This is a genomic window from Corynebacterium durum (assembly GCF_030408675.1).
Lineage (GTDB): Bacteria > Actinomycetota > Actinomycetes > Mycobacteriales > Mycobacteriaceae > Corynebacterium > Corynebacterium durum.
In genome coordinates, this window is sequence record NZ_CP047200.1 from 2649442 (window position 1) to 2707112 (window position 57671).

Sequence of the window (57671 nt, forward strand, 5' to 3'; positions counted from 1 at the left end):
TAGGGCGCAACGATTTCGTGCCGTACCTCATTCTCAGCAGCTGGCACAGTAACGATGTCGCCGCAGCTCAAAGCTCGTCTTCTAGCAGCGTCAACACAAGCTACAGCAGCACCAGCTTCTCTGGCGCGGGTGGCTCCAGCGGCTGGTGACCGGGCCACCTCGTTTGGGGGAAATTTTTTCATAGAAAACCCGTTCCAAATAAGAGTTCAATGATTATTGAATAAACCCCATTCATGGGCGACTGCCCCGGTGATTAACTGAGACTATGTTTGCATAGAGAAAGGTCTACCGCCAGGTACGGAAACACCCTGTTTTCGTACCTGGCGGTAGACCTATATGACAAGCACGCAAAGTGTGCTTATCTCCAAGCCGAAAAACACCCCATTTTCGTGCTTGAGCATAAGCATACTTTGCACCGGGAAGTCATGGCCTATCAAGCTGCCACACAACCCCAGTTCAAAGCGCCATTTTCACAGACCTCAACCACTCTCCTACTGCTGCCTATCCCCGCTTTCCCCAGCACCGGTGACCTCGTTGGCGACTTCACCGGGGACTTCACTGTTGCCTTGAGCATCGCCGACACCGGGAAGGTTCACCAGGTCGCCGGTCACGCCGGTGAGGTCGGGCAGGTCATCCCGTTTGATGTCGATGCTCCAGGCAATGGGAATGTCGTTGTGTATCTTCTCGGGTTCTTTGAGGTAGTCGGAGGGGTCGTCGGAGAACTCAAGGGTGCGGCCATCGGTCAGCGCAAACTTGATGTTGCCCAGGAAGCGCTTGAGGCTCATGGGTTCGCGGTAGGTGAGGAAGAGCTTGACAAAGTCCTCGTGGTGGAGTGCCTGGCGGGCTTCCCAGGTTTCCTCCGCGTCCACATATGCGGGGAGGATGTGCAGGTCGGAGGGCGATTCGGCGAGCTGCCATTCGAGGGAGAGGTATTTGTCGTGCCCGATGCGACCGTTTTCGATGCGGGGTTGGCGGGCGGCGAGCGGCGTCGCTAAGCCAATGGAGTCGAGGACCCGCACCTCCAAGGGCGCATTCATGGCGGTCATGCCGAGGTTCAGGAAAGTGACAGTGGGTGGAATGTAGTTGAGTTCGGTGTATTCGCGCTGTACTTCCGGCGGGAATTGGCCGATTTCGCGGGGCACGCGCGGCACGAGGATCCAGTCGAATGTTTCGGGGTTTTTCGAGGCGAGGATCGGCAGCACTGCGCCGGTGGGCACTTTCTTCAGGTCCACCATCACGTCCTGGTAGCCGTTCATGCGGTTGATGCTGAGGAAGTCTTCGGCGTACAGCGGCGGGTCTTGGTAGCTGGTGCGGCTGAAGGAGATCCAGAATTCTCGTTCGTCGACAATGCCAATGTCTTTGATAGCGGAATCCTGGTCGGGCATGCTCCAGTTGTGCCCGCCGAGCACGGTGGTAATGCCCCACCACAGGAGTCCGCAGGCTGTCGCGCCGGTGGCGAGTGTGTGCCAGCTGGGTTTGGTGCCCCATTCCCACAGCGGCACCACGGAAATCGGCAGGAGCAGCGTAAATAGCGGTAGGAGCAGCATGCGGCCGTGCATGAAGTCCCCGCCAACGCGCACCACGTACACGCTGTGCAGTAGCCCACACACCCACATGAGGATGCAGATCGCCAGCGGTGTCCGCAACCTCATGCGTCGCGACGGCGCGGTCGCCTCCGCCGCTTCAGATTCCCCCTTTTCAGTCGTCTCTGTCTCAGCTTCTTCCGTGCGAACAGTCACGCGACCAGTCAGCAGCACGCGCAGCGCCAATCCCGCCGACACTGCAGCAAGCAGCAAACCAACCCAGAGAGTGTAGGGGCCAAACAAATCGGTAACGTAGTCCCAGCCGGAACCCCAAGCGGCATCGGATGCGGACTTCGCCACTGCGGTCTGCGGCACAAGCAGCCCGTAGTAGCCCATGCGGAAAATCTGGTAGGCCAGCGGCAGGGGCACTGCGGCGGCAAAAACCCAGCCGCGTTTTTTCCAGTTATCGGCCGCGATCAACACAACCAGGCCCACAAGCCCGCCATAGAGAGCAAGTTCGGGGCGCACCAGCCACGATAAGCCAGCCCAGAAGGCCAACCAATAGGTGGATCGACCTGCTTTGGCCGTACCCCTCATGCCAACCCAGCGGATCAGCAGCGCCCACAGCACCACGATCCACAGCAGGCACAGCCCCCATTCCAGCCCGGAGGTGGCAAAATCCCTGGCAGGGGGCAGGGAAATGTAGATAAGCCCGCCGACTGGCAGGAATACCAGTCCCGGTGTGCGGTACAACCGCGAGGTCGCGAACGCGGCTATGGCAAGCGCGGCCGTCGTAAAGCTGAGAGCAAGCCACAGGGCGATGGTTTCCAGGCGCGCGGGAGTGAGCAGCGCCCCAAGGTAAATGAGGTACTGCCACAGCACCGAAGTGTTGGCCTCTACCCGCTCACCGGCGTTGAAAACAGGGCCGTTACCTGCAAGAAGGTTGCGCACGGTGCGGAGGACAATGAGGCCATCGTCGCTCATCCACCGCCGCTGCCAGGCACCCCAAGCCCCGAGCACGGCAACAATGACTGCGGACAGCACGGCAGTGCTCAGCGTCACTCGGGTTTTTGGCGATGGTTGCGTCATGAAACTCAATGTTAGCGATCCTGTATCTGTGCTTTTCGACGCCCCTCCCTCCCGGACCGTAACCGGACCGTGGCACAAGGGGCGAGCGACTGGCGTTCAGGATAAGAATACGGCTATTCAGTGGTTTTCCTCAGATCATCCTCAGATAAACCCCAGCGATTTGAGCAGCATCACAATCGACCTACTACAGAATGTCCGCTAACTTGTTGTCGAACATATTCAGGGCCGACGCAATAGCCATATGCATATCCAAATACTGGTACGTCCCCAAACGGCCACCGAAAAATACTTTGTGATCTGTGGTTTCCTTATCGGCACGCTCGCGGTATTTCAGCAGCATCTCGCGATCATCGGGAGTGTTGATCGGGTAGTACGGCTCGTCATCCCCCTCGGCGAAACGGCTGTATTCCTTCATAATCACCGTCTTGTCCTTCGGGTACACGTCCGCGCGCTCGGGGTGAAAATGCCGGAACTCATGAATACGGGTATAGGGGAATTCCGCATCGTTATAGTTCATCACCGAGGTGCCCTGGAAATCGGGAATATCCAGCACCTCAGTCTCAAAATCAAGGGTGCGCCAACCGAGCGTGCCTTCCTCATAGTTGAAGTAGCGGTCCAGCGGCCCGGTGTACACCACGGGTGCATCTGGGTTGTCCGCGCGGATTTGGTCGCGCACCTCAAACCAGTCGGTATTCAGGCGAACCTCAATGAGTTCGTGATCCGCCATGTTGTTCAGCCAGGCTGCGTATCCATCAACCGGCAACCCCTCATAGGTGTCGTTGAAGTAGCGGTTATCAAAGGTGTAGCGCACCGGCAGGCGGGTGATGTTTCCTGCAGGCAGTTCCTTCGGATCGGTTTGCCACTGCTTTGCGGTGTAATCCCTGATAAACGCCTCGTAGAGGGGCCTGCCGATCAGCGAAATCGCCTTCTCTTCCAGGTTTGTCGCATCCTCGGAATTAATTTCCGCCGCCTGTTCCTGGATCAGTTTCTTCGCATCCTCCGGGGAATAGTACTTGCCAAAGAACTGGTTAATCAGGCCCAGCCCCATGGGGAATTGGTAGGCGGTGCCGTTGTGCATGGCAAACACGCGATGCTGGTAGCCCGTGAAATCCGTGAACTGATTGACGTAATCCCACACGCGTTTGTTGGATGTGTGGAAAAGATGCGCGCCATATTTGTGCACCTCAATCCCCGTCTCCGGCTCAGCCTCGGAATATGCGTTGCCGCCGAGGTGGGGGCGTCGCTCCACAATGAGCACGTTCTTTCCCAACTGGCTTGCCGCGCGTTCTGCCACTGTTAGCCCGAACAGCCCAGAACCCACAACAATGAGGTCGTAGGTGCCTGTCTTCGCGTCCTTTTGTTCCATGTAGTTGACACTACCAAGCGTGGCGGGGTGCCTTGGGTCGCGCGGGTGGCGCGTGGCTGCTGTTAAAAAATTAACTACATAAACGATGCAGTGATTTGCGTCTCTTTCAGGGGCTGAAAATTACATTTCTGAGACTCGTCATACCAAAGCCGCAGCCAGTACCGATGCTCATACCTTCCCTGCGCAGCCGCCAACATTGCCCCGCAGCCCCACCCCCGATGTGGCGCGCCATCGCTATTCACATTTGTCACACTGCTATCATCTGTCTCAGAAATGAACTATGGTAAACATCTGTTTACTTCAGTTTCTTAAGATTCACGTTTCAGGGAGAACTATCGTGTTACAACGTCGCAGGCTGAACGCCGCGTCTCGTAGGCCAACAATGGCCATTGTGTTCACAGCTGTGCTGTTGGCCTCTGCCATCATTGGCGTGCAAGGCGGCCACATCCTCAACACCCAGGAAGAGGGCACCGGCCCCATCACTGCGTCGCTGAATACGGAAACACTCAAGGAAGGCAACAACGTTGTTGTCGACGATGCTGCCATCGCCACCCAAGGCCAGGCCGGCGGCCCCCGCACGGTGAAGGAATTCAGCCGCGACGAGGAATTCTCCATGTTCGCCCTGTCCTGGGAAGGCAAAAAGGACGTCGCCGCTTTCGTCCGCGCCCAGAAAGACGACGGCTCCTGGAGCGATTGGTACAACGCCGACCCCATTGACGCCACCGATCACCAGCCTCGCAGCGGCACCGAACTCGTGTTTGTGGAACCCACCAAGAAAATTCAGGTCTCCACCTCCGGCGTCGATTTGCTTGGCGACGCCCCGGCTCCCGAAGTCGATCCCGCCAGCATCAAGGCCGTATTCATTGACGGCAAAGCTGACGAAGGCAAAATCGCCCTCGCCGCCGACTCCACCGACGCAACCGGGATGCCCCGCGTGATTTCCCGCAGCGAATGGGGAGCTGACGAATCGATCCGCTGCGCCGAACCGGACTACGACGACGAAACCAATGCCATCACCATTCACCACACAGCAGGCTCAAACAACTACACGGAAGCCGAGGCTGCTGGCATCGTTCGCGGCATCTACCAGTACCATGCGCAAACACTGGGTTGGTGCGACGTGGGATACCACTCCCTGGTGGACAAATACGGCAACATCTATGAAGGCCACTCTGGCGGCTTGAACAAGCCAGTTCAGGGCGTCCACGCGGGCGGTTTCAACTCCAACACCTGGGCCATTTCCTTCCTGGGCAACTACGACGAAGCCCCGGCAACGCAGGCCATGATCGACGCCGCTGGTAACCTCGCTGGTTGGCGCGCCAAGGTTGGCGATTTCGACCCGAAGGGTTCGGATGTCCACTACTCCGAAGGCACCCCCTACACCCGTTTCGCCTACGGTCAGGAAGTCACGCTGCCGAACATTTTCGCTCACCGCGACGTTGGTGACACCGCCTGCCCCGGCCAGAACGTGTACGACCGTATGGACGAGATTCGCAACATCGCGAGCAACAAGTATCACTCGATCAACAGCACGGGCGGCTCGCAACCCAGCAACCACAACGCCTCCAACAACAACGGCAAGTCTAATGACGGTGCCGGAAAATCCCAGTCCAACGCCCTGCAGTCCTTGGTGAACTCCTCCTCGCAGGGTGGGCAAACCGCAAATCTGGGCAGCTTGGCAGCATTCGCTGTGTCGGCTTTCCTGGCTAAGGGCGGAAACTCGCAGCTGAGCAGCAATGGAAACTCCCAGGTGCTGGGTGGAATCAAGCTAGGTGACATCCCCAGCATCCTGAACGGCATGACCAAGCTCACCGGCGGCAACGCAACATTGGACAAGATCCTGAAGCTCGCGTCCACGCTGGCCCCCATCCTGGGCAACTCCCGAGGACCCGCACAGCAGGTACGTCCCATCAGCGAAAAGAACAGCGACGTGACCGTTGCCCCCTACGACAATGGCGTGATCGTCTCCTCCCCCGAGGCCGGAACCCACGCACTGTGGGGAGCCATCGGCGATGCCTGGGCTGAACAGGGCTTCGACGCAGGCCCGCTTGGTTTGCCCCTCAATGAGGAATACCAAGAAGGCGGCCTCGCCCGCGTGGACTTCCAGGGTGGTTACATCACCCACAATGCGGAAACTCAGGAAACTCAGATCCACGCCAACGAGGCAGAAAACTCAGCTCCGGTGGTACACACCGAAGAGTAACAGTCTTACTTAGAGACCTGTGGGGCCTTTCACTCCCTGGAAAGGCCCCACATTCTGTGCGTCTAAAACCAGTACTCCAGCACATCAGCCACGCCGCAGTCGTTGTTGGTGGCGGTGACGTAGTCGGCCACGGCTTTAACCTCTGGCCTGGCGTTTCCCATGGCCACTCCAATGCCTGCCCAGCTGAGCATTTCGCTATCGTTGGGCATGTCACCAAAACACAGGACGTCCTCGCGCTGAACCTCCAGTTGTTCGGCCACCCGAGCCACTCCCTCGGCTTTATTTACGCCTGGGGGGCCGACTTCGAGGAGACCTTCATCAATGGAGAAGGTGATGTGCGCGCGTTCCTCTGGAATGTGGGGCCGCACAATGTCGTACATCTCTCGGCTGCTCAATGTGTGATTGCGTAGCAGCAGTTTCACGGCTGGTTGGCTGAGCACCACGTCCTCCCCCTGCACGGCGTGCTCAATGGACGACCACGCATGCACGAACTCATCAGAGACCACAAAATTGTCGGGTCGCTCCACCGCAGTGCCCACCTCGCCCAGCGCCGCCCGGGCAACCATGACCACAAAGTGCTGAGTCTGGGAGTCGATGGTGCGGATATCCACAATACGGCTGGTGGACGAGTCGAACAGCACCGCCCCGTTTCCACAGAGGCACAGGGGGCGGACAGTGAGTTGTTCCACGACAGGCAGAACCCAGCGAGCAGGACGGCCGGTTGCGAGCACCAGCTGCACCCCAGCGGCGTCGAGACGCGTGACGGCGCGCCGGAGGCGGAGGGGGACGCGCTCGGCATCGTCAAGAAAAGTCCCATCCAGGTCTGTGGCCACAAGCCGTGGTGGTGCGGTGCGCAGCCCCGTCAACGTCATTTCTTTTTCGCCTGCCTACGGGCTTTTTCTTCCTGCTCGATTTCTTGCGCGCGTTCTAGTGTGGGGGCGGTGCCACCGAGGCGGGCGGGCATCCAATACTGGCCTTTTTCGATAGGTCCAAAGTCGCGTTCGTAGATGCTTTGCGCGCGTGTCAGCAGCTCAGCCATGGCATCGCGCAGACGCTCGGTGGCCTCATCCGGTTCGCCAGCAGGATCAACCGGGGTGCCCACGACAATGACGATGGGCGTGTTGGAGCGCCCGAGATTGCGGGGGTGGTCTTTGGTCCAGACGCGTTGAGACCCCCAAATCGCCATGGGGATCAACGGCACCCCAGCGCTATCAGCAATACGAACCGCGCCGTTTTTAAATTCCTTGAGTTCAAAACTGCGGGAAATGGTGGCCTCTGGAAAAATACCCACAAGCTGGCCTTGGTCCAACCGCCGCACAGCCTCATCGAATGCGCCACGCCCGGCTGATCGATCCACCGGAATGTGCTTCATGGCGCGCATCATGGCGCCCACCACCGGGACGTCGAAAATCTCTTTCTTCGACATGAACCGCACCAGGCGGTGGCCGCGCAGCTCAGCGGCGATTCCGGCGAAAATGAAATCGTAGTAGCCGGTGTGGTTGCAGGCGATCAGAGCGCCGCCTGTCTGGGGAAAATTTTCCGCGCCTTCGACCACAATGCGCATGCCCTGCGCCCACATGACTCCTTTGAGGGTACGCACCACATTCCGGTAGAAGAACTCTGTGCCCTCAGTGGGGTGTTTCGGTAGGGCGCTGAGTTCCTGCGCTTCGCGTGGGTCAACCCGAAAAATCCCCTGGCGGTGATAGTGCTGGTCAGGATGATCAGGCATTGTTCACCGGTTCAAGAATCTCGCGGCCAACAAAGGGTTGCAGTGCCTTTGGCACCCGCACGGAGCCGTCAGCCTGTTGGTGGTTTTCCAGGATGGCCACAAGCCAGCGAGTGGTAGCCAGGGTACCGTTCAGGGTGGCGCACACCTGCGGGCGGCCATTCTCATCGCGGTAGCGCACCTGCAAGCGACGCGCCTGATAGGTGGTGCAATTAGAGGTGGAGGTGAGCTCGCGGTAGGTGTTTTGGGTGGGTACCCACGCTTCAGTATCAAATTTGCGTGCGGCGGAGGAGCCCAGGTCGCCGCCCGCGACGTCGATAATCCGGTAGGGCACCTCAATCGCCGCCAGCATATCGCGTTCCATATCTAGGAGTTTCTGATGTTCGGCGGCGGCGTCCTCGGGTTTGCACCAGCTGAACATTTCTACCTTGTCGAACTGGTGGACGCGGATGATGCCGCGGGTGTCTTTGCCGTAGGAACCAGCCTCCCTGCGGAAGCAAGAGGACCACCCGGCGTAGCGTTTCGGACCCGCCGACAGGTCGATGATCTCCCCCTGGTGGTAACCTGCGAGCGCGACCTCGGAGGTGCCTACCAGGTATAAATCGTCGGCTGGCAGGTAATACACTTCGTCGGCATGGGCACCCAGGAAGCCCGTTCCCTGCATCACCTCGGGGCGCACCAGCACCGGGGTGGTGGTGAGCTGGAATCCGGCAGCCATGGCTTTCTGCGCCGCGAGCGTCAACATGGCAAGCTGCAGCATGGCACCATGACCGGTGAGGAAGTAGAACCTCGACCCGCTGACCTTGGTTCCTCGTTCCATGTCGATCAATCCCAGGCTTTCGCCCAGTTCAAGGTGGTCTTTCGGCTCGAAATCAAACGTAGTGGGCTCCCCCACGTGCTCTAGCACAATAAAGTCGTCTTCGCCGCCTGCGGGCGCGCCGTCCACAACGTTGCTGATCAGTAGTTGGAGTCGTCCAACCTCCGCCTCGGCGGCTTTCTGCGCGGCATCGGCTTCTTTGACCTTGGCTTTAAGCTGGTTGGACCCTTCTAATAGTGCTGGCCGGTCTTCGGGGGCGGCCTGGCCTATTTTCTTCCCAAAAGCTTTCTGCTCTGCCCGAAGCGCGTCGGCGGCAGCAATGGACTCACGTCGGGCTTCGTCGGCGGCAATCAGCTGGTCCACCAGCTCGGGATCTTCGCCGCGGGTTGTCTGAGACGCGCGTACAACGTCCGGGTTTTCGCGGAGAAACTTCAGATCAATCATGTCCACTAGCCTACAATGCGCACCCGAGTCGCTGTGCCGTGTTTACCTGGTCGTGACATGCGGTAGCTGAGTACACAACCGGTGTCGCAACAAGCACCTCAATAGGTGCAGCAATAAGGGGGTATATCATACACTAAACCTCGCCTGGTTATGACCAGTAGCGTTATGATATAAGCATGGTCACTTCAGCGAATTTCCCTGCGCCTGACCCTGTACCGACAATAACCCCAACCACAACGCCCACCGCCGTGGCGTCCACTACTGCGGCGGCCGAAACGCAGCTCACGTCTCGTCTGCTCAAAGACGGACCGAAACCAAAACACGCTCAACTTCGGGAAATCCTGGAAGAAATCTGCGCAACAGAGCTTTCCCCTGGAGACATGCTCCCAGGTGAACGCGTATTAGAGGAAACCTATGGCGTTAGCCGCATCACTGTGCGTCGTGCGATTGGAGATTTAGTCGCGTCAGGAAAGCTGAAGCGCGCCCGTGGCAAGGGAACATTCGTGGCACCCAACCCCCTGGTGTCCCGTCTGCATTTGGCCTCATTTTCGTCTGAAATGTCAGCTCAACACCTGCAGGCATCCAGCAAGATTCTGCAGGCAGCCCGCGCCATGGCCCCAGAAGAAGTGGCGGCGTTCTTTAACGCCGAACCGGGTGTGATGCACACGCATCTGCGCCGTTTGCGGCTGGGTGATAACCGCCCCTACGCCATTGACGACGGCTGGTACAACGGCAGCTACGCGCCTGACCTGCTGGAAAACGACGTATACAACTCGGTGTATTCCATCCTTGACAAGCATTACAAAGTGCCTGTCACCGATGCCGACCAAACCGCCACCGCCATATGCGCCGACGAGGAAACATCCGTGCTTCTCGACGTCCCGACTGGTGCACCGCTCCTGCGCATCGTTCGGCAGTCCTTTTCTGAAGGCCGTCCTGTGGAATGGTGTTCCTCGCTCTACCGAACTGACCGCTACGCCCTGAAAACCCACGTGTCAAAGGCTCAGCCTCGCCCATAACAGCCCCACCAAAAGCGCACATAAGCTAAGATGCGATTCTTCATCGTTCAGGGCATGATAGTAGCTGATGAATAAGCAAAAATCTTGGCGATCTGCCAATATCGTGCGCGCCATACTCATTGTGGCCTTGTCAGCGGCCTGCGCGGTCGGTGCCTACGAGTTTGTCAGGTCGCAAGCCAATTCGGGCGGCGGAGGAAACGGATCCTCCTCCAGTTCTGCAAACTCCCCAAACTCCGACGTTCCACCGTTCACCACTGCAAACGTCGGTGATTGCCTCACGTGGGACATTGGCGACGATGGAAACGTGTCCCACTTCAGTCAAACCGACTGCGCCACGGACCACCGCTTTGAAATCTCCGCACGCGAAAACCTGGCCACCTACCCCTCCTCGGAATTTGGCCCCAAGGCGGAAGCACCCGACCTGGAGCGCCAGGCCCAGCTGCGTGAAGAACTGTGCACAGCCCCCACTGTCGAATACCTGCAAGGGCGCTACGATCCCTCCGGCCGGTACACGATCGCGCCGATTCTGCCCCCTCCGGCCTCGTGGGCTGCCGGCGACCGCACCATGCTCTGCGGCGTTCAGGTGACCAATGATAAAGGCCAGGCAGCACTGATCAGCGGAAAGGCCACGGACCAAGACCAGGCACGTATCGCCCAGGCAGGGCAGTGTGTTGCCGTGGACGCTGAAAACCGCACGCACATCGTCCCCTGCGAGGAAGACCACTCCTATGAGGTGACCTCTGTGGTCGATTTGCAGAACGTGTTCCCCCAAGGCACCCCCAGCACTGAGGACCAGGACCAGCACCTGAAGACCGTGTGTACCAACGCCGCATTGGAGTACATCGGTGGCGACGATGCTCTCTACAACTCCACGTTGTCGCCCTTCTGGACTACCGTCACCACAAACTCTTGGATCGGTGGAACCCACACGGTCAACTGCGCCCTGTTCAAGGCCAACCGCGATGGCAAGTTCTCCGCCCTGAAGGGCAGTGCAAAAGGTCAGTTCACCATCGATGGGGCACCGCCGCCACCACAGCCAAGCCGCAATCCGCTACGCACACCTGCGGCCAACCCGCGGTAGCAACAAAGACTATGTTGGGTTCTCATGATCGAAGTCAGCGACGAGCGTTTCGAAGAACTCGTGGAGCAGGGGCTTGACCGCATCCCCGACGAGTTCCTGCGACATCTCACCAATGTGGTGATTCTCATTGGTGAGTACAACGAGCGATCACCCCACATCCTGGGGTTGTATGAAGGGGTTGCGCTCACCCGCAAAACCGCCAACCATACGGGCCACCTGCCGGACACCATCACGATCTACAAGAACGCGCTGGAGGACCACTGCAACTCGGAGGAGGAACTTGTTCACCAGGTGGCGGTGACGGTGATTCACGAGGTCGGCCACCATTTCGGGCTTGACGACGCCGACCTCCATCGCCTCGGCTGGGGATAATGCGACGACGGCAGCTCAACGTTTAGCGCACGTCGTGCCCAGCCCAGTACCGCACCGCCCACTGCCCAAATGGTTTGCCACCAGGTTCCAAAACCACAAACTGGCAGTTAGCAATGTAGGCGTCAAGCGCCACCTGCGGGTCCACACTTGCAGCATGCGCCGCCACCGTGCGGATCGCCCCGCCGTGACTGACCACCAGTAAGTCAGTGTCCCGCCCCTCATGATCGGCGATGAGGGCATCAAGAACCGGCACATACCGGTCAAGGAGCTGCAGATACGTCTCCCCACCCTCAGCCTGGGCAGAGGCATCCGAGCGCAGCCACGCCGCCAGATTCTCCATATACGCCTCGTAGGCGGCATGGTCGTCCCTCCCCTCCAACTCCCCCAAATCAATTTCGTGGATGCCCTCAGTTACAGCAATGGGAACATCACCCGGTTGCAACCCCAGAATCCCCTCGTACGCCCCCACCACACGTTCCGCTGTCTGCTGCGTGCGCACAGCGACGGAACAGTACGCCTCGCTGATGCGCGGCCCACACATCTCGGCCAGCTCTGCGCCAGCGCTCAGGGCTTGCTGCTGCCCTTTTTCTGTCAGGTCCGCGCCGGGCGGGCGGGTATCGATGACGCGTCGCAGGTTGCTGTGGGTCTGGCCGTGCCTCATCAGCACGAGTCGTAGTGTCATTCGGGGTTTCTCCTTTCGGGGATGTCACCACGCCGCATACGCTCCACCCAGGCATGAGCCTCGGCGATACGGGCGACAGTATTGTTCCTAACCTGTTCCCCCTCGCGCCGGGCCGCAGGCCAGGATCCGAGGTAGGTGAGGTCGTCGCACCGCAGGTAGAGGGCGCTGATAGCCTCGGCCACCGGGGCGTCGTCAATGTGCCCGTTGAGGTCCACGTGAAAGCGGTAGGTGCCAATGTTTGTGCGAGTGGGACGAGATTCAATGCGGGAAAGGTCCACCCCGCGCAACGCAAATTCGGTGAGTGCCCCCACTAACGTCCCTGGTCTTTGGGGAAGATTGAACACCACGGAGGTACGGTCATCGCCAGTGCGGGGGCAGGGCACCCCGGATCGCCCCACCAGGACGAATCGCGTGTGGGCACCGCGAACGTCGGCAATATCGCGCGCCACGACCTCCAGGTTGAACAGGTCAGCGGCGCGTTCGGGTGCGGCGGCGGCGTCGACACGCCCCTCAGCGACGGCTTGCGCGGCAGCAGCGTTGGAGGATGCGGGGATGAAGTCGACCTCGGGCAGGTTGTCTGCAACCCAGTCGGCCACCTGCTGACGGGCCACCGGGTGTGTGGAGAAGGTGCGGATAGTCGCTGAATCAAACCCGGGGCGCATCATGATGGCGAACGTGATGTCGATGTCCGTTTCACCGTAGATCTGCACCCCAGGTGCAGCGGCCAGCGCATCAAAGGTGGGGGTGACGGGGCCATCCACGGAGTTTTCAATGGCCACGCACGCATAATCTGCATCGCCGCTGCGCACAGCGTCGAGTGCCATCGCTGGACTGTCCACCGGCAGCGGCTGCACCGTCACATCGGGCAGGGTCTGTTCGCGGAATTTCCAGAGTGCGGCTTCGGTGAAGGTACCTGCGGGGCCAAGGTAGGCGACGGTCACTGTCATGCTGCTATCTTAGTCGCTGCTAGGGTCAAATCATGCTTGAGCTTCCGCTTCCCCAGCTGGCCCGTCTGCTGCACTCAGGTGAGGTGCACCCCCGTGACCTGGTGGCGGAGATCGATTCCGCGCTGTCCGGCCTCACCCCCGCCGAGCACGGATTTGCGCACATTGACCTGGATTTTGCGCTGGCGCAGGTGGAACAGCTGGATACCATTCCCCGCGACAAGCGGCGAAAACTCTGGGGCATTCCCATTCCCGTGAAAGATTTAAGCCCTGTTGTGGGCATGCCGGTCTCGTATGGGTCGGTGTCCCGGCGCGAGATCCCGGATGCGACTGACCCGTTTCCCGAGGTGCTGCTGAATCAGGGGGCGCTGATTCCGGGTAAGACTCAGACGCCTGAGCTGGGCATGAGCGCCTACACGGAACCTGTGGGCATGCCCGCTGTGGACAATCCGCGTCTGCCTGGTCACACGCCGGGCGGGTCATCGGGTGGCGCGGCCGCGGCGGTGGCCCGGGGTGTGGTGCGGGTGGCGCACGCATCGGATGGGGGTGGGTCCATTCGCATTCCCGCCGCTTCGACTGGCCTGGTGGGGTTTAAGCCTCCGCATCTGTCGCACGGGGCGAAGCTGACGGTACAGGGTTTTCTGGTGCCCACGCTTGCCGACACCGCGTTCCTGCACAACATCACTCCCTGTCATCGTGCCCTGCGCGTGGGGGTGTTGGTGGAACCGCTGCATGGAGATGGTGGCCCGGAATCTGTGGCCCCGCATGTGGTGGCGGCAGTCCACACGGCGGCGGATAAGCTGTCCGACCTGGGCCATTCGGTGGTGGAGATCCGCCCCGCCTACGGTCCCGAGCTGTTTTCTGCGTTTCAGGATGTGCTGTGCGGCATGGCCCGGCGTATCGACAGCCCCGCCAGCCCCCTCGTTGATTGGCTCCGCTCGCGGGGCATGTTGTTGTCGGCGGCGCAGCGTACTGATGCTGTGCGGCGTTTTCATAAAGTTGGCCCGGTGGTACGGGCTGCCTGGGATATCGATGTGCTGCTCACCCCCACTCTTGCGTTCGATCCTCCCGCCCAGGGGTTTTTCTCCGCGCTGCCCCCGGCCGAGGATTTTGAGGCCCAAACACGCTGGACGCCGTGGGCAACCCTGTTCAACATGACCGGTGGCGCCGCGCTCAGCATTCCTTTTGGCACCGCCAATACGCACACCGGTTGGCAACCGAGCGTGCACCTTGGGGGCATTCGTTGCACTCCCGCCGACCTGTTCGGTCTGGCAGAGGACCTGGAACAATGACGGATCACCCCGCCGCTCCCTCTCCGCCGCGCGCCCGCATCTACCGCGAACTTCTGGTGGTGCTGCTGATTACTTTTGGCATGTCTGGTGTGCGGTCCCTGCTGCGGCTTATTGACGCCGCGCTCTCCTCCACTCCGCTGAACCAGCAGACCGCAACCCTCAACGCTTCCCAAGCTGACTCACCATGGCTGGACCTGGCCCTGCAGCTGTGTTCTGCTGCCGTCTTGTGTGGGTGGGGGTTGCTGGTGCTGTACCTGCTCAACCCGGACAAGGTCGCACTGCCGAAACCACGCCTGGGCAACCTTGGTTCTGGGGCTGGCCTGGCCGCACTCATCGGCCTGCCTGGGCTGCTGTTTTACCTGGGCGCGCTCCAGCTTGGTTTCACAAAAAACGTTGTTCCCTCCACTCTTGACGCCTGGTGGGAGGCCCCCGTCCTGCTCGTTTGGTCCTTTGCCAACGCCTTCGCGGAGGAGACCGTGGTGGTGCTATGGCTACTCACGCGGTTGAAGCAGCTCGACCTCGTGCCTTGGAAGGCGGTGGCTCTGTCGTCCTTCCTGCGTGGAAGCTATCACCTGTACCAGGGCTTCAGCGCAGGAGTGGGCAACATCATCATGGGGGTGGTGTTTGCCTGGTTTTACCAGCGCACTAACAAAATATGGCCGCTGGTCATCGCACATTTCCTCATTGATGCGGTGGCGTTCGTCGGCTATGCCGCCTTCGGCGAGTCTCTCATGGGATTTCTGAGACAGGAGTGAAAGCCGACTATTCTTAGTTCCATGAATTCGCGTGGAGACGACTACCTCTCAGACAGCCACGGCAATCCTATCCTTGACCGCTTTGGCCGTCCGGTGCGGCGTCGCTCTGCGCAATCCTCCGGAAACCAGCGCGGAGCCCAACGCCCGCCACGCCCAAGCCGCAACAGTGCACCCCCGCCTTCTGTGGAACCCACCAGGCAGCTGGACCGCCCGACGCAGTACATTCCGCCGCAGCAAAGCGCACCCCAGCAGGTTCCCGGCCAGGTTGGCCAGGTGAACTACCAACCACCGGTGCAGTACGCGGGCCAGCCACCACAGGTTCCACCCCAGCAGCCCCCTCGGCCGCCGAAGCAGCGCAGACCACGTCGCAGATTCCGCCCGGGGTGTGGGTGTTTCAGCCTCGTGCTCATCACGGTGTTGACCCTGGTTGTGGTGGGCACCTTGTGGGCGGATTCCAAGCTGAATCGTATCGACGCCCTGCCGGACACCAAAGCTGCCAACACTGCTGGCACCAACTGGCTGCTGGTCGGCTCGGATTCCCGCCAGGGCCTGACGGAGGATCAGATTAATACCCTCGGCACGGGCGGCGATATTGGCGCTGGCCGCACCGACACGATCATGCTGTTGCACATCCCCAACAGTGGTAAGGCCACGTTGCTGTCTATTCCCCGCGATTCCTATGTGAGCATCCCAGGCCACGGGCAGGACAAGATCAATTCCGCTTTTTCCATCGGCGGCCCGAAATTACTGGCAGAAACGGTGCAGGATGCTACCGGTTTGAGGATTGACCACTACGCCGAGATCGGATTCGGCGGATTTTCCAACATGGTGGACGCCGTGGGTGGCGTAAATATGTGTGTCAAGGAACCCATCAATGATCCGCTGGCCAATATTGACTTGCAGGAAGGCTGCCAGGACATGAGCGGCCCCACCGCCTTGGGCTATGTGCGCACCCGCGCCACCGCTATGGGCGATCTGGATCGTGTGGAACGTCAACGCCAGTTCTTCTCCACGCTGATGGACAAGGCCAGTAGCCCCAGCACCTTGGCCAACCCCTTCCGCCTGGTTCCCCTCATCAACAGCACCACGGGATCCTTTACCGTGAATAAAAGTGATCACGTGTGGCACCTCGCGCGGGTCGCATGGGCGATGCGCAGCGGCGTGAACACCGAAACCGTCCCCGTTGGTGGCTTCGGCGACTACGATGTCGGCAGCGTGGTGCTGTGGGACGAGCCTGCCGCAGAGCAGCTGTTTGCCTCCCTGCGTTAGGCCCCTCCCGAACCCCACCCCTGGGGTACCTCACGCAGGGTACGTAGGCTTAGACCATGAAAGGCTATATCCGCTGGTTCGCTACCCTTGTGACGTTCTTCATCGCCTGGATCGCATTCAGCACTATCGTGCCGCTTCTGCTGATCCTGCCCTTACAGGCAAACATCGGCCCGATTGAGTTACTGCTGTTCACAGCGGTAGGGCTGATTCCCGCCTTCTTTGTGGCCAGAAAAATGTACCGCCACCCACGATGGGAACAGCAGCGCTAGCGGATGGTCACCTGGCGAGATTTGATGTTATCCAGGTTGCGGCGCTCGTCGGAGGTGAGTTCCGCATCGTTGCCCATCTCAGCAACAATCTTCTTCTCCAGGGCCTCCAGCGCGGCCTTGTATTCCTCTGGAGCAACTGTGGGGTCGAGATCAAACACAGGCACGGCAATGCCATGCGTGCGGAAAACACCAGCGAACTTGGTGTCTTCGCCAAGGTTCAACTCCCCGGCCGCGCCGATGCGGGCAAGGGCGCGCAGCAAAGGTTCTTCGTCGTCGCTGCGTACCCACCGGATGTGTGCTTTATCCCCGGCGTCAATCCACCAGACAGCACCCTCAACATCAGCGGCGACGGGATAGGACGGCATGATGGAGTTGTTGGCGGCCTGGAGGGAACGCTCGGTGTTCTCATCCACCACCGCGCCTTCCGGCAGCCACCAGCTGAAATCCTGGTGCGCAACGGGTTTGATGGTGGTCGCGGCGTCGATAAGCGACGACAGTTCCGGCTGGTTGCCGTCAGCAGCAGTGGAGGCAAGGCTCTCACCGGCAGAGGCATTTTTCAACCAGTTCAACGCGTAAGCGAGGTCGCGTCCGGGGTTTTGCGAACGGCTCTGAACCTGCAGTGCAACGTAGCGGTCGCCCCCCAGGTTGTCTTCACGCACCAGCGCAGCGACCGCGCCGGGCAGCACGGTGCAGAGGTTGACAGGCTGATCGAAACCAGTGACTGTCAGCTGTGCAACGGCGGACGGAACGAATTCCTGCAGTGCAACGAGTTCCGCTTCGGCCGCGAGCCCAGCGTAAGGGCGCGGGTCGCGTTCGTTAGCTGCGCGTTCGGCGGCGCGCGCGGCCAGCTTCGCCTGGCGGCGACTCATCCCCTCCGGCAGTTCTTCCCTGTTTTTCTTCTTTTTAGCCATGGTGTAAAAGATACCGGACTCTACTCGCGCCCCAGCACCTGCCGCGCCAAGGACGGTCGGTTCGTGGCCATGTAGCGCACGCCATGCCTGCGGGCCCAGCGCATATCGTCGGGTTCGTCAACGGTCCACATGTAGCTCGCTGGAAGCAGTCTTGGATTGTTCTTCGCCTCGGTTATCGACGCCCCGACGTCCCCAGGCATCCCCCACCGCTTAAACGGCTTGCCACGTGGGCTTTGTAGGAAAATTCGATCTATATTCGGGGCGATGGATCGCATGCGTTGCATGGCCAAGGGTGAGAAGGAAATGACGTGTACCGTCGGCCGGTTCAACATGCCGAAGTAGCGCAGCCGCAGCACCAGTTGCTCCTCCACGATGCGCCCGAACCGTGAAAAATGTTTTGCCTCAATAAAAAGGTGCTTATCGGGGTACGCCTCCATGATTTCCAGAAGACGGTCGTAGGCCAGGGGCCGCTGCGGAAAGTCTGCGGTGCCGAAGTTGTAGTGTGTCAGCTGTTCGTAGGTCATGGCTGACACCAGACCCGTTCCGTCGGACACGCGGTCAATGCGTGGATCGTGGATGCAGACCATCGTCCCGCAGCTGGTTAGGCGTACATCACATTCAACGCCGTCGGCTTTCTGCTCCACAGCGGCGAGGAAAGAAAGTTCCGTGTTTTCTGGATAGTCGAAACTTGCGCCTCGATGAGCAATGATCTGCAGGGTGTGCATAGTCTGCATGGCTGCCAGTCTAGACCACACCGTCGTACCCGCATGACGCCTGCAGCATAGGTGAAGGGTTCCAGCGGAACGTAGTGAGGGATAGTCACCGTGTTCCGCCGAAACCCTTCTCTTCCAGGTCTCGCACCTGCTTAGATCACTCGTCTGCGGCCGGGGCGGGGTTCTCCTCAGCGGGGAAGAAGTTTTCTTGGATCTCGCGGAGGGTCTTCACCGACTTCTTAAAGCGATCCATTTCGTGCTCGGTGATTTCCAGCTCAATGGCGCGCCGTACACCCTTGCGGTGGATAACGGCGGGGGTGCCAATGAAGATGTTCTCTTCGCCGTATTCGCCGCGCAGCAGACAGCACACCGGCAGCGCAACGTCCTGGTTTTGCAGCACCGCACGGGTGATGCGGGCAAGACCCATGCCGATGCCATAGGAGGTTGAGCCCTTGGCGTCGATAATGGTGTAGGCGGCATCGCGGGTTTCTTCAAAGACTTTTTCTAGGCGGCTTTCCAGCTCGGGATCCTTCTCCAGCTTCTTGCGCATGGACACACCAGCGATGGTGGCGCTAGATAGGACCGGGAGTTCCGTGTCGCCGTGCTCGCCGATGATGTAAGCGTGGACGGAGGTGGGGGCCACTTCGTAGAGTTCGCCCATCATGTAGCGGAAGCGAGCGGAGTCAAGGACGGTGCCGGAGCCGATGATGCGGTGAGCGGGCAGACCCGAGTACTTCCACACGGCGTAGGAAAGGATATCCACGGGGTTGGAGGCAACAAGGAAAATGCCATCGAAACCGCTGGCCATCACCTGGTCCACGATGGACTTCATGATGTGCATGTTCTTGTCCACCAGCTGCAGGCGGGTTTCGCCGGGTTTTTGGGCTGCGCCTGCGCAGATGACCACGAGTGCGGCATCAGCGCAGTCTTCGTAGGTGCCTTTGGTGACCTTGGTGCGGGAGGGAGCCCAGACGACACCATGGTTGAGGTCCATGACGTTGCCTTCAAGCTTCTTTTCGTCGATGTCGATGATGGCCAGGTGGTCACACACCCCCTGGTTGATCAGTGCGTATGAGTAGGCCAGTCCAACATCCCCGGCACCGATGAGCACAACCTTATTTCCGACACTAACCTTCATGGTCTTTGCCTTCTCCCTGCCAGAGCGTTGTCCAGCGTGCAATATTTCCGTGAGTTTTACTGACTAGTATGCCCGTTTGTTTTTGTTTTTCTACTGGATATGTCCGATTTTCCGGCCGAAACACGTGATAAACACCTCATCATTGCCGCTCAGCACATGTCCTTGGCTTCATTTTCCCTGTTCGCCATCCCACATTGATTGTGTCTAATATCACTGTCTAACGGGTCACATTACCTTTGATGGGGTGAGCATACTCGCGCGCACACTAAGCCTTAGCTAACACAGTCCCGGGTAACCTTCCACCATTACCGCTCACTCCCAGTTAAAATCGCTTCCTGTGCTTTTCCCCTTGTCGGCCCCCAGGTGCAGGCTGCTCACCATTGGCACCATCATCGGTGGAGCCATCCTCATGCTGGCCGCGAGCATCACTATCACTTACGGTGCCAGCACTCATAGTCCATGGGTGATTCGCATGGATCACTGGGCGCTGAACCATGCCCTTGCCGCACGCAGCCCACGCACCGGCATGGCGGTCACCTGGTTCACCAACCTAGGAAGCACCCCCTGGTCAGCACCAATAGCCACGACGTTTGCTCTGTACACGGCATGGCGATGGCGCGATGCCACACCCATTTTCCTGATGGCAGGAGCCACCGCGCTATCCACAACAGTGACCCGCCTACTCAAGCTCACGTTCGAACGCATCCGACCGCTTCACGAGGTCGCAGTACCGCCCTTCGAGCACACCTTTTCTTTCCCCAGCGGACACACTCTCAACGCTGTGGTGATCGCCGGGGTCATGGTCTACCTCCTATGCCAGCACACTCGCTCGGCTGGGCTGCGTACGCTGATCAGTGGCTGCGGCATCGCATACGCACTGCTCATGGGCATCTCGCGCGTGTTCCTGGCGCACCATTGGTTAAGCGATGTCCTTGCCGGATGGTGTATAGGCTCGCTGTGCCTCGCGGCGTCGATAGTTGTGGAGCGGGCGACAGCATATATTCGGCAGGGTAGGCTCCATGATCGTGAAAGCAGCAGCCCGCCCGACAAGTATTCGCGCAATCCTCTTCGACCTTGATGACACCCTCATTGACCACACCAGCGCCGCCCACAACGCAGCCACCGCGTGGGCCCGTGAGTTAGGGTTGCCGGGCGACCAGACAGACCGGTGGTTCGCCATTGAACGGCAGTATTTCTCCGCCTATGAACGCGGCGAGTGCACCCACCAGCAGCAACGCCGCAACCGCGTGCGGGACTTCCTGGGCGATTTTTCGCTTGACGACGCCGCGACTGACGCATTGTTCGCTCACTTCCTCACCCTGTACGAGCAGCACTGGCGCGCATTCCCCGATGCCGCGCCCGCGCTAACACGTGCCCTCGAAGCCGGATTGCAGGTAGGCATCCTGACCAACGGAGCCACGGAACTGCAACAACGTAAACTAAAGCGCACCGGGCTTGATATTTCAGGAGTGCAGCTGTTGACCTCCACGGACCTGGGTGCCGCCAAGCCGAACCCGGAGTGCTACGAACGCGCACTTGCAGTCATGGGGATTACCGCGCACGAGACCATCATGGTCGGGGATTCTTTTCCCAATGACGTTGAAGGTGCCCGCGCAGTGGGCATAACTGCGTTTCATCTAGTACGGGGCCACAGCTCGGATGACTTGTACTCACTCCCCTCGCTTGATTTGTTGCCTTTTTAGAACATTTTTTATCGCAAACATAAGGCAAAAAACCAGTTCACAGGCACATTACACTTCATGAGACTATCGAATTTTTCCGTCGATATAGTGAAATTGGTGGTCACAATTGCAAAAATTGTTCGACCACAGTAACTTGAACACACGTCATCAAAATTCCCCAGGAGGAACACATGAAAATTGGTATTGTTGTTGGAAGTATTCGTGAGGGGCGCGTTGGCGACAGCATCGGCGCGTGGGTTGCCGAGCACGCTGCACAGCATGAGGGCGTGACCGCCCAGATTGTAGACCTCGCAGATTTTGATCTTCCCTTTTTCACTGGCGTTACGCCACCAAGCATGCTGAACAAGGAATACGATAACGCTGCTGCACAGGCATTCAGCGCAGCCATTGACGACTGCGACGCTTTCATCTTTGTCACCCCCGAGTACAACGGTTCCGTGCCTGGCGCGTTCAAGAACGCCATTGACCACATCGCGCCCGAATGGAAGAACAAGCCTGTTGGGTTCGTGGGCTACTCGTACCACGGCGGCCTGGGTGCCATCAAGCACTGGCGAGACATCATGCAGATTCTCGGATCCCGCCCGATGGATGCACAGGTGTCCCTCACGCTGGGCAGCGACGTTGAAGACGGCGCAGTGAAAGAATCCGTCCAGACGCTGACAGACCTGGAAACCATGCTCACCCAGCTCACCGAAGCACAGGGCTAATCCACGTACAGAGCTAGCCGCAAGCAACCCCGGTGGAATGATGGGGGCAGTACCCACCGGGGTTTTTGTCTAGGTACTGCTGGTGGTAATCCTCCGCCAGGTAGTACTCGCCCGCCGGGGTGTCAGCAAGAGGCATCACCTCTGTGGTGATCGGGCCAAAGCCATGCTCGGCAAGTCGGGGCGCGTAATCATTGAGGCGTTGCTGGATGAACGCGGCGTCGTCACCTGCAGTATCCCCGACCGTATAAAAGGCAGAGCGATACTGCGTGCCTACGTCATTTCCTTGACGGTAACCCTGGGTGGGGTCGTGGGCTTCCAGGGCCGTGGTGACGATGCTGTCCAGGCTGATCACCTCGGGGTTGTACACCACGTTCACCACCTCGGTGTGTCCGGTACGTCCGGTGCACACTTCGCGGTAGGTGGGGTTGGGTGTGAACCCGCCGGCATAGCCCACGGACGTGGAGTCCACGCCGTCGAGCTGCCACAACATCTTTTCGGCACCCCAGAAGCATCCGATACCAATGAGCACGCTGCGCTGCCCATCACGCCATGGACCAGTGATAGGAGTGCCCAACACGGTGTGGTGTTCGGGATGTTCCAGGACTGGGTGCCGCCCGCCGACAAGGGCCTCCTCTTTGCTCACCATCGTTGGTTGTGGCGTGAACAGCCATCCCATAGTTGTCCCCTTTTTCGGTATGCGTGTGTTGCGAAAATGAATTATTCGCTTATCATGGTGCGAAGACTTTACACCCAAACGAAAGGCGAGGCAATGGCAGTCTACGAGCTTCCTGAGCTGGATTATTCCTACGATGCCCTCGAACCGCACATCGCTGCGGAAATCATGGAGCTGCATCACTCCAAGCACCACCAGAACTACGTCAATGGTGCCAACGCAGCCCTGGAGAAGCTGCAGGACGCACGCGAGAAGGGCAACATTGGCACCGCCGTCACCGCGCTGTCCAAGGACCTAGCATTCAACCTCGGCGGACACACCAACCACTCCATTTTCTGGAAGAACCTGTCCCCCAACGGCGGTGGCGAGCCGACCGGCGCGCTGGCTGAGGCCATCAACCGCGACTTCGGTTCTTTTGACAAGTTCAAGGAACACTTCAACGCCGCCGCTCTGGGCCTGCAAGGCTCCGGCTGGGCTGTGCTGGCCTACGACAAGATCGGTCAGCGCCTGGTCATCGAGCAGATGACGGACCAGCAGGGCAACCTGTCCATTGACCTCGCGCCGCTTCTGCTTCTGGACATGTGGGAGCACGCCTTCTACCTCCAGTACAAGAACGTGAAGGCCGACTACGTCAACGCCGTGTGGAACGTGTTCAACTGGGACGACGTTGCTGCCCGTTACGCATCTGCTACCAGCTAATTCACGGCTCGTACCACTCACCCCGCCGATCACCTGTGCACGGCGGGGTTTCTTATAGCTCGTTCATCTCGGGCGTCCCCGGCGCGCCCGCCGCCAGCCAGGCCCGAACCGCCGCCGTGCCCCGACAATCATCACCGTTGTAGCTGAGCAGTCGACGCCGCATCTCCTGCTTATCGACGTCCCTCCCCGCAGCCAATCCCGCCGCGACACGGTACGCCTCAATACTGGCCTCACCGTCAAGGTCGGCCTCATCCCAGTGGAATCCTGCCAGTGGGGCGATGATTTTAAGCCCCAGACCCCGCGGTCCGGCAAGTTGGTTATGCACCAACCGAAATACATCGAGCCATTGACCTGAGGAAATAAATTCTTTCACCTCGGTTTCCGAGGGTACCGTGACCGTGGTGCCGTCGGAATTCGTGTAGCTTTGCCCGCCAAAACGCCGCGCGGAACTCAGCATCCAGTGGTTTTCGCCGTGGGCGGAATAACAAAATGCGGCGAAGCTCCGTCCGTGACGAGCAGCATCAGCGCGACGACCCATGAGCCACGTCCAGAAACTGGCAAAGTTCCGGGCCTCAGCATCGCCGCCGAGGCCATCCCAGGTGACAAAAGGCCGATAGGTATGCCCATCCCAGGTGCCCCATAGGTATGTGCCTTGGTCTAGGTAGGCTTCCAGGTCAATGTCTATTTCCTCGTCGAAGCGTGGGGCGGTAACGGTGGGGTGGCGTCGTAAGGCAGGGATGTGGGCGCGCCATGCGGCAGCGAGGATGGAGGCATCGCCGAGGCGGGCGTCGATAAGCTCCTGCACTGTTGTGATGCCGCGTTCGCGGTAATGGTCGGCGCGGTCTCCAGGAATGAGCAGGCTAATATCGTCGTTGGCTTCAAGCTGGGTTGAGCAATCGAACCAGTAGCGGCAGGAGCGGCATTCCTTCACACGACGGGGGTGATCGGGGGTAGGTTGCGCGAGGGCGTTATCCAAAATGGGCATGATGTCGGCAATGCGCACAAGAAACGCGTGTTCCCGGTCCTGCCCGATTTCCGCCCCAAACCCACTGCCGACCCCCAGATTGTTTAAAGCGCGGGCAGCAAGCGCCAGCCGGTAGCTGTCCACCGCGTGGTGACGCAGCTTATAGTTAGCCTCACGCGGCTCGGCCAACCCAAGGTTCCGTGTGTCCACCACCAGCGCCGATGCCGACTTTGCCCCCTCAGTCAGGGGGCGCGCCACGCGGTGGTTACTCACCGCCACGGGAGTGTAGGTGCCGTCGGAGTGACGAACAAGGGCATCAATAGGGGCTCTCCAGCCGGGCCCCGTGAGTTCCGCGCCTGTAATGATCGACGCCTCGTTCACCAGTCCTTCCAGGGTGTCCACCTCGGCGTGCTCAGGTCGGGCATCAACCCGGGTGACGTCGCGAGGCAACAGGGCAAACACATCCTGACGAGCTTCCTCCGTCCTCTCTGCGCGCTGCTGCGAAGCCGGGGTGGGCGCGATTCCGGGCAGACGGCGTCGCTGCACTAGGCGATACCTACATCCCACAAGATCCGTAGGTTGTAGTTGCTCGTCTTTTCTGTGTAACTCCACTCTGTGCTCCACGGATTGTTCCCTGGACTCGGTTGTTCCTTTGACCGCAATAAAGCATAACGCCAGTGGTGTACATAGCTAATATGGGGACAGGTAACGGCTGTTCGACGAAGCGAGGTTGGATTATGGGTATTGTGACATCATTACTCAAGCACCGGGCGCGGCTGCGTTCGGAAGCGAAGGCTCACATCAAGGCACAAATTAAATCTGCGAAAGCGCAGGCTAAAGAGGTAGGGCGCCAACAAAGGCGGGCTGATAAGAACCGCGATCGGCTGCTTGCCCGGCAGGAAAAATCGCTGAATAAGCAGAACTCGCGTGGATTGAAGGCCAAACGTCGGCACGAACGCAGAATGGCTAAGGCATCATTGGCAAAGATGCGCGCTGGACGGTTCAACCGTCAGAATATTGTGCGTTATACGGCCGCTGGACGGATGCTTGCACCAATTGCTCTGCCGTTGTTGTACCGCGGGGTCACCTTTGCCCGCGCTCAACTAGTGGCGGCTAAAGCACGCCGTTTGGGGGTAACCCCGGACGCTTTGGCACAATTTTCGGGCCATGGCGCGGCATTACATTCACGCATTGCGGGGGTTTCGTCATCATTGGAGGGCACAGGCCTTGCCACGGGATTTGTGCAGGATGCGCAGGAACGCCTCACTCAGTTACGTAATGCCGTTGATAATGCGGAGTATATGACTCCAGAGCAGCGTCGCCGCGCTCATGCAAGCATTACGGCCGATATTGATGCCCTCACTGGCCAGATTCAGGAGCGTCTAGCGCGCGCCTGAGATGCACGCTGAACTGGATGTTTTCTAAAAATTTATAATTTTTGTTACGAACATCACTCACACCTCACTATTGTGACGGACCATGAGCCTGGAGTTACCCCCTATGCAACTCCAGGCTTTTGTTGTTCCCAATGCCATTGATGATTCTTTTTTCGCCCTGTACAACACCGGTTTTGACAGTCAGGCAAGGTAGTTTTCTTAACCTCACCAACCATGCAGGTTAGATACACCTTTTGGTTTCGGTGGGCTTTCTAGCCTCAAATCAAGGAGTTGAGCTGGATTTTTAATAAAAATTTTATAAATCAACAAAACCTCCGACGCCTGTCGAACTATATTCCTGGCATGTCGGAAGGTTTTCAATTGTTCATGATGAAACAATCGAGTATTGTATTTAATTGAACATTCGATGCAGCTCCCTTTTGCGTCACGATGCGATGGTGAAACAATCTGCGGGACAATCAACGAATCGCGTTAAGTGCTATTTTTGATCCCGCCGGATTCTCCGTTAAGGGCCATCCAACAAGAGGGAGTCGCGTCAGATGGCTCAGGGCAAATTTCATCCGCTCCAGCGTATTGAAGTGGAAAAATGTTGCCCAAAACTAAATCACCCCCAACCCCAATGTGGACCATAAGGAGAACCATGGCACGCCGCGAAATCACCCAGTACTTCGACGATTTGGATAACAGCCCGCTGACTGAAGCGGAGTTGAATGTCGTTCGATTCAGTGTTGACGGCACTGATTACACTCTTGACGTTTCTGCAGATAATGCTGCACGTTTCCGCGATGCACTGTCCCCCTTCCTTGAGGCAGCACGCATCGTTCCTGCCGCACCGCGCCCCCGTCGCCGTGGCGGCATGAGCGACGCTAACCGCACTCGTACGCGCCAGATTCGCCTCTGGGCCCAGGATCGCGGCATTGAGGTGGCTAGCCGCGGAAAGATCCCGCAAAACGTCATTGACGCTTACGACAACGCAAACTCCTAGCACGCACTAGGGGCGTTGCACAGCGTCTCTCAAGGCATGCGCAAGGGGCGTGGTGATCTCCTGGATGAACGACCACCACGCCCCTTGCTCATGCCTCCACACTGCCTTTAGGCCACTTCAGAACACCTAAAGCCTAAAGCAGCCTAGAGCACTCCCTGCTCTCGGGCCGCAGCCACCGCTGAGGTGCGAGAACGCACACCAAGCTTGTCGTAAATGTGCACCAAATGCGATTTCACTGTCGCTTCAGACAAAAAAAGGACTTTGCCAATATCGCGATTGGACGAGCCTGCGGCTACTAGTTTCAGCACTTCCAATTCGCGAGGCGTGAGCGAAGTGCGCGGGGTGCGCACTCGCGTCATCAAACGATTAGCCACCACCGGCGATAATGTGGAATCCCCCTCCGCCGCAGAGCGCACTGCGGCCAGCAAATCCGCAGGTGGAGCGTCTTTAAGCAGGTATCCCACTGCGCCCGCCTCAATGGCCCCAAGAATATCAGCGTCGGTGTCATAATTGGTTACCACCAGCACATTTGGTGGATTTTTCATGGTGCGTTTAATCGCTGCGGTGGCGTCAGCACCTGTTGATACAAGTGTGCCTTCCGCACCCGCGCCAAAACGTAGGTCCATAAGGATGACATCAATTCCCCCAGCCTGAGCGGCCGCTATTGCGGCTTCTGCTGTAGATACTTCACCAACCACTTCAATATCGTTTGCATCTTCCAGCACAGCGCGAAGCCCTAGGCGAACTATCTCATGGTCATCTGCAAGTAGCACACGGATCATCGTGTCTGTCATCCCTTCTCAAACCTAGGGTAACCTAAATTAATTCGTGATTATCTTACTCCACTGGTAATGCCACACTCACTGCCGTCCCATTACCAGGGCTTGATTCAACATTAACTTCTCCACCCTGTTCAGCGGCCCGCTGACGCATCGCATCAAGACCGATATGCCCCAAGCCCACTGGACGTTCCGCGATTAATTCAGGGTTGAAGCCCACACCGTCATCAACAATATCCAACCGCACTTCCTTCTCACCGTACGACAATGTGACGTGGCAGCGTTCGGCCTGTGCATGCTTGGCCACATTCCCTAATGCACCTTGGGCGATCCTTAATAGTGACGCCTCGGTGCGCATCGGAAGCTGCCGTTCATCGCCATCCACGACAATCACTATTTCCGTACCGTGAATACCACTGGCGGCGCGCTGCAAAGCACCTTCTAAAGATGTTTTTGACAGCGCCGCTGGCTGAAGAGCAGCAATCATTGCCCGCGCTTCACCAAGGTTATCGGCTGCGGTGCTTTTCGCTAGACGAATTTTTTTCAGCGGCACCTCGGCTTCTTCTTCACTAATCCCGGTTTTCAGTAAATCCTGCTCAGCGACATAAAGTAGCATTTGAATACTGGACAGTCCCTGCGCCAGGGTGTCATGAATCTCGTGCGCAATACGCTGGCGTTCTGCCGCAATGCCTGCGGCCCGTTCCGTCGCGGCTAACTGTGAGCGGGTTTCCAGCAATTCCTCAATTAATTCCTGGCGCTCCTGACTCACAGTCCACAGGGCACGAAACGCATAGTCAATACCTACGGACACGACCGCAGCAACCACTGGCCCTAAAATAGCGCCTGCGGTAATACCCACAGGTAATCGGCTGAAAATCGAGATCGCCGTTGCCCCCACCACCGCAATGACGCCCCGAAAATCGGGCATTACCTGCAAATAAAGAAAGTACAGTGGGAATACCAAATACACGGCAATACTGTGAATCGGCAGCAACACCACCCATAACAGTGTCAACGCCAGAAGCCACAACTGCGACATTCCCAGTGACATTGCGTCTCGACGCCGCGCACCCAGCGCATACACACCCCCAAAGGTTGCCGCCACCAGCGCAACCAACCCCATCTGCATGAGGGAATTCCTCAACGCGGATGCCACGATAACAACCAACAGCAATCCCGTGAGAATGTGAATTCCCTGGCGCATCCCGTTCTCACCGGGACCCACTGTTTTTTTCGTCATAGGCAAAACCCTAGGCTGTTATCTATGCGCCTTACAATCTCTCTTCTTGTTGCGGCGGTGCTTCTAGCAGGGTGCACCTCCGCCACCCCCAACGTTCCCCCCGGTACGGTATCTGCGACCATGGCAGAGGCATCAACGGCCACCGCAACACCCACGCTTCCCGCCGATACACTGCCCGATACCCAACCCGCAGAAGCGTGTCCCTACCTCGACGCGGCGTGGGTCGCGCAAACAAACGGGCAACGGGTGACCCGCGTGGGCGTCGATACGCGGTTTGATCCCCCTGCGTGTGTTTTCTGGTCGTACTCGGAGGACCCACAACTCACCGTTCTTGTACGGCACATGCCTTCCCCCGACGAGGCCGTTGCTGTTGTGGACTGGGCGGCCCCGATCGCCACTACGGACCCCGCAGAGGAACCCACAGGGTGGTCTGGCGGGCGGTTCGGTGGCGACGGCCGCGCTGTCTACGCCGTCCAGAAAGACTCAACCGCCGTGGTGGTGTTCAGCAATCAAGAGCAATCCCTCAAAGCTGAACTTGTGGCCACGGAAGTGATCGGCGCGCTAGGGCTATAACCCAAGAAGAACCCTAAACGGACACATCATTGTAAGGCATATACTGCGAGATTATCGGGAAGATAACCTCCATGAGCAGCATAAACACCGCAGCCAACAACACCACGCTGATGAGTATTTTCACCGGTGTGGGTCCGGGCAAATGACGCCAAATAAACCCATACATTTATTTTTCCTCCAATTCAGCAGGGCGGAAGCCGTCCGCTTTGGGGTCTGTACGCACGTGCATGGCGTGAACGATCATGCGCTCGGCGTTAGAAAACTGCGGGTGGCAGGTGGTCATGGTCATCAAGCTCTCCATTGTCGGAGCCGCCGCACCGGCCATACCTGGCACAGGATTAATCACCCCGACGTCACCCGGCAGAGTAATCACCCGGCCGTCCACCCCGGCGTACTCCCCTGTGGAGACACGTTCCACCTGCTCCGGCGATAAGCACTTCGCGGCCTCTGCGTGGCGCGTAGCCTGTGACGCATCAATGGGCAACACACGGTAAATCTCCCATGTCGCTTGCGTTTCCACGACCACCGCGTCGCAGGTCTTCAAGTTACCCAAATCATTGAACGGCGCGCCCTTACCCACACGGTGCCCCGCCACAGCAAAATTACCCGGCTGGCCCGGCATTTGGGACTCGGCGTAGTGCCCAGGACCCGCAAGCAGATCCTTATCACCTGTGCCTTCAACAATGGCAAACTGAAAATCCGACCCGAACGCCGGAATGTACATCCTTGCGAAGGCTTCGCCAAGCGCCGGGGTGTGCTTCTGACGCGGATTCACCCGCTCACTGTCCCATCCCTTTTGCAGTTGGTCCGATACCCTGCTTTGTTCGCGGCCAGCTTCCAAATTTGTCCAGTACGCCTCATAGAAGGCAAACAGCAATGCCAGCACACCTATTGTGACCAGCAACTCACCCAAAATCTGGGTGATCCCAACTCTCCGACGAGAGTCAGTATCAGCTCTACTCATGGCTGAAAATACTATCAGCTGCTCCCCAAAACTTAAGCAAAGCTGTGACTCTGGGTGCCTACCCACAGAATATTTGGTTACCATTTAATAAAGACGACGGCTCTCGAAGGCCCTGACACCGATAGAACAAGGAGGCAACATTCGTGCTGCGCTTCCTGATCTACCCGGTGGAATTCTTGATCTACCCGGTATCGGGCATCATGAAAATGTGGCATATCCTGCTACATTCCGTCCTGGGGCTCAGTGACTCTACGGCATGGATGCTGTCCATATTTGGCCTCATCATAGTAGTCCGCCTCACCATTCTGCCCCCAGCGTGGATGCAGTACCGGGCCGGTCGTATCTATGTGAATCTGCGCCCAAAACTCAGCCAACTTGAAGAAGAGTTCCAGGACCGAACCGACGCCGAAGCCGACGACGAACTCCAAAAAGCCCGGCGTAAGCTTTTCAAAGACCACGATTACCGCGTCTCCGCTGGCTGTGTCCCCACACTCATTCAACTTCCCATGTTCATGGGACTCTACCAAGTGCTCCTTCGCATGGCACGCCCCACAGAGGGGCTGCACGCCACCACCCACGCTCCCATCGGTTTTCTCACGTCTAACGACGTCGCAACATTCCTCGAAGGCCGTGTTGGCGGTGTCCCCATGCCCGCCTATGTGGCCATGACGGACGAGCAGTTCACCTTCCTCAACACCAACCACGACGCCGTATTCCGATTTGCCCTGCCTTTCTTCATCTCTGCAGCCATCTTTATGTCCGTGAACATGGTGTACTCCATGTACAGGAACTTGCTCACCATGGACTACAAGTCCTCCTTTGCGGTGGGCCTGTACAAAGCAACCATTGTGATGGCGTTCACCGTCCCGGTCTTCCCCATCAGTTTCGGCCTGACCGGCCCCGCACCAGTGGCCATCAGCCTCTACTGGTTCGCAAACTCGTTGTGGACCATGACGCAGTACATCACCATCTCAAAACTCCTGGACAAACATTTTCCGCTCACCCCCGAGTACGAGGACTTCCGAGAGCTCAGCAAGCAGGAACGACGTGACCGCGTCCGCAAGAAGCGCGCCTACAAGTGGGGGCTGCGACGTCGACGCCTTCTCATGGTGTTGCTTCCCCACCGCATCCCGCAGCTACGGGCCGCAAACCGCAAGGCCATTGAAGACTGGGAGTACGAGCGCTACGCCGCCCGCACCAAAAAACAAGAAATCAAGGACAAGCGGCGTGAGGCTGTCAAAATCAAGCGCGAACGGGAACGCATGGAGCGCGAAGCTAACAAGCCGCCACCACCAGGCCGTCACCGCATGAGGAGAGAAACCCGGGCGCAGTGGGAGGCTGTGCCCCGCAGCCCCAATGGCCCCCGGCACCTCAAACGAAGCTAGATCGAGTAATCTGCGGGTGGCGCGGAGAGGAGCTGTTTAGCCAGGTCGCGTGCCGTTTCCAAGGGTAGGAGACTGCGACTCAGCTTCGCCCCGGCCATGCCGCCATCAATGAACACGAGCAGTTGATTTGCCTGCGTGGTTCCTGGATACCCGTTTTTTTCGGTAAGCAGGTCCGTCATGGTTTGGTGGCACCAGCGTCGGTGTTCCATCACGGCTGCAACAATGCCGCGTTCCCCCTCGGTTTCAGGTCGTGGGTATTCATTAGCCGCATTTTGGAAGTGCGACCCCCGGAAGTCTTTGGCGGGTTCTTCATCAAGACACATGTCAAAGAACGCCAGGATTTTGTCTTCTGGGTGCTCCATGTCTGCGGTGCGCTCCCGCCAGGTGTCGCGCCATTTCTGGTCGAGGTCCTGAAGGTAGGCGATCACCAGGGCGTCTTTGGATCCGAAGAGCGAGTAAAGGCTGGCTTTGGCGACATCGGCTTCCCGCAGGATACGGTCAATGCCGATGACGCGAATTCCTTCGGTGGTGAACAGTTGCGTGGCGCTGGCTAAAAGCCGCTCCCGGGGGCTGGGGCGGTTACGTCGACGGCTGGACGTTTTAGCGTGTGTCGCTTTTGTCTGCGCTGCGATTATTCCCACTTCCTCTCTCGTTGCTTAGACCCCTTTAGAATACCTCCCCAGCACTGTAGATATACCACACACCCCAAAAAAATAGACAAATCTGTTCAGCACAACGAAAGGCGGCCCGATTGAGGGCCGCCTATGGAGTCAGTGCGCTTTAGCGTCACTATCTGGCCGAACCACCATCATGGGGCACGGCGCGGATTGCAGAAGTGCGCGGGAGGTGGAACCCAGCAGCATGCCTTTGAACCCGCCGCGCCCGTGAGAGCCGACCACGAGCAGTTGCGCGCCTTTCGCGGCGTCGACAAGCGCCCGCACTGGCCGGTCTCGAGTGACCACCCGGGTGACCTGCACATCTGGGTACCTCTCCGCGTAGCCTGCCAGGCGGTGTCCAAGGAGCATATTCTGCTCTTCCTCGACGATTTTCCATTGCTGCTGAGCAGCAGAAAGTCCGGCGAGAGATGCTTGAATCTGCATATCCATCCACGTGTGCACCGCGATGAGCTCGCATTCGCGTGCGGATGCTTCAGCAAAGGCGTATTCGATTGCTTTTTGGCTGACCCCGGAGCCGTCCACACCCACCACAACAGGACCGTATTTGGTGTCTTCAGTGACGGGGTTGTCACCGCGCACCACCACAACAGGGCAGTGCGCGTGGCTGACCACCGCCGCAGAGACTGAACCCATGACCATACCGGAAAGGCCGCCAAGTCCACGCGAACCCATAACGATCATGGTGACGTACTTGGACATTTCCAGCAGCATGTCAATGGGGCTGCCCTCTGCGATAGTGTGTCCGATTTTGATATCCGGTGCGACCTCATGAGCAATCTCACGGGCCTCGTTGATCTTCTCCATGGTTTCTTCTTGCAGCTCATCGAACAGTTCCTGGGGTGGAACCATTCCCTCTGCGTAAAGAAACTGCGGCATGGAGTAGCTTGCTGCCAACCGCAGCGGAATGTCACGCTTCATTGCGGTGTTGGCCGCCCAGCGGACTGCGACTTTTGAGGCGTCTGAGCCATCAATGGCTACAACAACAATGTTTTCCTTATTCATCTGCGTGCAACCTTTCGGTCAAGGGGAACCGCATCCTACCACCAGCTTACCTATATATGCCCAGTTACATCAGCTGGTTATAACCCCGAAGGGGGTCATTATCGACGCCCGCCCCTTCCACCCCACATCCCCCAACTGCACATTCAGTGCTGTGCCGCCCTAAAGAGCGGCATTTCCCATAATTGTCTGATTATGGAGTCGGCTCAACCCGCGCCGCAGCCGCATTTGGCGGGTACAACACCGTGTAAATTGCACGGAGAATGTTGCCGATTTGTTGGCCCAGCGTGGTGCCGAAAAATTCAATCACCGGGGCTATGAGAGTATTGATATCCATGGGGCAAAGAATAGTACATAAACGCAGCAAAAAAGCACCTTTGCCAGTGCGAGATGGGTTAAACCCATCGCGTGCACGCCTGCCGTTAGATGCCCCACCCACCCCGGCGCGAGATTTCATTGCATTTTTGGTGCAGACGCAGACGCACCGTCATGGCGATGACAACGACGCTGCCATTGATGCTCGTTTTGCCGCCCGCGAGGTTGTTGACCTGCAAGGACGCCCCTTTTCCCCAGAACAATTGGTCACTCCAGGTGCGGACGTGTGGTTTTATCGCATTCCTGCCCCTGAACCGATGGTTCCCTACGATTGTCCCACGTTATACGAGGATGAGCGCCTGCTCGTCGTGGATAAACCCCCGTTTTTGTCGACTTTGCCTAGGGGGCGTCATATTACTGAAACGGCGTTGGTGCGCTTGCGTCGGCAGACGGGAAATCACGAGTTATCGCCAGCGCATCGCCTTGATCGCTTGACTTCAGGTGTGCTGATTTTCACAAAAACACCGGGGGTACGACGGGCGTATCAGGAGCTGTTCGCCACGCGCCAGACGCAGAAAGTCTATGAGGCTATCGCTCCTCTAAAGCGATGGGATACTCCGGTGGTGTGGGAGCACCGGATGGAGCATAAGCGCGGGAGTTTACAAACATTTATCACTGACGGTGAGCCCAATGCCCGCACGGAACTGGTTTCTGTGTCCCCACTCACCCAGGTGGAGCAGGCGCAGTGTGAAAAGATATACGGTCCCACGGAGGGGGAGCTGCCTCCACTAGGTAGGTATACCCTGCGCCCCACTACGGGGCGTACACATCAGTTGCGGGTGCATATGTGGTTGGCCGGAGCACCCATCCTAGGCGATCCCATTTATCCTGTTGTTTTGCCTGAGAATGTGGAGGATTATGGTAGACCGTTACAGTTGCTGGCGAGGTCCTTGTCCTTTGTTGATCCTTTCACTGAATCCTTCCATTGCTTTCAGTCACGGCGAACACAACCGATTTCAGCAATAATAGAAGTAACAAGCTGCCAGTCCGCTAGCTGACATTTCAGTTGTGACGTGCAAGTGCCAGAGCCTATTGGCATCATGGCTCTGCATCACGGTGTTGCCTAACGGGTACGTGCGCAGCCGTTTTTGTTTCCGACAAGTTGAGGATTTCTTTCCCATGGTTGAACCAGTGTCCACGCCGTCGTCTGCTCCACAACCCCCGCAGCAGCCGTCACGGCCATCGCATACTCTTCCCATCGCTGCCCGTGCAGTCAATCTGGTGAAGCGCTATGGATCAGGCGATACTGCTGTCACCGCGTTGGATAGCGTCAACATTGAGTTCTCGCAGGGTCGTTTCACTGCCATCATGGGACCATCGGGGTCAGGAAAGTCAACGTTGATGCACTGCATGGCCGGTTTGGACACGGTGACTGACGGGCAGACGTTCATTGGCGACACGGAGCTGTCCCACTTGCGCGACAAGAACATCACTACCCTGCGTCGTGACCGCTTGGGCTTTGTGTTCCAGTCTTTTAACCTGGTGCCCACGCTGACTGCGAAGGAAAACATCACGCTGCCTATGGAGATTGCGGGTCGCAAGGTTGACCCGCAGTGGTTTGATGAGGTGACTAAACGCCTTGGTTTGACGGAGCGTTTAAATCACCGCCCTGCCGAGTTGTCTGGTGGTCAGCAGCAGCGTGTCGCTGTGGCCCGTGCGTTAATTTCACGTCCGGAGATCATTTTTGGTGACGAACCTACGGGCAACTTGGATTCCAATTCCTCGGCGGAGGTGTTGGATATTTTGCGCACGTCGGTGGATGAGCTGAATCAAACCGTGGTGATCGTGACCCACGATGCGAAGGCGGCGTCGTACGCCGATCGCGTGGTGTTCTTGGCCGATGGTCGGCTTGTGGAGGAGCTGGATAATCCCACCGCCGAGAATATTCTGCGCATCATGGCCAGGATCGAGGATATGTAGCCCATGTCTGTCACATCCATGCGTTCCCCCATGCGCACTATTTCGCTGCGCACTATTGCCGCGCACAAGTTGCGCCTTGTGTTGACTATTTTGTCGGTGGTACTGGGTACCGCGTTTATCGCCGGTTCCAGCATGTTTACCAGCAGTTTGTCGCAGAGCTTCACCTCGATGATTTCGTCGGCGTATGACGACGTTGATCTTGTCGTTCAACCCACTGATCAGAGCATTGGTGGTCTTCCCTTGCCGCTGATTGAGCAACTACGTGCCGATCCCGATGTTAGGGGCGTCAGCGTTGCCAATTACCAGTCTTCGGTGGCTATCACAGGCAGTGACGGGAAGGCGCTACAAACTGGTGGGCTCGATTCTTCAGCGTTTGCTGTCGACCCACCCCAGCAAGCCATGTCATTTTTGCCGTTGAAGGACGGCGCATACCCTCAGCAGCCTGATGAGATTGCTGTGAACACAACTGCCGCTGAGAAGGGCAATATCAAGGTTGGCGACACCATCACGGTCGTCACACCGCAAGACCGTTCCCCAGCCAAAGTCACGGGCATTTTCGAGTTCGGCGCGGATGCCGGTGGCACCATCGGTGTCCTATACTCAGAACCCACCTACCTGCAGAAATTCACCGATGGGCAGCATGTTTCCCAGGCAAGTATCTCGCTTAACGACGGCGCGTCTGCCGATAGCGTCCGCGAACGCCTCAGCACCCAACACCCCACCGTGAAGTTTGAAACGGGCCAAGCACTGGTTGAGCAGACCACCAAACAGATCAAAACAGCACTGTCCTTCGTGAACTACTTCCTGTGGGCATTTGCTGGCATTTCGCTGCTGGTGGGCACGTTCATCATTTCCAACACCTTCTCCATGATCGTCGCTCAGCGTAACCGCGAGTTCGCTCTGCTCAGGAGCATCGGAACAAAACAATCCCAGATCACTCGCGCTGTGATCTTTGAGGCAATCATTGTGGGCATCATTGGCTCCCTGCTGGGCATTGCTGCTGGTGTGGGCATTGTTCGCCTCATCTACGCCATCATGGAGGCCCGTGGCTTTGGGTTCCCCAGTACTGGTTTGGGTTTGACTGCCCAGTCCATTGCCATCCCACTTATCGTGGGCATTATTGTCACCGTTCTCAGCGCGTGGGCACCCGCTCGCCGCGCTGGAGCGGTGCGGCCTGTTCAGGCAATGCGTAGTGGCGACCAGTCCAGCAGTGACTCCCTGCTGGTACGAACCGTTTTCGGTGGAGTTGTCCTGGCCCTCGGTGTGGCGCTTGTGGTCATCCCTGCCGTCATCAGTGCAGGGGGTATTGGCCTCAAGGCCAGCATCATTGGTGTTGGCGCCTTCTTCCTGGTCATTGGCCTGTGGCTTGCTGGTCCTATGCTGTCCATTCCACTTGTGGGCGGACTCGGCCGGATTGTCGGTGCCCCGTTCGGCGTCGTGGGCAAACTCGCCGCCACTAACTCGCGCCGCAATCCCCGTCGTACGGCAACCACGTCTTTCGCCTTGACGCTGGGGTTGATGATGGTCAGCTCCATCGGCATGCTGGGTGCCACGATGCGTGACAGCACGTCGGATATGTTAGATAGCTCCATCACTGCGGATTTCGTTCTCACTGGACCGCAGAACTCGTCGTTATCTATCCCGAAGGATGCCCCCGAGCGCATTAACCGTGTTGAGGGCGTGGACTCCACCGCTACTGTCTCTACTGCGCCGATTCTGGTGAACAACCAGGCTCTTGATGGCAACCTTAATGGGGCCACTTCTCCTGTCGTCATGGGTGATATATCCCGTGTCTACGACATGAAGGTCACCGACGGCACCATCGACACGAATTCTCAGAACGGGATTGTGCTGTCACAAAGCACTGCGCAGCAGCTGAATGTTGGTGTGGGCGACCAGGTCACACTCAGCAAATTCAGCGTTGAGGCAGTGGTCGCGTCTGGTAACACTTTCGGCGTCGCTGGTGATCCCAACAGCGAGCGCCAGGCCACCGTCCAGGCCATCACGGAGGACAACAGTTCTGAAATGCGCTTCTTCATTCCGATGCCTACGGCAGAACAAGTGGTGAAACAGCCGGACATCAAGATCACTAAGATTTTTGTGAAAACTGATCCTGGCGCCAGCCAGACCACTGTTCGCGAGAACCTGGAAAAAGCCGTTGCCGACGACATTGTCATCTCAGTGCTCAGCAAGACCGAGTACAAGGGCCAATCCGCGCAGGGTATCAGTCAGATGCTCAATATCCTCTACGGTCTGCTGGCCTTGGCAGTGGTGATTGCCGTCCTGGGCATCATTAACACCCTGGCGTTGAGCGTCATTGAGCGTCGACGGGAAATCGGCATGTTGCGCGCCGTCGGCACGCAGCGTGGGCAGATTCGCAGGATGATCTACATTGAGTCAGCAGTGATTGCCCTGTTCGGTGCGCTGATTGGTGCGGCCATTGGCTTGGGTGTGGGTTGGGCGTTTGTGTCCATCCTGTCCGGTGATGGCCTGGATAAGGTTGTCATCCCATGGATGCAGGTGCTCATTATGCTGGTCGGATCTGGTTTTGTGGGCGTTCTGGCGGCGGTGTGGCCAGGCCACAAGGCTGCTAAGACGAAGCCACTGGAGGCTATCTCCGAGTAGCAACGCTGTGACACCCCCTACTGTTGATGGCGCGCGAATACGTGATTTCAGTGGTAGGGGGTTTATTGTGGACAGCGCAACACGAAAATAGCTGCGGTTTTCGCGTAATACGAGTGTTAGGCTGGAGTGCGGCGATCAAGACGACACCCTTGCACGCCACTGCGTACCTGATACTCACCCGAGGAAGAAAGTAGTTACCTATGTCATTCCCAAAGATCACTATGGACCGTTTGGAGTCCATCGTGAAGGAGGAAGACCTTGTCTATGACATTGATCTCAACGACGGTGAGCTTGGTTTAGGGTTCCCCGACATGGCTGTGTGGTTCAACATTTCTGAGGATGTCCTGCGGACGTATGCATATTGGCGGGGCGAGTTGACCGTCGCAGAGGACATTCGTAAGGCATACTTTGTGGCCAACGATCTGAACAGCAAGTTGTTGTCCCCAAAGATCCTGGTCAACTCCAATGAGGATAGCAACCGCGCCAAGATCATGTTCGAGCATTCGGTGCTGAACCACCCGGGGATGACCGATGAGCAACTGCTCGCCCAGGTGCGTATGGAAATTGGTTCTTTTGTCTACGCCTCGGAACAGATGAAAGAGATTTTCCCGCACGTTGTTGATTGGGAAGAAGAGCAGGAGGACTAGCTATGGCGTGGTTTAACAACACGGAATCCCAAGGGGAGGAAAATGTGGTGCAGCCGGTGTCTTTCCAGCGCTTGCAGTCGCTGGTCGCCCGGAACGGTTGGAACGTAGGCACCCCCGAACAGGTGGAGAACCCGCAGTTTTTGTACGCATATTTCGACGGCGTGTACACAGTTTTTTCCACCGAGCACGATAACTGCCTGATGGTGTCTGCCTTTGGCATCAACAACCTGACACTGTCGTTGGATCGTTTCGAAGACGCTGTGATGTGGGCTGCTGACCATAATCTGGGAACGAATTTCGGCACGTCATTTATCACCTCTGATGAGGATGAGGGCACCGTCATGTTGCGCGTCGACAGCGCTATTCTCTGCCCGGCAGGTGCGACTGATGAACAGCTAGTGGAGTGGGTTAATGTTGCACTGAGCGCCAACTTGGCAGCGATGAAACGGTTCGCTGAGCATTTTGACGTGCAGATCGAGCAACGTTAGACACAACAAAAGGTAGTTACTCTCATGGGCCCTGGCCAGCAGGCTGATTCGCAGAATTTCCAGGTCGATCTTGGTGGCATGGTTGAGCTTTTATCGCGCAATCTTTATTCAGGGCCACGGGTGTTTGTCCGTGAACTCCTGCAAAACGGCTTCGATGCCATCACTGCGCGACGTGAGCTGGAACCGGAAGGATCGCCCGCGCGGATTCGCTTCATCACGGACAACAACGGGGAGTTCCTGAGTATTACCGATACTGGCATTGGGCTAACCCGCGTCGAGGCGGAGACGCTGCTATCCACAATCGGAGGGTCGTCGAAACGCGACGAGTTTGGGCTGGCTCGCAGCGAGTTTTTGGGGCAGTTTGGCATCGGTTTGTTGTCGTGTTTCATGGTTTCGCTGGAGATCACGGTATTTTCCCGTTCCGCCAAGCCGGATGCACCAGAAGATGTGGTGCTGTGGCAGGGCCGGTCGGATGGCACCTGGACCGTGCGCACAGCGTTGCCGGAGGAAGTGCCCGCAGAACTGCAGGGTCCAGGTACCACGATTGTGTTGAAGTCCCTGCCGGGGGAACGTTTTTTTGACTACCCAGTAGTGAGCAAGCTTATTGATCACTATGGCCGTCTGCTGCCGGTGGATGTGACGTGCGAACGCCGCTCTCAGGATGCGGAGCATTTGTCGGCACAGCCTGCGCCGTGGGAAATGTCGCTTGATGATCAGCAGCGTTGGTGCATTGATAACTTTGGTTTTCAGCCATTTGCGTGCATTCCGCTAGAAGTCCCCGTCTCGGGGGTCCGCGGGGTGGCGTTTATTATTCCGCAGGGGGCTCACCCAGGACAGTTGCTCAAGCACCACGTGTATTTGCGACGCATGTTGCTCAGCACGCATGTCACCGATCTGCTCCCCGAGTGGGCGTATTTTGCCCGCGTTGTGGTGGACACGGAGTTTCTGCGCCCCACGGCCTCCCGGGAGTCCCTGTTTGATGATTCGCTGTTGGAGGAAACTCGACAGGAGCTGGGTGACAGTATTCGGCAATGGCTCGGTGACCTCGCCGAATACTACCCGTTACAGTTTCAAGAGTTCGTGGCACTTCATGTACACGGTTTGAAGGCGCTGGCTCTCACCGATGACAAGACCCGTGAACTGGTGTGTTCGGCGGTGCCGTTCCAAACATCGTTGGGTATGAAAACCCTACAGGAGGTGCTTGAGGAGCACGGGGGAATCCGTTTTACCAGCACCGATAGTCAGTTCCGTGCCCTGCTTCCAGTGGCCTCGGCGAGTGAACTGTGCATTGTCAACGCTGGGTTTGCCTTTGATGAAGAGCTGTTAGCACAGGTTCAGCTGGATCACCCTGGCCTGGGCATTAGCGAATTGGACCCGCTAGAGGTGCTAGGGGTGCTGGAGAAACCCAACGGCACCGATGCCACCGCTCTGCGCCCGCTTCTCGACGCCGCGTCGGCAGCCCTCGGTGATAAAGCCTCGCCCCAAATCCGCCAGTTCCAGCCGTCCACCATGCCCGTCTTATACTTGCCCAACTCAGATGTTGCTGGTAAAGCGATTGAACAACGCGCCATCGATGAAGCCGTCGGGGCTTTTGAGGGGCTGGTGGACCTGATGAATGGTGCCACTTTGGACAACGACGGCATGGACACTCCCCAGCTAATTTTCAACGCTAACTGCACCCTTAATCACCAGTTGGCGGGCAGTACCTCTCAACAACCACAGATTGTTGAATCTGCCATTCGGGGGCTGTTTGTTCAGGCTCTACTCGCCGGAAAGCATCCCATGGACTCTACCGTCCGCGCTTGGTCCACGCAGGTGTTCAGCAACCTGATCACCGCCTCACTCCGCTGATAGGACCTTCAACGATGACCGATCTTGACGACCTCTATGACCTCATCGCCCGCGCCCAGGCCGCGCCTTGGGGTCCGGGATGCTCTGCTCTCTGGGCACAGGCCGCTCGCCTTGCCGAAGATCTCGGGCGTGATGAGGATGCCTTGGAGTGCTATAGCAATCTTGTCACCGCCTACACCATGGGCGGCGAAGCAACACGTGTGATTGCCCCCTTTACCTGGTGCGACAACATGTACCGCACGCGTCCGGACCTCTTTACAGATGCGCTCAAGCACTCCTTCGCCTGGCAGTACAAGTACGTCATTACGGCGCTGCGTCAGGTGCCTACCGTTCCTGTGCAGAAATGCAAAGATGTTCTCCAGCAAATGCGGGAACTTTACCTGAGTTTGGGTGACGAACTCAGCGCTGTCTACATTCGCGAATACCTGCTGCTACACCATTTCGGCGAGTACGAGGACGCCGAGAAAGCCCTGTCCAACTGGCGGGCCGCAGCACGCACCGAATTTTCCGACTGCGTGAGCTGCGACCCGATGCATGAAGTCCGGTACTACTCCCACCTCAAGGAATGGGACCGCGCCCGTAGCATCGGCGAGGAGATCCTGAACACCCAGGACTCCGGAAGCTGCGAAGCACAGCCTGAGGCGCTGTTGACCGTCATGATGATGCCGTGGCTATACACAGGTAACGACTCCAAAGCTTGGGCAGCCCACGTCCGCTCCTACCGACGCGACCGCTCATCCCCCGCCTACCTTGAGTACATCCCTGAACACATCAAATACCTCACCCTGTCTGGCCGCACCGAACGTGCCCTGCACATTCTTCTACGACACCTGCCATGGTGGGAACGCGCAGAAACCCCCACTGTGCTCATGGAACTAGCCATCGCCGGCGCGCAGGTCACAGCGGCGCTTCCCCCTGAAGAAATATTCTACGGCACCCTACCCGGCGAAACGCTCCCCTGGCACCCCACTGGGTCCCTTGTCAACCCCACCAACGCGCAAGCCCGCGCCTGGTTCACCACCCTGGCACTCGACATCGCCGCGCTTTTCGACGCCCGCCCTGGCCTCACCAACCCGCATACCGTTACCGACGTCACTGAACAACTGGACACCATTCACCTTGACGCGGACCTTAATCCCGCGGACGTCGACACGCGGACCGCAATTCCTGACTTCAGCGGTGTCTTTAACGAATCAACTGAAGAAGACACCTATCCCCCACTCAACCTTGGGGACCGGCCATGGCTTGACGATACGCCCGCAGGCAACATCTTCATACCAACCAACACCATTTTTGATCTTTCCCAAACAGGCACCATCACCTACCCCTTTACCGGGCATGATGATGCCTACCGGCTCATTGCCGAAGCCATGGCCACCGAGGACCCCATGATCGCCTGCCAAATGGCCGATCAGGCTATGCGCACTCATACCAACGAACCCATCGGAGTCCGCATCATGGGCTACCGGATCCTCGGCAACGGAGCCTACCACGCCGGGTACCTCAACGAAGCAATAGACGCCTATCGAAACTGCCTCAACCTCACCGCCGCTTGTGGGCTAATTCCTATTCAACTCGCCTGTGCCGTTGACCTGTGCCGCTGCCTCAACCAGGCGAAACGACACCATGAAGCAGCCGAAGTAGCCGAAATGACGCTCATGACGCTGGACAACAGCGACATCAATGACGCCAATGAAACCAAACTCAGAAGCCACCTCGTCACCGCGCTCAGCGAACTAGAGTACAACGGCCAAGCCGCCGAACATGCACTTGAACTCGCCGAAAACAGTGACGACAACACAGCGCGCTGCGAACACTACGAAACCGCAGCCCACCTCTTCGCCAGCGATGGAAACTACGAACGCGCCAAAACCACCTGGCAAACCCGGCTTACCCTTACCCACCCCGACGCCCAACAACAAGCCAAAGCACTCTACCAGTACTGTCGATGCATTGCTGACCAGCCGGGGCGCGTTCCCGAACACGAAATCATCCAGATGGAAACCATCATGGATGAGCTTCACACCATTGTGACTAGCGAAGGATTCGACGAACACCACAGCCCCAAATGGCACCACGCCGAATGGCTCAGCGACAAAGCATACATGCACTGGCATTGCGACCAGCAAACCAACGCCATCGCATACATGCAGGCCGCAACGCAGGCATTTCACGACATTGACGCCGTTGTCCGCGAGGCCAAAACCCATCTAAACCTCGGCTACATGCACGTCCAACGCGACGAACATGACACCGCACTCCATCATGCTGGTGTTGTGCTGGTGTTGTTGTCTAGTCCCCGATTCTTCGGCAACCCCCTGATCAACGAAGCACAACAACTCATCGCCTACATCAACGACACCCCATAACCCCGCACACAACCCCGCACCCGCATAGCAAAACAAACAAGCAAACAAAACAACAAAAAAAAGGGGGTGGGGTGCCGGTGCGCCCATCAGGCACACACAACACCCCACCCACCATCTATTTGAAGTTATTAATGCTGGCAGTAACCTACTCTCCCACACCCTCCCAGGTGCAGTACCATCAGCGCCCACAGACTTAGCAACCGGGTTCGAAAAGGACAACCGGGCGTGACCCTGCGACTATCACCACCAACACACCCAACACAACTGGTGTTGTGCCAGACACTGCACAGCAAACACGAAACCACACACCACCACCAACGGCAGCGACGTCCTGTTTTCATCATTCCTTCGTGTTGTCAACACACGCATATGTTTCCCACACCATGTGCCCTATCGCACACAATCCTGTGGCACACCACCACCACTATGGGGTATGTTTGTGTCGGTCATATTAGTATCGGTCATCTCACAACACCTTACGATGCTTCCAACTCCGACCTATCAACCCCCTCATCTACAGGGAACCTCAACAGAAACCTCATCTCACAACAGGCTTCCCGCTTAGATGCTTTCAGCGGTTATCCCTCCCGCACATAGCCAACCAGCCATGCCACCGGCGTGACAACTGGCACACTAGAGGTACGTCCATCCCGGTCCTCTCGTACTAGGGACAGCCTTGTTCAAGTTTCCACGCGCGCGGCGGATAGAGACCGAACTGTCTCACGACGTTCTAAACCCAGCTCGCGTGCCGCTTTAATGGGCGAACAGCCCAACCCTTGGGACCTACTCCAGCCCCAGGATGCGACGAGCCGACATCGAGGTGCCAAACCATCCCGTCGATATGAACTCTTGGGGAAGATCAGCCTGTTATCCCCGGGGTACCTTTTATCCGTTGAGCGACACCACACCCACACGTTGATGCCGGATCACTAGTCCCTGCTTTCGCACCTGCTCCACCCGTCAGTGTCACAGTCAAGCTCCCTTACTGCACTTACACTCTACAAACCTGATTACCAACCAAGCCGAGGGAACCTTTGGGCGCCTCCGTTACCATTTAGGAGGCAACCGCCCCAGTTAAACTACCCACCAGGCACTGTCCCAAAACCCGATCAGGGCCCACAGTTAGATGCACACAACAACCAGAGTGGTATTTCACCAATCGACTCCACACCCACTAGCGTGAATGCTTCCACGTCTCCCACCTATCCTACACAAGCTGCAGCACACACCAATACCAAGCTATAGTAAAGGTCCCGGGGTCTTTTCGTCCTGCCGCGCGAAACGAGCATCTTTACTCGTACTGCAATTTCACCGGGCCTATGGTTGAGACAGCAGGGAAGTCGTTACGCCATTCGTGCAGGTCGGAACTTACCCGACAAGGAATTTCGCTACCTTAGGATGGTTATAGTTACCACCGCCGTTTACTGGGGCTTCAATTACCCGCCTCACACACCACACGGGCGTGCTCACGAGTCCTCTTAACCTTCCAGCACCGGGCAGGCGTCAGTCCGTATACCTCGACTTGCAACGTCTTCGCACGGACCTGTGTTTTTAATAAACAGTCGCTTCCCTCACTTCTCTGCGGCCACACACAACGCACACCGCACAAGGGCGATTGCCGCACATGGCCCCCCTTCTCCCGAAGTTACGGGGGCATTTTGCCGAGTTCCTTAACCATAGTTCACCCGAACGCCTTAGTATCCTCAACCAGACCACCTGTGTCGGTTTCCGGTACGGGCCGTGCACACACATCGCTAGAGGCTTTTCTCGACAGCACAGGCACATCAAACATCCCCAAATCTGGGTACGCATCACGCCTCACCCTTATATGCAGAACGGATTTACCTATCCTGCGGGCCACACGCTTACACCACAATCCAATAAGTGGCCTTGACTACCAATCTGTGTCACCCCATCGCTTGGCTACCAACGATCAAGATCCCACGCACCACACACCAAACCAACACCAAAAGCATTGATCCCGTGGCAGTGGGTGGTTAGTACAACCGAGTCACCACTGGTCGCGCATACACGGGTACGGGACTATCAACCCGTTATCCATCGACTACGCCTGTCGGCCTCGCCTTAGGTCCCGACTCACCCTGGGAAGATTAGCTTCACCCAGGAACCCTTAGTCATCCGGCGAACACGTTTTCCACATGTTTTTCGCTACTCATGCCTGCATTCTCACTCGCACACACTCCACCACCACTTCCGTGACAGCTTCCCAGCGTGCACGACGCTCCCCTACCCAACACACATACGTGTGTTGCCGCGGTTTCGGCGGTGTACTTAAAAAGCCCCACTACATTATCGGCGCATCACCACTTAACCAGTGAGCTATTACGCACTCTTTCAAGGATGGCTGCTTCTAAGCCAACCTCCTGGCTGTCTTCGCGATGACACCTCCTTTTCCACTCAGCACACCCTTAGGGGCCTTAACCGACGATCTGGGCTGTTTCCCTCTCGACGTCACGGAGCTTATCCCCCGCCGTCTCACTGCCACGCTCGCATATTATTGGCATTCGGAGTTTAGCTGGCATCGCTAAGATGATCGTCCCGCATCAACCAACCAGTCGCTCTACCACCAACAACAACCACGCAACGCTGCACCTAAATGCATTTCGGGGAGAACCAGCTATCACGGAGTTTGATTGGCCTTTCACCCCTACCCACAGCTCATCCCCTCAGTTTTCAACCTAAGTGGGTTCGCGCCTCCACAATGTTTTACCACCGCTTCACACTGGCCATGGGTAGATCACCCCGCTTCGGGTCCAGAACATGCCACTTAACACACCCTCATTAGGATTCGCTTTCGCTACGACTACCCCACACACACGGGTTAACCTCGCGACATGCCGCTGACTCGCAGGCTCATTCTTCAAAAGGCACGCCACCACCCCACACAAGGGGCTATGACGGATTGTAAGCACACGGTTTCAGGAACTATTTCACTCCCCTCCCGGGGTACTTTTCACCCTTCCCTCACGGTACTAACTACACTATCGGTCACGCCAAGTATTCAGGCTTACCGGGTGGTCCCGGCAGATTCACAGCAGATTCCACGAGCCCGCTGCTACTCGGGAAAATACGCACACACCCCAACCACATGTCTTCAGGTACCGGACTCTCACCGTCTACGGCAGGCGATTCCACACCACTTCCCCTAACACACAATCCAAGGGTGCCAGCCAGTGGTAGCCAGCCAGACACACGCATCCCACAACCCCCTACACGCAACCCCTACCAAGTATCATCCACGCATAGAGTTTAGCCATCACCTCCGCCTTCGCTCGCCACTACTAACGGAATCACATATTGTTTTCTTCTCCTACGGGTACTGAGATGTTTCACTTCCCCGCGTAACCCCCATACCACCTATTTCATTCAGCAGCAGGTGACCGCACATAACCACGGCCGGGTTTCCCCATTCGGACATCCTCGGATCAACGCTTAATCGGCAACTCCCCGAGGCTTAACGCAGCCCTTCACGTCCTTCATCGGCTTGACATGCCCAGGCATCCACCGTGCGCCCTTACAACAAACACACCACCCATCCGGCGGTGCGCCACACGAAAAACACACACAAAACAACACAAAGAAATTAAACAGAAAAATGATTTCGCGTCCACTATACAGTTCTCACACAACACCACCCCACCACCAGCAACCACCATGATCACCAGCAGACAAGGACGTAAAATTCCACACGTTTATTATGTGGGACACCCAACAGCCACACCAAGCACCACACCCCCATTGGATACACACCACATATTCTCCCTAGAAAGGAGGTGATCCAGCCGCACCTTCCGGTACGGCTACCTTGTTACGACTTCGTCCCAATCGCCAATCCCACCTTCGACCACTCCCCCCACCACAAAAGCGGTGGTTAGGCCATGGGCTTCGGGTGTTACCAACTTTCATGACGTGACGGGCGGTGTGTACAAGGCCCGGGAACGTATTCACCGCAGCGTTGCTGATCTGCGATTACTAGCGACTCCGACTTCATGGGGTCGAGTTGCAGACCCCAATCCGAACTGAGGCCGGCTTTCAGAGATTAGCTTCACTTCACAGTGTCGCAACCCGTTGTACCGACCATTGTAGCATGTGTGAAGCCCTGGGTATAAAGGGCATGATGATTTGACGTCATCCCCACCTTCCTCCGAGTTGACCCCGGCAGTTTCTCATGAGTCCCCACCAAAAATGTGCTGGCAACATAAGACAAGGGTTGCGCTCGTTGCGGGACTTAACCCAACATCTCACGACACGAGCTGACGACAACCATGCACCACCTGTGCACCAACCACAAGGGAGGACGTATCTCTACGCCGATCTGGTGCATGTCAAACCCAGGTAAGGTTCTTCGCGTTGCATCGAATTAATCCACATGCTCCGCCGCTTGTGCGGGCCCCCGTCAATTCCTTTGAGTTTTAGCCTTGCGGCCGTACTCCCCAGGCGGGGCGCTTAATGCGTTAGCTACGGCACAGACTGCAAACACACAGCCCACACCTAGCGCCCACCGTTTACAGCATGGACTACCAGGGTATCTAATCCTGTTCGCTCCCCATGCTTTCGCTCCTCAGCGTCAGTAACTGCCCAGTAACCTGCCTTCGCCATCGGTGTTCCTCCTGATATCTGCGCATTTCACCGCTACACCAGGAATTCCAGTTACCCCTACAGCACTCTAGTCGTGCCCGTATCGCCTGCACGCCCGGAGTTAAGCCCCGGAATTTCACAGACGACGCGACACACCACCTACGAGCTCTTTACGCCCAGTAAATCCGGACAACGCTTGCACCCTACGTATTACCGCGGCTGCTGGCACGTAGTTAGCCGGTGCTTCTTCTCCACGGTACCGTCACCCATCAGGTGGGCTTCGTCCCGGGCGAAAGGAGTTTACAACCCGAAGGCCTTCATCCCCCACGCGGCGTCGCTGCATCAGGCTTGCGCCCATTGTGCAATATTCCCCACTGCTGCCTCCCGTAGGAGTCTGGGCCGTGTCTCAGTCCCAATGTGGCCGTCCACCCTCTCAGGCCGGCTACCCGTCGCCGCCTTGGTAGGCCATTACCCCACCAACAAGCTGATAGGCCGCGGGCTCATCCCACACCGCAATAAAGCTTTCCACCATGACCCCTACGCCATGGTCGTATGTGGTATTAGACCCAGTTTCCCAGGCTTATCCCACAGTGCGGGGCAGATCACCCACGTGTTACTCACCCGTTCGCCACTCGAGTACCCACCACCAAGGTGGCAGGCCTTTCCGTTCGACTTGCATGTGTTAAGCACGCCGCCAGCGTTCGTCCTGAGCCAGGATCAAACTCTCCAACCACAACACACACAAACAAATGCGTGTGTCGTGCACAAAACAAAAACAAAAACAAAATAATAGTGTTTCAAGCGTGTATCTCTTTGACAAGAGCAACACACCCCCACCACTACCAGGGTCGGGGTGTGCGACACCCACACAACAACACTAGTGTGTGGGTGTGTGTAGTACTTGGTACGCTATTGAGTTCTCACACAACAAAAAAATAAGCATCCACCAACCCCCGGAGCACACGCGTGTGTGCTGGGGTTTTGCTTCGGGGACCTGATATAAGTTACCCACCGTGTGGGGGTTTGGCAAACCCCCAGCACAACACAGGTTTTTGCTAGCGGTTGTGGTGGTGGGTTGGTGTCATACAGGATGTCGTGCAGGGTGGTTTCACGGTGGGTGTGTGGTGCGATGAACAGCACCAACCACCCCACCACACTCAACAACCCAACGAAGCAACCCCAGCCCCTTCCATCACATAGGTAACAACACGAAGATTGCGTATCGACACCACATCCTCTGTCAAGCCCTCATGCATATCCCCTGTTCATCACCCCAAAAATTGATGTCGCTTCGACGCTGCACCCACTTTTAAGGCATGCTGGAAGTTACAACTTATTTAGATGCCTTAGCTGATGAACGGAAATTAGGAGCCATGCTTGAACGCACACTCGTATTCGTGGACACGTCTTATTTGCTTGCGAGCTTTTATAACTCCTGGGAGATTGGTGCCCGCGCACAGTTAGAAATTGATCTACCTGAGGTAGTTGCCGTCTTAGGCAACATGATCCAGACCCAACTTGACCAGCCAGTACACCGACAGTTGTGGTACGACGGAATTCCAGAATCAGGTCCACATCGCTATCAACGCGCGTTACGCACATGCGACGGGGTCCAGTTACGTGCTGGACAACTCATTGAGTGGGGGGAACGCCGCACCCAGAAGGCCGTCGATACGCGTCTTGTGGCTGACATGGTGCTGGCCAGCGTGCGCGGCCACTGTTCGGACATTGTTCTTGTGTCAGGCGATGCTGACATGATTCCAGGAGTACAGGAAGCGACTAACGCTGGGATAAGAGTGCATTTGTACGGTTTCGGCTGGGATTCCATGTCCTCTGCACTCCGTCACGCGTGCGACACCACAACGATTCTTGATCCTCGTGAAGACTTCTCCGACTCCATGCAGCTTGAAGTCCTCGAAGGTCCATTACCTCCGTCTGTGCGCAACAAGCAAGACAATGATGACATGTGCGACGACGATAACTCCACGCCACTGGACATGGAGGAAACGTACATCCAAGAAAGCGCCACCATTACCGCAGTGGAGGTGTCCGTGCCGACACCTCCGAGTGACGCCAAGGACAGTGATAGCGTCAGCTCGCAACAATCCGAGCAGGCGCTTCCTGCCAACAAAGCCGCTGATAGCACCGCAGGCAACTCTCCGACCACGACGCATGACGTTCAAGGTGCTCAAGGAAGCACCGACAAACCTGCGGATACGTCTGGAAAACTGCCTAATGGCAAAACCATTCCCACTCCCGGCGAAGTGGCAAAAACCCCAGCTGAACAGCCAGCTCAATCTACGTCCAACAGTGCACGACCCGCGCCTAATCCATCAATGATGGCACCGCGGCGCAAGCTTCGTTCGCGGTACGTTCCGCTTCCCAACGAGGTATGGGCGTCGGCAGGCTTTCAAACCCCCTTTGATGTAGGACAACAATACGCATCATGGTGGTATGAGAATGCCGCTACCAATGAACAACGCGACCAGGCTCATCTGCTATCGGGTGGCGGCTTGCCCCCTGAGGTGGACCGCCCGCTCCTGCAGTTTGCGTGCGAAACCCTGCACGAGTACACCCTCACGGACGCCCAGCGTGTCAGTCTGCGTGACGGTTTTCACTCCGGCATCCGTGGGGTGCTAATCAACCTCAACAAGCGAGGAAACTAACTATCAGCCTTGTCAGATGAGGCTGGGGCTTCAGTGGCGGCTTCTTCTTCATCCTGCTCCTGTGGCTTGTCGACGTCGCCGTCCTCAACGTCAGCCTCCACGATGCCGTCTTCAGTACCCTCTTCCTCAACCACCGTTTCCACATCGTCTGCATCAACCTCGGTGGTTGAGTCGGCGGCTACAGTGTCTTCTTCAACAACCTCATCCTCAGTAGATGCTTCCAGTTCCTTGGGCTTCTCCTCGGTTTGTGCACCACCGAGTTCAGCGCGTATTTCAGCAAGACGCGCAGCGGCAAGAGTATCTTGCCCGCTTTGAGAAATTTCCGCCATTCGCCCACTAATGTTCTGTTCCGTGAGTTCCTGGGCACCGAGCGCGTTAGCGTAGCGGCGCTCAATCTTTTCACGCACCGCATCTAGTGTGGGCACTGAATCGTCCTTTGAGAACTGCCCAATAGAATCCATTGCCTTAACGGTAGTTTCTTGCAGCGCAGCCTGATCAGCTTGAGCAGCCAGTTCATTGATTTGGCTCATCTGATCATGCAGGCGAGCCTCGGACTCTTTAACCTGCTTTTTGGCTTGTTCTGCAGCGGTTTCTGCCTGGGCGTATAGCGCCTTGGTGTCTTCAAGTTGCTGTTCGACAGTCACCAGTTGGGTAGCCAAAACCTCTGCCACCCCATTAAGGTCGGCGGCGCGGTCAGTGTCACCTGCAGCGGCAGCCTCATCGGCAGCAACAATGGCAGCACGTGCTTTTTCCTGAGCCGCAGTCTGATCCTTCACCAACTTATTTAGTTTCATTTCCAATTGGCGCTTATTACCTAGAACGGCCGCTGCCTGATCGAGTATGGCCTGGTGCTGGCTTTTCGCCGCGTCAATGGCTTGCTGAATCTGCACTTTCGGATCAGCGTTTTCATCAATCGCGCGATCGAGGGAGGCAGCTAAGTATTTCCAGCCTTTGCTGAAGGGGTTTGCCATGACGATGTGCCTTTCAGAAATCTAGTTACGCTTGTTGTCTCCTACTGTATATAAAAACGCCCACAGAGGCTTCTTTCGGAAAGATACTCGTGGGCGTTTTAAGCTAATTTTATTTTTCGTCTGAAGTGCTTCTTTTCTTATTCAGACTCTTCTGCATTGCCAGTAGCCTCAGCGACTTTCTGCCGCACCTCATCCATATCCAGTGCGGCGACCTGGCTGAGCAGGGTTTCCAGATCCTGCGGTTGAAGAGCACCGCTGTGTCGGTAGAGCGGGATTCCGTCGCGGAACACCACAAGCGTAGGAATGGACTGAATTTCAAAAACGCCCGCGATTCCCTGCTCGTCTTCAGTGTTCACCTTGCCGAACACAACATCCGGATGAGCTTCAGAGGACTTCTCAAAAATGGGAGCAAAACCACGGCACGGACCGCACCAGGGCGCCCAAAAATCGATAATGACTGTCCCATCTTTGCTGATGGTGTCTTGGATGTTTGTTTCGTTCAGATCAATAGTGGCCATGTCGCTCCTTGCTTGACTGTAGTAAAAATCACTCTTGTCTGGCACAACAGCACCAACAGCAAAAGTATTCCACCACCCTACAGACAGCATCAGCTTAACGACCACCACCATGTGCTACTTCACGTCGATGCGGGGTGTATAAAGGGGTTACCCAACATTCATATTCACCTTTTGAAAGGAATCCCATGAGTAGCACAACCTACACAGTTTCAGGCATGACCTGCGAGCACTGCGCAGCGTCTGTCAAAGAAGAAATCTCCGCCATTCCTGGTGTGGAATCCGTCACCGTTGACCTTGAATCCGGTTCTGTGGCTGTTGATGGCACCGGCTTCACCGATGATGCCGTTGATGCAGCCATCCGGGAAGCTGGATACACTCTCGTGCGTTGAAGCCTAAGGAGGACCCACACTCCATAACGCTATAGCTGTAAGGAACAACCATGACAACAACCCAAGCCCAAACTCACGTTGATCTTGAAGTTTTGGGCATGACCTGCACCTCATGTTCAGCGCGCGTGGAACGCAAGCTGAACAAAATGGAAGGGGTGGAGGCTCAGGTGAACTTCGCGACGGAAACCGCCTCCGTGCTGTACGACGCTGCGGAACTGACCACTGATGACCTCGTCGCCACGATCGAGGCCGCAGGTTATAAGGGTTTCGTCAAAGCCGATCCGCAGGCCGACAATAGCAACAGCGAGGCTACTACTGGCGAGCAGGCGCAGGGGACGTCGATAAGCGATGTTCGGCTGCAGGAACAGGAACAATTGAAGCAACGCGTGCTGGTGTCAGCGGTGCTGGGCATCCCCGTGATGCTGATGTCCATGATTCCTGCTGCGCAGTTCACTTACTGGCAATGGGCCAGCCTCACCCTCGCGGCACCGGTGTACGTATGGGGTGGGTTGCCGTTCCACCGAGCGGCGTGGAAGAACCTGCGGCACGGCGCGTTTACTATGGACACGCTGATTTCCCTTGGTACAACGGCCGCTTTCGTATGGTCGCTGATCGCCCTGTTCTGGGGCGGAGCGGGCGAGCCGGGAATGCGAATGTCGTTTAGCCTGTTGTCACATGGCGGCGGTGGTTTGCATGACATTTACCTGGACACCTCCGCCATGGTTATCGTCTTCTTGCTGCTGGGACGCTGGTTTGAGGCCCGCGCGAAGGGACGTTCCTCGCAGGCGTTGCAGGAACTTCTCAACCTGGGCGCAAAAGACGTAGCAGTTCTGCGAGACTCCCAGGAAGTCCGCATCCCGATTGAGCAGCTACAGGTTGGCGAGCAATTCGTGGTTCGACCAGGGGAACGCATCGCAACAGATGGTGTGGTGGTGTCGGGAACCTCAGCCGTTGATGAGTCCATGCTGACTGGCGAGTCTCTGCCTGTGGATGTTTCCCCAGGCAGTATCGTGACTGGGGCCACCATGAACGCTTCTGGTCGCCTGATCATTGAGGCACAGCGGGTTGGCCAAGACACCACGCTCGCGGGCATCGCCCGGCTGGTCAGCGACGCACAATCCCGCAAAGCTCCCGTCCAGCGGCTTGTTGACCGCATTTCCCAAGTCTTCGTGCCGCTGGTCATTCTCGCAGCGCTTCTCGCCCTCGGATGGCACATCATTGCAGGCCACGGACTTGCTCACGCATTTTCCGCTGCCGTCGCCGTTACCATCATTGCGTGCCCCTGTGCACTGGGTCTCGCCACACCCACCGCACTTCTTGTGGGTACGGGACGCGGCGCCCAGCTCGGCATGCTGATCAAAGGCCCCGAAGTCCTGGAAGCAACGCGGCAAGTGGACACAATTGTTCTTGATAAAACAGGCACCGTCACCACAGGCATTATGACCGTCACCAACGTGGTGGGGCTCGACGGTGTCGATACCAACGAGATACTGCGCCTCGCAGCCTCAGTAGAAAACGGCAGCGAGCACCCCATCGGCCAAGCTATCGTTGCCGCAAGCTCCTCTCCCCTGCTTCCTGCGCACGATTTCCGCGCTGATGCCGGGTCCGGGGTGTCTGCACGGGTCAGTATGCAGGAAGGCGATGTGTGCGTGACGGTACGCACCCCCTCTGGGCTCGACGATCAGCCAGCCCTGTCTGCGCTTGCCGACGCCGTGACCACCGCACGCTCCCACGGTGCAACACCAGTCATGGTTGACATTGATGGTGTTCCACGCGGCATCATCACGGTTCACGATGAGGTGAAACCCACCTCGGCCGCTGCTGTCGCAACATTCAAAGAACTTGGCATCGAACCCATGCTGCTCACTGGCGATAGTCATGGTGCAGCCGTGCATGTTGCCGAACAGGTGGGCATCAACACCGATCACGTGTTCGCGGGTGTCCTCCCCCAGGACAAAGTAGGAACCATTATGACGCTGCAAGAGCAGGGCAAGCGTGTAGCCATGGTCGGCGATGGCATTAATGATGCCGCAGCCCTCGCGGCGGCTAACCTTGGTCTGGCCATGGGCGCTGGGACCGATGTAGCCATTGAGGCCAGCGACATCACCATTATGAACAACGACCTGCGATCCACCGCCGACGCGATCCGACTCTCCCGAGCCACACTGCGCACTATCAAGGGCAACCTATTCTGGGCATTCGCCTACAACGTTATCCTCATCCCAGTGGCCGCCTTGGGCCTACTGAATCCCATGCTTGCTGGCGCAGCGATGGCCCTATCCTCAGTGTTCGTGGTGACTAATTCCCTGCGTCTGCGCCGCTTCCGTTCGTTGTTCTAGCTAGGTCGCTAGTGGCGGTTAGCCGCCACAATCATTTGGTCAACACTGTGGAGCACCTCGTCCACCACGGCTGGGTCAACTCCTGGTTCGCGGCGGGCTTGCAGAAGCTCATTCTGGGCAGCCTCCAGGGCTTGAATACGCACAGCACTCATCTGTTTCCTGAACTCCACGATGGTTTCATGGCGATGTTCAGCCGCGCTCGTGCCATGATCACCGATATGTTGCTGCTCGGCAAACCACACACGCATACCCTCAATCATATCGGCCGGTATCTCATCGTCGTGCTCAGCGATGACATCCATGGCCTTGTCGTAGGCACGTTTACGCAACTGTTCCCGCGCATGGTCGCCCTGCGCGTCTGGGCCTTTATCCAGGTCCAGTTTGCGCATCAACCATGGCAGGGTCAGTCCTGGAATCACCATGGTCAACAGCAACACAACCAGCGCAACCACCGCAAGTTGGTGGTGCATGGGGAAGCTATCACTCGGAATAGACAACACCAATGCCAGCGTCACCAATCCGCGCATACCTGCCCACGTCAGAAGCAACACTTCCTGCAACCGCAGTGGGGCAAGACCACGATTCCCCTTGCGCACGTTGATCTGGTAAAACACCCACATCCATCCGAAGCGAACTGCAATGAGCACGGCGGAGATCACCACGCCCAACACCACCGCGTGTACCAGTTCTGCTCCGACTTCTTCAACCGCATCGCGCACCGATAGACCGATCAGACCGAAGGCAACACCAGTAAACAGCATTTCCACGGTCTCCCAGAACGCATGACCCGTCAGGCGGTCTTCCGCACCGACTTTCACCCGGGAGTTCAATTCCACGGCAGCGATGACAATGGCAATCACCCCGGAGGCGTGGATCTCTTCCGCAAGAACATAGGTGGCAAAAGGAATAACCCAGGTAAACGCATTACGTGCAACCGTACTGTTCATCCAGTCGATGAGCTTGGCGGAGCCGTAGCCGATGAGCCAGCCCACACCCACCGCCATGATCGAAGAATAGAGGAAAGCGGAGATGCCCCCCACCAACGACAGCTTCTCCCCTGCCGTCAATGCTGCCAGCGCGAGGTGGAACACCACGATTGACGCGGCGTCGTTAAACAGGCCCTCAATTTGCAGGGTGCCAGTGAGCCGACGCGGAACCCCGGCCGGTTCGGCGACAGCATCCACCGCAACAGGGTCGGGCGGCGCAACAGCAGCCCCGAGGACAAGTGCCCCGGCGATGCCGATAGGTGGCAGCATCCACAGGGCGACACCGGCCGCAGCAACAGCGCTAGCCAATACCAGCAACACGGATAAGCTGACCACGGTCATCCATTGCAAACGGATCGCGGCCCAACTTGTACGGCGTGCCAGTGCCCACAACAGTGGTGGCAGGAAAATCGGGAGCATCATCTCGGCTGGTATGTGCAGCAGTGGCAGCGATGGGAAGAAGAACGCAGATGCTGCAACCAGCGTGATCAAAACAGGCCACGGCAATCCAAAGCGGTCACTGATGGCCACAATGACCACCGTGGCAAACAACATAAGGGTTATGATAAGTAGAATTTCCATAGGTTCTTCATATTATACATGAATTATGCATCACCCACGAGCCATATCCACAAACTTGGAGTAGTGCAGTTGATGCGCCACCTGCACCGTATCGATCGGACCACCGCGGTGCTTGGCCAGGATAATGTCAGCCTCACCTGCGCGTTCATCGTCTTTATCCTGCGAATCTGGCCGATAAAGCAGCATAACCATGTCCGCATCCTGCTCCAGCGAGCCAGATTCACGCAGGTCAGCAAGCTGTGGCCGCTTATCTGTACGCGACTCGGGACCACGGTTCAGCTGGGAAATAGCAACCAGCGGAACATCCAGCTCTTTAGCCAGTAGCTTCAGCTGGCGGGAAAATTCAGACACTTCCTGTTGACGGGATTCCACACGTTTGCCGGAACTCATAAGCTGCAGGTAGTCCACCACGATCATCTGCAGGTCATGCTTCTGCTTCAATCGGCGGGCTTTGGAGCGAATTTCCATCATAGTGAGATTGGCGGAATCGTCAATGAACAACGGAGCCTCCGAGATTTGCCCCACGCGGTTGGCCAGTTTCGCCCACGCTTCATCACTCATCCGACCTGCACGCATGTCCGACAAGCGAATCTCCGTTTCGGCGGATAGCAGGCGCATCACAATCTCGCTTTTTGACATTTCCAGCGAGAAAATCACCGATGCCTTGTTGTGTTTAATTGAGCACGAGCGCATAAAATCCAGCGCGAGTGTAGATTTACCCACACCTGGGCGCGCAGCCACAATGATCATCTGACCACCGTGCAGGCCGTTAGTCAGATTATCCAGGTCGATAAATCCGGTCGGAATCCCCCGCGCCAAACCGCCATGGGTGGACAGTTCATCCAGCTCATCCATCGTCGGCTGCAGAATATCCGCCAGGATCGCATAGTCCTCAGTGACATTGCGTTGAGCGATGGCAAAAACTTCCTGCTGGGCCATGTCCACCACTACGTCCACCTCGGCCCCCTCAGTGCCTTCGTACCCGAGC

The 57671-nt window shown here is 57.5% G+C and carries 49 protein-coding genes, 3 rRNA genes and 2 pseudogenes (2 of these 54 only partly in view); 28 read left to right on the forward strand and 26 right to left on the reverse strand.

All coding sequences use genetic code 11. From position 1 onward, the window contains the following. Positions 1–149, forward strand: the final stretch of a protein-coding gene (locus tag CDUR_RS12280; RefSeq protein WP_179418430.1) for a DUF5129 domain-containing protein. It extends 1354 nt beyond the left edge of the window; the window shows 149 of its 1503 coding nt (coding positions 1355–1503); its start codon lies beyond the left edge, outside the window; its stop codon occupies positions 147–149. Positions 150–491: 342 nt separating this feature from the next. Here CDUR_RS12280 and CDUR_RS12285 read toward each other — a convergent pair whose 3' ends face one another. After that, positions 492–2612 carry an arabinofuranosyltransferase AftB family protein gene (locus tag CDUR_RS12285; protein ID WP_218865450.1) on the reverse strand — a complete coding sequence of 707 codons (2121 nt, stop codon included), beginning with the start codon at positions 2610–2612 and terminating at the stop codon, positions 492–494. A 184-nt stretch (positions 2613–2796) separates the two neighbouring features. Then, positions 2797–3978, reverse strand: a complete 1182-nt coding sequence (gene glf / locus CDUR_RS12290) for a UDP-galactopyranose mutase (protein ID WP_179418431.1) — start codon at positions 3976–3978, stop codon at positions 2797–2799. A gap of 337 nt (positions 3979–4315) precedes the next feature. Between glf and CDUR_RS12295 the strand changes: the two genes are divergently transcribed. Next, the gene (locus CDUR_RS12295) at positions 4316–6181 is read left to right on the forward strand and encodes an N-acetylmuramoyl-L-alanine amidase (protein WP_179418432.1); all 1866 of its coding nucleotides are present in this window, start codon (positions 4316–4318) and stop codon (positions 6179–6181) included. Between the two features lie 62 nt (positions 6182–6243). Here the strand turns inward: CDUR_RS12295 and CDUR_RS12300 are convergent, their stop codons facing one another. Genes CDUR_RS12300 through serS form a run of 3 tightly spaced genes read right to left on the reverse strand, consistent with a single transcriptional unit; the run spans position 6244 to position 9168 of the window. After that, positions 6244–7053 (reverse strand): Cof-type HAD-IIB family hydrolase, encoded by an 810-nt coding sequence (locus tag CDUR_RS12300; RefSeq protein ID WP_006062216.1) that lies wholly within the window; start codon positions 7051–7053, stop codon positions 6244–6246. After that, positions 7050–7910, reverse strand: coding sequence for a lysophospholipid acyltransferase family protein (locus CDUR_RS12305; protein ID WP_179418433.1), 861 nt, complete (start codon positions 7908–7910; stop codon positions 7050–7052). The genes CDUR_RS12300 and CDUR_RS12305 overlap by 4 nt, the downstream gene beginning before the upstream one ends. Next, the gene (serS, locus tag CDUR_RS12310; RefSeq protein ID WP_179418434.1) at positions 7903–9168 is read right to left on the reverse strand and encodes a serine--tRNA ligase; all 1266 of its coding nucleotides are present in this window, start codon (positions 9166–9168) and stop codon (positions 7903–7905) included. The genes CDUR_RS12305 and serS overlap by 8 nt, the downstream gene beginning before the upstream one ends. Before the next feature lie 176 nt (positions 9169–9344). Between serS and CDUR_RS12315 the strand changes: the two genes are divergently transcribed. The 3 genes from CDUR_RS12315 to CDUR_RS12325 all read left to right on the forward strand — a co-directional run bounded on the left by CDUR_RS12315 (position 9345) and on the right by CDUR_RS12325 (position 11640). Further along, on the forward strand, positions 9345–10187 hold the full coding sequence (locus CDUR_RS12315) for a GntR family transcriptional regulator (protein WP_233452952.1): 843 nt from the start codon (positions 9345–9347) through the stop codon (positions 10185–10187). Positions 10188–10254: 67 nt separating this feature from the next. Beyond that, a complete protein-coding gene (locus CDUR_RS12320; RefSeq protein ID WP_006062211.1) occupies positions 10255–11268 on the forward strand; it encodes a septum formation family protein in 1014 nt (337 codons plus the stop codon). A 24-nt stretch (positions 11269–11292) separates the two neighbouring features. Then, the gene (locus tag CDUR_RS12325; protein WP_006062210.1) at positions 11293–11640 is read left to right on the forward strand and encodes a metallopeptidase family protein; all 348 of its coding nucleotides are present in this window, start codon (positions 11293–11295) and stop codon (positions 11638–11640) included. A 22-nt stretch (positions 11641–11662) separates the two neighbouring features. Here CDUR_RS12325 and CDUR_RS12330 read toward each other — a convergent pair whose 3' ends face one another. Continuing rightward, positions 11663–12322 (reverse strand): histidine phosphatase family protein, encoded by a 660-nt coding sequence (locus tag CDUR_RS12330; RefSeq protein ID WP_006062209.1) that lies wholly within the window; start codon positions 12320–12322, stop codon positions 11663–11665. Then, entirely contained in the window at positions 12319–13269 is a 951-nt protein-coding gene (gene pheA, locus CDUR_RS12335; protein WP_179418435.1) for a prephenate dehydratase, read from the reverse strand. The genes CDUR_RS12330 and pheA overlap by 4 nt, the downstream gene beginning before the upstream one ends. Before the next feature lie 32 nt (positions 13270–13301). Between pheA and CDUR_RS12340 the strand changes: the two genes are divergently transcribed. The 4 genes from CDUR_RS12340 to CDUR_RS12355 are packed head-to-tail and all read left to right on the forward strand — an operon-like array spanning position 13302 to position 16851. After that, positions 13302–14558 carry an amidase gene (locus CDUR_RS12340; protein ID WP_233452953.1) on the forward strand — a complete coding sequence of 419 codons (1257 nt, stop codon included), beginning with the start codon at positions 13302–13304 and terminating at the stop codon, positions 14556–14558. Continuing rightward, positions 14555–15313, forward strand: a complete 759-nt coding sequence (locus tag CDUR_RS12345) for a CPBP family intramembrane glutamic endopeptidase (RefSeq protein ID WP_179418436.1) — start codon at positions 14555–14557, stop codon at positions 15311–15313. Before CDUR_RS12340 ends, CDUR_RS12345 begins: the two co-directional genes overlap by 4 nt. Positions 15314–15334: 21 nt before the next feature. Next, the gene (locus tag CDUR_RS12350; RefSeq protein ID WP_179418437.1) at positions 15335–16582 is read left to right on the forward strand and encodes an LCP family protein; all 1248 of its coding nucleotides are present in this window, start codon (positions 15335–15337) and stop codon (positions 16580–16582) included. Between the two features lie 56 nt (positions 16583–16638). Then, positions 16639–16851, forward strand: coding sequence for a hypothetical protein (locus tag CDUR_RS12355; protein ID WP_179418438.1), 213 nt, complete (start codon positions 16639–16641; stop codon positions 16849–16851). Here CDUR_RS12355 and CDUR_RS12360 read toward each other — a convergent pair. The 3 genes from CDUR_RS12360 to CDUR_RS12370 form a co-directional block, all read right to left on the reverse strand. Beyond that, a complete protein-coding gene (locus tag CDUR_RS12360; protein WP_006062203.1) occupies positions 16848–17762 on the reverse strand; it encodes a DUF5926 family protein in 915 nt (304 codons plus the stop codon). The genes CDUR_RS12355 and CDUR_RS12360 overlap by 4 nt on opposite strands. Positions 17763–17782: 20 nt before the next feature. Then, positions 17783–18496 (reverse strand): glycerophosphodiester phosphodiesterase family protein, encoded by a 714-nt coding sequence (locus CDUR_RS12365; protein ID WP_006062202.1) that lies wholly within the window; start codon positions 18494–18496, stop codon positions 17783–17785. Between the two features lie 136 nt (positions 18497–18632). Next, positions 18633–19613, reverse strand: a complete 981-nt coding sequence (locus CDUR_RS12370) for an L-lactate dehydrogenase (RefSeq protein WP_006062201.1) — start codon at positions 19611–19613, stop codon at positions 18633–18635. A 337-nt stretch (positions 19614–19950) separates the two neighbouring features. On the opposite strand from CDUR_RS12370, the gene CDUR_RS12375 reads away from it, so the two are divergent. The 3 genes from CDUR_RS12375 (at position 19951) to CDUR_RS12385 (ending at position 22023) form a co-directional block, all read left to right on the forward strand. Continuing rightward, positions 19951–20691: a phosphatase PAP2 family protein gene (locus CDUR_RS12375; protein ID WP_179418439.1), complete on the forward strand. Its 741-nt coding sequence runs from the start codon at positions 19951–19953 to the stop codon at positions 20689–20691. After that, on the forward strand, positions 20633–21316 hold the full coding sequence (locus tag CDUR_RS12380) for an HAD family hydrolase (protein ID WP_179418440.1): 684 nt from the start codon (positions 20633–20635) through the stop codon (positions 21314–21316). Before CDUR_RS12375 ends, CDUR_RS12380 begins: the two co-directional genes overlap by 59 nt. Positions 21317–21486: 170 nt before the next feature. Further along, a complete protein-coding gene (locus CDUR_RS12385; RefSeq protein WP_179418441.1) occupies positions 21487–22023 on the forward strand; it encodes an NADPH-dependent FMN reductase in 537 nt (178 codons plus the stop codon). 13 nt (positions 22024–22036) lie between these two features. Here the strand turns inward: CDUR_RS12385 and msrA are convergent, their stop codons facing one another. Beyond that, positions 22037–22699, reverse strand: a complete 663-nt coding sequence (gene msrA / locus CDUR_RS12390) for a peptide-methionine (S)-S-oxide reductase MsrA (protein WP_179418442.1) — start codon at positions 22697–22699, stop codon at positions 22037–22039. 93 nt (positions 22700–22792) lie between these two features. On the opposite strand from msrA, the gene CDUR_RS12395 reads away from it, so the two are divergent. Then, positions 22793–23395, forward strand: a complete 603-nt coding sequence (locus CDUR_RS12395; RefSeq protein WP_179418443.1) for a superoxide dismutase — start codon at positions 22793–22795, stop codon at positions 23393–23395. A 52-nt stretch (positions 23396–23447) separates the two neighbouring features. Here CDUR_RS12395 and CDUR_RS12400 read toward each other — a convergent pair whose 3' ends face one another. Continuing rightward, entirely contained in the window at positions 23448–24971 is a 1524-nt protein-coding gene (locus CDUR_RS12400; protein WP_290207878.1) for a TM0106 family RecB-like putative nuclease, read from the reverse strand. 125 nt (positions 24972–25096) lie between these two features. On the opposite strand from CDUR_RS12400, the gene CDUR_RS12405 reads away from it, so the two are divergent. Next, the gene (locus tag CDUR_RS12405; protein WP_179418445.1) at positions 25097–25756 is read left to right on the forward strand and encodes a DUF6474 family protein; all 660 of its coding nucleotides are present in this window, start codon (positions 25097–25099) and stop codon (positions 25754–25756) included. A 640-nt stretch (positions 25757–26396) separates the two neighbouring features. Beyond that, positions 26397–26741 carry a histone-like nucleoid-structuring protein Lsr2 gene (locus CDUR_RS12410; RefSeq protein WP_040358883.1) on the forward strand — a complete coding sequence of 115 codons (345 nt, stop codon included), beginning with the start codon at positions 26397–26399 and terminating at the stop codon, positions 26739–26741. 143 nt (positions 26742–26884) lie between these two features. On the opposite strand, the gene CDUR_RS12415 is transcribed toward CDUR_RS12410, so the two are convergent. Continuing rightward, entirely contained in the window at positions 26885–27523 is a 639-nt protein-coding gene (locus CDUR_RS12415) for a LuxR C-terminal-related transcriptional regulator (RefSeq protein WP_040358973.1), read from the reverse strand. A 55-nt stretch (positions 27524–27578) separates the two neighbouring features. Continuing rightward, the gene (locus CDUR_RS12420; protein WP_006062188.1) at positions 27579–28760 is read right to left on the reverse strand and encodes a sensor histidine kinase; all 1182 of its coding nucleotides are present in this window, start codon (positions 28758–28760) and stop codon (positions 27579–27581) included. Between the two features lie 24 nt (positions 28761–28784). Here CDUR_RS12420 and CDUR_RS12425 point away from each other — a divergent pair, with 24 nt between their 5' ends. Continuing rightward, positions 28785–29333, forward strand: coding sequence for a DUF2020 domain-containing protein (locus tag CDUR_RS12425; RefSeq protein WP_179418446.1), 549 nt, complete (start codon positions 28785–28787; stop codon positions 29331–29333). A gap of 13 nt (positions 29334–29346) precedes the next feature. Here the strand turns inward: CDUR_RS12425 and CDUR_RS12430 are convergent, their stop codons facing one another. Further along, positions 29347–29499, reverse strand: a complete 153-nt coding sequence (locus CDUR_RS12430) for a hypothetical protein (RefSeq protein WP_006062186.1) — start codon at positions 29497–29499, stop codon at positions 29347–29349. Next, a complete protein-coding gene (locus tag CDUR_RS12435) occupies positions 29500–30297 on the reverse strand; it encodes a class E sortase (protein WP_006062185.1) in 798 nt (265 codons plus the stop codon). A gap of 143 nt (positions 30298–30440) precedes the next feature. Between CDUR_RS12435 and yidC the strand changes: the two genes are divergently transcribed. Beyond that, the gene (gene yidC, locus CDUR_RS12440) at positions 30441–31682 is read left to right on the forward strand and encodes a membrane protein insertase YidC (RefSeq protein ID WP_006062184.1); all 1242 of its coding nucleotides are present in this window, start codon (positions 30441–30443) and stop codon (positions 31680–31682) included. Here yidC and CDUR_RS12445 read toward each other — a convergent pair. The 3 genes from CDUR_RS12445 to CDUR_RS12455 all read right to left on the reverse strand — a co-directional run bounded on the left by CDUR_RS12445 (position 31679) and on the right by CDUR_RS12455 (position 33695). Beyond that, the gene (locus tag CDUR_RS12445) at positions 31679–32314 is read right to left on the reverse strand and encodes a TetR/AcrR family transcriptional regulator (RefSeq protein ID WP_040358968.1); all 636 of its coding nucleotides are present in this window, start codon (positions 32312–32314) and stop codon (positions 31679–31681) included. The genes yidC and CDUR_RS12445 overlap by 4 nt on opposite strands. Positions 32315–32452: 138 nt before the next feature. Then, positions 32453–33361, reverse strand: a complete 909-nt coding sequence (locus CDUR_RS12450; RefSeq protein ID WP_006062182.1) for a universal stress protein — start codon at positions 33359–33361, stop codon at positions 32453–32455. A gap of 190 nt (positions 33362–33551) precedes the next feature. Next, the gene (locus CDUR_RS12455) at positions 33552–33695 is read right to left on the reverse strand and encodes a hypothetical protein (protein WP_006062181.1); all 144 of its coding nucleotides are present in this window, start codon (positions 33693–33695) and stop codon (positions 33552–33554) included. Here CDUR_RS12455 and CDUR_RS12460 point away from each other — a divergent pair. From CDUR_RS12460 to CDUR_RS12490, 7 genes are all read left to right on the forward strand, one after another. Then, positions 33694–34731, forward strand: coding sequence for a pseudouridine synthase (locus tag CDUR_RS12460; RefSeq protein WP_233452954.1), 1038 nt, complete (start codon positions 33694–33696; stop codon positions 34729–34731). The genes CDUR_RS12455 and CDUR_RS12460 overlap by 2 nt on opposite strands. A 121-nt stretch (positions 34732–34852) precedes the next feature. After that, the gene (locus CDUR_RS12465) at positions 34853–35653 is read left to right on the forward strand and encodes an ABC transporter ATP-binding protein (RefSeq protein WP_233452955.1); all 801 of its coding nucleotides are present in this window, start codon (positions 34853–34855) and stop codon (positions 35651–35653) included. 3 nt (positions 35654–35656) lie between these two features. Then, positions 35657–38278 carry an ABC transporter permease gene (locus tag CDUR_RS12470; protein ID WP_179418447.1) on the forward strand — a complete coding sequence of 874 codons (2622 nt, stop codon included), beginning with the start codon at positions 35657–35659 and terminating at the stop codon, positions 38276–38278. A 200-nt stretch (positions 38279–38478) separates the two neighbouring features. Next, positions 38479–38925 (forward strand): YbjN domain-containing protein, encoded by a 447-nt coding sequence (locus tag CDUR_RS12475; protein ID WP_179418448.1) that lies wholly within the window; start codon positions 38479–38481, stop codon positions 38923–38925. A gap of 2 nt (positions 38926–38927) precedes the next feature. Continuing rightward, positions 38928–39413: a YbjN domain-containing protein gene (locus CDUR_RS12480; RefSeq protein ID WP_006062175.1), complete on the forward strand. Its 486-nt coding sequence runs from the start codon at positions 38928–38930 to the stop codon at positions 39411–39413. A 24-nt stretch (positions 39414–39437) separates the two neighbouring features. Continuing rightward, positions 39438–41264: an HSP90 family protein gene (locus CDUR_RS12485; RefSeq protein ID WP_006062174.1), complete on the forward strand. Its 1827-nt coding sequence runs from the start codon at positions 39438–39440 to the stop codon at positions 41262–41264. Between the two features lie 14 nt (positions 41265–41278). Then, on the forward strand, positions 41279–43633 hold the full coding sequence (locus tag CDUR_RS12490) for a hypothetical protein (RefSeq protein ID WP_179418449.1): 2355 nt from the start codon (positions 41279–41281) through the stop codon (positions 43631–43633). A gap of 132 nt (positions 43634–43765) precedes the next feature. Here the strand turns inward: CDUR_RS12490 and rrf are convergent. From rrf to CDUR_RS12505, 3 genes are all read right to left on the reverse strand, one after another. Next, a 5S ribosomal RNA gene (rrf, locus tag CDUR_RS12495) occupies positions 43766–43884 on the reverse strand. A gap of 179 nt (positions 43885–44063) precedes the next feature. Further along, positions 44064–47182, reverse strand: a 23S ribosomal RNA gene (locus CDUR_RS12500). Positions 47183–47420: 238 nt separating this feature from the next. After that, positions 47421–48965, reverse strand: a 16S ribosomal RNA gene (locus CDUR_RS12505). The 16S, 23S and 5S rRNA genes sit together here, the layout of an rRNA operon. Positions 48966–49605: 640 nt before the next feature. Between CDUR_RS12505 and CDUR_RS12985 the strand changes: the two are divergent. Continuing rightward, positions 49606–50182 (forward strand): annotated as a pseudogene (locus tag CDUR_RS12985) (NYN domain-containing protein); the annotation flags it as partial. 362 nt (positions 50183–50544) lie between these two features. Beyond that, positions 50545–50898: pseudogene (locus tag CDUR_RS12990) on the forward strand (NYN domain-containing protein); the annotation flags it as partial. Here CDUR_RS12990 and CDUR_RS12515 read toward each other — a convergent pair. Together CDUR_RS12515 and trxA are read right to left on the reverse strand one after the other, a co-directional pair. Then, positions 50895–51869 carry a PspA/IM30 family protein gene (locus CDUR_RS12515; protein WP_179418451.1) on the reverse strand — a complete coding sequence of 325 codons (975 nt, stop codon included), beginning with the start codon at positions 51867–51869 and terminating at the stop codon, positions 50895–50897. The pseudogene CDUR_RS12990 and the gene CDUR_RS12515 sit on opposite strands and share 4 nt — an antisense overlap. A gap of 137 nt (positions 51870–52006) precedes the next feature. Next, positions 52007–52387, reverse strand: coding sequence for a thioredoxin (gene trxA, locus CDUR_RS12520; protein ID WP_040358495.1), 381 nt, complete (start codon positions 52385–52387; stop codon positions 52007–52009). A 185-nt stretch (positions 52388–52572) separates the two neighbouring features. Here trxA and CDUR_RS12525 point away from each other — a divergent pair, with 185 nt between their 5' ends. Both CDUR_RS12525 and CDUR_RS12530 read left to right on the forward strand, forming a co-directional pair. Next, complete coding sequence (locus CDUR_RS12525) at positions 52573–52776, forward strand: heavy-metal-associated domain-containing protein (protein ID WP_179418452.1); 204 nt, start codon at positions 52573–52575, stop codon at positions 52774–52776. Between the two features lie 50 nt (positions 52777–52826). Continuing rightward, positions 52827–55115 carry a heavy metal translocating P-type ATPase gene (locus tag CDUR_RS12530; protein ID WP_179418453.1) on the forward strand — a complete coding sequence of 763 codons (2289 nt, stop codon included), beginning with the start codon at positions 52827–52829 and terminating at the stop codon, positions 55113–55115. A gap of 8 nt (positions 55116–55123) precedes the next feature. On the opposite strand, the gene CDUR_RS12535 is transcribed toward CDUR_RS12530, so the two are convergent. Continuing rightward, positions 55124–56683, reverse strand: coding sequence for a cation:proton antiporter (locus tag CDUR_RS12535; RefSeq protein ID WP_179418454.1), 1560 nt, complete (start codon positions 56681–56683; stop codon positions 55124–55126). 30 nt (positions 56684–56713) lie between these two features. After that, positions 56714–57671 carry the 3' portion of a replicative DNA helicase gene (gene dnaB / locus CDUR_RS12540; protein WP_179418455.1) on the reverse strand. Its footprint extends 557 nt past the window's final position, so 958 of the gene's 1515 nt are visible here — the last part of the coding sequence; the start codon falls outside the window, past its right edge; it ends in the stop codon at positions 56714–56716.

Bases quoted from the DNA above. Each gene is read 5' to 3' on its own strand.
- CDUR_RS12285 (WP_218865450.1), bottom strand. From the start codon at position 2,612: ATGACGCAACCATCGCCAAAAACCCGAGTGACGCTGAGCACTGCCGTG.
- glf (WP_179418431.1), bottom strand. From the start codon at position 3,978: ATGGAACAAAAGGACGCGAAGACAGGCACCTACGACCTCATTGTTGTG.
- CDUR_RS12300 (WP_006062216.1), bottom strand. From the start codon at position 7,053: ATGACGTTGACGGGGCTGCGCACCGCACCACCACGGCTTGTGGCCACA.
- CDUR_RS12305 (WP_179418433.1), bottom strand. From the start codon at position 7,910: ATGCCTGATCATCCTGACCAGCACTATCACCGCCAGGGGATTTTTCGG.
- serS (WP_179418434.1), bottom strand. From the start codon at position 9,168: ATGATTGATCTGAAGTTTCTCCGCGAAAACCCGGACGTTGTACGCGCG.
- CDUR_RS12315 (WP_233452952.1), top strand. From the start codon at position 9,345: ATGGTCACTTCAGCGAATTTCCCTGCGCCTGACCCTGTACCGACAATA.
- CDUR_RS12320 (WP_006062211.1), top strand. From the start codon at position 10,255: ATGAATAAGCAAAAATCTTGGCGATCTGCCAATATCGTGCGCGCCATA.
- CDUR_RS12325 (WP_006062210.1), top strand. From the start codon at position 11,293: ATGATCGAAGTCAGCGACGAGCGTTTCGAAGAACTCGTGGAGCAGGGG.
- CDUR_RS12330 (WP_006062209.1), bottom strand. From the start codon at position 12,322: ATGACACTACGACTCGTGCTGATGAGGCACGGCCAGACCCACAGCAAC.
- pheA (WP_179418435.1), bottom strand. From the start codon at position 13,269: ATGACAGTGACCGTCGCCTACCTTGGCCCCGCAGGTACCTTCACCGAA.
- CDUR_RS12340 (WP_233452953.1), top strand. From the start codon at position 13,302: ATGCTTGAGCTTCCGCTTCCCCAGCTGGCCCGTCTGCTGCACTCAGGT.
- CDUR_RS12345 (WP_179418436.1), top strand. From the start codon at position 14,555: ATGACGGATCACCCCGCCGCTCCCTCTCCGCCGCGCGCCCGCATCTAC.
- CDUR_RS12350 (WP_179418437.1), top strand. From the start codon at position 15,335: ATGAATTCGCGTGGAGACGACTACCTCTCAGACAGCCACGGCAATCCT.
- CDUR_RS12355 (WP_179418438.1), top strand. From the start codon at position 16,639: ATGAAAGGCTATATCCGCTGGTTCGCTACCCTTGTGACGTTCTTCATC.
- CDUR_RS12360 (WP_006062203.1), bottom strand. From the start codon at position 17,762: ATGGCTAAAAAGAAGAAAAACAGGGAAGAACTGCCGGAGGGGATGAGT.
- CDUR_RS12365 (WP_006062202.1), bottom strand. From the start codon at position 18,496: ATGCAGACTATGCACACCCTGCAGATCATTGCTCATCGAGGCGCAAGT.
- CDUR_RS12370 (WP_006062201.1), bottom strand. From the start codon at position 19,613: ATGAAGGTTAGTGTCGGAAATAAGGTTGTGCTCATCGGTGCCGGGGAT.
- CDUR_RS12380 (WP_179418440.1), top strand. From the start codon at position 20,633: ATGATCGTGAAAGCAGCAGCCCGCCCGACAAGTATTCGCGCAATCCTC.
- CDUR_RS12385 (WP_179418441.1), top strand. From the start codon at position 21,487: ATGAAAATTGGTATTGTTGTTGGAAGTATTCGTGAGGGGCGCGTTGGC.
- msrA (WP_179418442.1), bottom strand. From the start codon at position 22,699: ATGGGATGGCTGTTCACGCCACAACCAACGATGGTGAGCAAAGAGGAG.
- CDUR_RS12395 (WP_179418443.1), top strand. From the start codon at position 22,793: ATGGCAGTCTACGAGCTTCCTGAGCTGGATTATTCCTACGATGCCCTC.
- CDUR_RS12405 (WP_179418445.1), top strand. From the start codon at position 25,097: ATGGGTATTGTGACATCATTACTCAAGCACCGGGCGCGGCTGCGTTCG.
- CDUR_RS12410 (WP_040358883.1), top strand. From the start codon at position 26,397: ATGGCACGCCGCGAAATCACCCAGTACTTCGACGATTTGGATAACAGC.
- CDUR_RS12415 (WP_040358973.1), bottom strand. From the start codon at position 27,523: ATGATCCGTGTGCTACTTGCAGATGACCATGAGATAGTTCGCCTAGGG.
- CDUR_RS12420 (WP_006062188.1), bottom strand. From the start codon at position 28,760: ATGACGAAAAAAACAGTGGGTCCCGGTGAGAACGGGATGCGCCAGGGA.
- CDUR_RS12425 (WP_179418446.1), top strand. From the start codon at position 28,785: ATGCGCCTTACAATCTCTCTTCTTGTTGCGGCGGTGCTTCTAGCAGGG.
- CDUR_RS12430 (WP_006062186.1), bottom strand. From the start codon at position 29,499: ATGTATGGGTTTATTTGGCGTCATTTGCCCGGACCCACACCGGTGAAA.
- CDUR_RS12435 (WP_006062185.1), bottom strand. From the start codon at position 30,297: ATGAGTAGAGCTGATACTGACTCTCGTCGGAGAGTTGGGATCACCCAG.
- CDUR_RS12450 (WP_006062182.1), bottom strand. From the start codon at position 33,361: ATGAATAAGGAAAACATTGTTGTTGTAGCCATTGATGGCTCAGACGCC.
- CDUR_RS12460 (WP_233452954.1), top strand. From the start codon at position 33,694: ATGGGGCAAAGAATAGTACATAAACGCAGCAAAAAAGCACCTTTGCCA.
- CDUR_RS12455 (WP_006062181.1), bottom strand. From the start codon at position 33,695: ATGGATATCAATACTCTCATAGCCCCGGTGATTGAATTTTTCGGCACC.
- CDUR_RS12465 (WP_233452955.1), top strand. From the start codon at position 34,853: ATGGTTGAACCAGTGTCCACGCCGTCGTCTGCTCCACAACCCCCGCAG.
- CDUR_RS12470 (WP_179418447.1), top strand. From the start codon at position 35,657: ATGTCTGTCACATCCATGCGTTCCCCCATGCGCACTATTTCGCTGCGC.
- CDUR_RS12475 (WP_179418448.1), top strand. From the start codon at position 38,479: ATGTCATTCCCAAAGATCACTATGGACCGTTTGGAGTCCATCGTGAAG.
- CDUR_RS12480 (WP_006062175.1), top strand. From the start codon at position 38,928: ATGGCGTGGTTTAACAACACGGAATCCCAAGGGGAGGAAAATGTGGTG.
- CDUR_RS12485 (WP_006062174.1), top strand. From the start codon at position 39,438: ATGGGCCCTGGCCAGCAGGCTGATTCGCAGAATTTCCAGGTCGATCTT.
- CDUR_RS12490 (WP_179418449.1), top strand. From the start codon at position 41,279: ATGACCGATCTTGACGACCTCTATGACCTCATCGCCCGCGCCCAGGCC.
- CDUR_RS12515 (WP_179418451.1), bottom strand. From the start codon at position 51,869: ATGGCAAACCCCTTCAGCAAAGGCTGGAAATACTTAGCTGCCTCCCTC.
- trxA (WP_040358495.1), bottom strand. From the start codon at position 52,387: ATGGCCACTATTGATCTGAACGAAACAAACATCCAAGACACCATCAGC.
- CDUR_RS12525 (WP_179418452.1), top strand. From the start codon at position 52,573: ATGAGTAGCACAACCTACACAGTTTCAGGCATGACCTGCGAGCACTGC.
- CDUR_RS12530 (WP_179418453.1), top strand. From the start codon at position 52,827: ATGACAACAACCCAAGCCCAAACTCACGTTGATCTTGAAGTTTTGGGC.
- CDUR_RS12535 (WP_179418454.1), bottom strand. From the start codon at position 56,683: ATGGAAATTCTACTTATCATAACCCTTATGTTGTTTGCCACGGTGGTC.